This is a genomic window from Peribacillus sp. V2I11 (genome assembly GCF_030817135.1).
GTDB lineage: Bacteria > Bacillota > Bacilli > Bacillales > DSM-1321 > Peribacillus > Peribacillus simplex.
In genome coordinates this window covers 794,559-851,553 of sequence record NZ_JAUSYW010000001.1, presented here as the reverse complement: position 1 = coordinate 851,553, position 56,995 = coordinate 794,559, and the positions used below count along the sequence as shown (strand labels likewise).

At 40.9% G+C, this 56,995-nt stretch carries 60 protein-coding genes and 2 pseudogenes (2 of these 62 only partly in view); 45 read left to right on the top strand and 17 right to left on the bottom strand.

Annotated features, from left to right (window positions below):
* The 12 genes from QFZ73_RS04095 to QFZ73_RS04040 form a co-directional block, all read left to right on the top strand.
* On the top strand, positions 1–552 hold the final stretch of the coding sequence (locus QFZ73_RS04095) for an acyl-CoA dehydrogenase family protein (RefSeq protein ID WP_251427442.1). It extends 678 nt beyond the left edge of the window; only the last 552 of its 1,230 coding nucleotides appear in the window; its start codon lies off the left edge, out of view; its stop codon occupies positions 550–552.
* Complete coding sequence (locus QFZ73_RS04090) at positions 549–1,322, top strand: SDR family oxidoreductase (protein ID WP_251427445.1); 774 nt, start codon at positions 549–551, stop codon at positions 1,320–1,322. Before QFZ73_RS04095 ends, QFZ73_RS04090 begins: the two co-directional genes overlap by 4 nt.
* A gap of 37 nt (positions 1,323–1,359) precedes the next feature.
* Complete coding sequence (locus QFZ73_RS04085) at positions 1,360–2,970, top strand: long-chain-fatty-acid--CoA ligase (protein ID WP_307272573.1); 1,611 nt, start codon at positions 1,360–1,362, stop codon at positions 2,968–2,970.
* Positions 2,971–3,042: 72 nt separating this feature from the next.
* Positions 3,043–3,606 (top strand): TetR/AcrR family transcriptional regulator, encoded by a 564-nt coding sequence (locus tag QFZ73_RS04080; RefSeq protein WP_307263270.1) that lies wholly within the window; start codon positions 3,043–3,045, stop codon positions 3,604–3,606.
* Positions 3,607–3,648: 42 nt separating this feature from the next.
* Positions 3,649–4,536, top strand: a complete 888-nt coding sequence (locus QFZ73_RS04075; protein ID WP_307263267.1) for a 3-hydroxyacyl-CoA dehydrogenase family protein — start codon at positions 3,649–3,651, stop codon at positions 4,534–4,536.
* Positions 4,533–5,312: an enoyl-CoA hydratase gene (locus QFZ73_RS04070; RefSeq protein WP_307263264.1), complete on the top strand. Its 780-nt coding sequence runs from the start codon at positions 4,533–4,535 to the stop codon at positions 5,310–5,312. Before QFZ73_RS04075 ends, QFZ73_RS04070 begins: the two co-directional genes overlap by 4 nt.
* 15 nt (positions 5,313–5,327) lie before the next feature.
* Complete coding sequence (locus tag QFZ73_RS04065) at positions 5,328–5,729, top strand: acyl-CoA thioesterase (RefSeq protein ID WP_307263260.1); 402 nt, start codon at positions 5,328–5,330, stop codon at positions 5,727–5,729.
* A gap of 30 nt (positions 5,730–5,759) precedes the next feature.
* The gene (locus QFZ73_RS04060) at positions 5,760–6,824 is read left to right on the top strand and encodes a phosphotransferase family protein (protein ID WP_307263257.1); all 1,065 of its coding nucleotides are present in this window, start codon (positions 5,760–5,762) and stop codon (positions 6,822–6,824) included.
* Position 6,825: 1 nt separating this feature from the next.
* Positions 6,826–7,584, top strand: a complete 759-nt coding sequence (locus QFZ73_RS04055; protein WP_251427458.1) for a 2-phosphosulfolactate phosphatase — start codon at positions 6,826–6,828, stop codon at positions 7,582–7,584.
* Between the two features lie 28 nt (positions 7,585–7,612).
* On the top strand, positions 7,613–8,392 hold the full coding sequence (locus tag QFZ73_RS04050; protein ID WP_251427461.1) for an SDR family NAD(P)-dependent oxidoreductase: 780 nt from the start codon (positions 7,613–7,615) through the stop codon (positions 8,390–8,392).
* A gap of 17 nt (positions 8,393–8,409) precedes the next feature.
* Positions 8,410–9,189 (top strand): enoyl-CoA hydratase/isomerase family protein, encoded by a 780-nt coding sequence (locus tag QFZ73_RS04045; protein ID WP_251427465.1) that lies wholly within the window; start codon positions 8,410–8,412, stop codon positions 9,187–9,189.
* A gap of 16 nt (positions 9,190–9,205) precedes the next feature.
* Complete coding sequence (locus QFZ73_RS04040) at positions 9,206–10,183, top strand: quinone oxidoreductase family protein (protein ID WP_251427468.1); 978 nt, start codon at positions 9,206–9,208, stop codon at positions 10,181–10,183.
* A gap of 70 nt (positions 10,184–10,253) precedes the next feature.
* Here the strand turns inward: QFZ73_RS04040 and QFZ73_RS04035 are convergent, their stop codons facing one another.
* The gene (locus QFZ73_RS04035; protein ID WP_063232031.1) at positions 10,254–10,589 is read right to left on the bottom strand and encodes a DUF3905 domain-containing protein; all 336 of its coding nucleotides are present in this window, start codon (positions 10,587–10,589) and stop codon (positions 10,254–10,256) included.
* Between the two features lie 123 nt (positions 10,590–10,712).
* Between QFZ73_RS04035 and QFZ73_RS04030 the strand changes: the two genes are divergently transcribed.
* The gene (locus tag QFZ73_RS04030; protein WP_094246584.1) at positions 10,713–10,871 is read left to right on the top strand and encodes a hypothetical protein; all 159 of its coding nucleotides are present in this window, start codon (positions 10,713–10,715) and stop codon (positions 10,869–10,871) included.
* Entirely contained in the window at positions 10,871–11,017 is a 147-nt protein-coding gene (locus QFZ73_RS04025; RefSeq protein WP_307263243.1) for a hypothetical protein, read from the top strand. The genes QFZ73_RS04030 and QFZ73_RS04025 overlap by 1 nt, the downstream gene beginning before the upstream one ends.
* 37 nt (positions 11,018–11,054) lie before the next feature.
* On the opposite strand, the gene QFZ73_RS04020 is transcribed toward QFZ73_RS04025, so the two are convergent.
* Positions 11,055–12,815 (bottom strand): B12-binding domain-containing radical SAM protein, encoded by a 1,761-nt coding sequence (locus QFZ73_RS04020; RefSeq protein WP_251428234.1) that lies wholly within the window; start codon positions 12,813–12,815, stop codon positions 11,055–11,057.
* 203 nt (positions 12,816–13,018) lie between these two features.
* Complete coding sequence (locus QFZ73_RS04015; protein ID WP_251427477.1) at positions 13,019–14,044, bottom strand: acyltransferase family protein; 1,026 nt, start codon at positions 14,042–14,044, stop codon at positions 13,019–13,021.
* Between the two features lie 276 nt (positions 14,045–14,320).
* Between QFZ73_RS04015 and QFZ73_RS04010 the strand changes: the two genes are divergently transcribed.
* Positions 14,321–16,480, top strand: coding sequence for a PAS domain S-box protein (locus QFZ73_RS04010; protein ID WP_307263240.1), 2,160 nt, complete (start codon positions 14,321–14,323; stop codon positions 16,478–16,480).
* Between the two features lie 814 nt (positions 16,481–17,294).
* Positions 17,295–17,534, top strand: a complete 240-nt coding sequence (locus QFZ73_RS04005) for an aspartyl-phosphate phosphatase Spo0E family protein (RefSeq protein ID WP_251427482.1) — start codon at positions 17,295–17,297, stop codon at positions 17,532–17,534.
* A 308-nt stretch (positions 17,535–17,842) separates the two neighbouring features.
* Here QFZ73_RS04005 and QFZ73_RS04000 read toward each other — a convergent pair whose 3' ends face one another.
* The 3 genes from QFZ73_RS04000 to QFZ73_RS03990 all read right to left on the bottom strand — a co-directional run bounded on the left by QFZ73_RS04000 (position 17,843) and on the right by QFZ73_RS03990 (position 21,484).
* Positions 17,843–18,574: a ZIP family metal transporter gene (locus tag QFZ73_RS04000; protein WP_307263235.1), complete on the bottom strand. Its 732-nt coding sequence runs from the start codon at positions 18,572–18,574 to the stop codon at positions 17,843–17,845.
* 113 nt (positions 18,575–18,687) lie between these two features.
* On the bottom strand, positions 18,688–19,911 hold the full coding sequence (locus QFZ73_RS03995) for an MFS transporter (RefSeq protein WP_307263232.1): 1,224 nt from the start codon (positions 19,909–19,911) through the stop codon (positions 18,688–18,690).
* Positions 19,912–19,963: 52 nt separating this feature from the next.
* The gene (locus QFZ73_RS03990) at positions 19,964–21,484 is read right to left on the bottom strand and encodes an ATP-binding protein (protein WP_307263229.1); all 1,521 of its coding nucleotides are present in this window, start codon (positions 21,482–21,484) and stop codon (positions 19,964–19,966) included.
* A gap of 156 nt (positions 21,485–21,640) precedes the next feature.
* Between QFZ73_RS03990 and QFZ73_RS03985 the strand changes: the two genes are divergently transcribed.
* The 4 genes from QFZ73_RS03985 (at position 21,641) to QFZ73_RS03970 (ending at position 27,051) form a co-directional block, all read left to right on the top strand.
* Positions 21,641–22,078: a MarR family winged helix-turn-helix transcriptional regulator gene (locus QFZ73_RS03985; protein ID WP_096338325.1), complete on the top strand. Its 438-nt coding sequence runs from the start codon at positions 21,641–21,643 to the stop codon at positions 22,076–22,078.
* A 227-nt stretch (positions 22,079–22,305) separates the two neighbouring features.
* Positions 22,306–24,000 carry a M3 family oligoendopeptidase gene (locus QFZ73_RS03980; RefSeq protein ID WP_251427491.1) on the top strand — a complete coding sequence of 565 codons (1,695 nt, stop codon included), beginning with the start codon at positions 22,306–22,308 and terminating at the stop codon, positions 23,998–24,000.
* Between the two features lie 350 nt (positions 24,001–24,350).
* Positions 24,351–25,682 carry an IS1182 family transposase gene (locus tag QFZ73_RS03975; protein ID WP_373458907.1) on the top strand — a complete coding sequence of 444 codons (1,332 nt, stop codon included), beginning with the start codon at positions 24,351–24,353 and terminating at the stop codon, positions 25,680–25,682.
* 328 nt (positions 25,683–26,010) lie between these two features.
* Positions 26,011–27,051 carry a YkvI family membrane protein gene (locus tag QFZ73_RS03970; RefSeq protein WP_251427495.1) on the top strand — a complete coding sequence of 347 codons (1,041 nt, stop codon included), beginning with the start codon at positions 26,011–26,013 and terminating at the stop codon, positions 27,049–27,051.
* A 52-nt stretch (positions 27,052–27,103) separates the two neighbouring features.
* Here QFZ73_RS03970 and QFZ73_RS03965 read toward each other — a convergent pair whose 3' ends face one another.
* Complete coding sequence (locus QFZ73_RS03965) at positions 27,104–27,730, bottom strand: hypothetical protein (RefSeq protein WP_307263221.1); 627 nt, start codon at positions 27,728–27,730, stop codon at positions 27,104–27,106.
* A 201-nt stretch (positions 27,731–27,931) separates the two neighbouring features.
* Positions 27,932–28,108, bottom strand: a complete 177-nt coding sequence (locus tag QFZ73_RS03960) for a YkvS family protein (RefSeq protein WP_251427499.1) — start codon at positions 28,106–28,108, stop codon at positions 27,932–27,934.
* Positions 28,109–28,560: 452 nt separating this feature from the next.
* On the opposite strand from QFZ73_RS03960, the gene QFZ73_RS03955 reads away from it, so the two are divergent.
* The gene (locus QFZ73_RS03955; RefSeq protein WP_251427502.1) at positions 28,561–28,755 is read left to right on the top strand and encodes a hypothetical protein; all 195 of its coding nucleotides are present in this window, start codon (positions 28,561–28,563) and stop codon (positions 28,753–28,755) included.
* 136 nt (positions 28,756–28,891) lie between these two features.
* Here QFZ73_RS03955 and QFZ73_RS03950 read toward each other — a convergent pair whose 3' ends face one another.
* Positions 28,892–29,284 carry a sigma-70 family RNA polymerase sigma factor gene (locus tag QFZ73_RS03950; RefSeq protein WP_307263215.1) on the bottom strand — a complete coding sequence of 131 codons (393 nt, stop codon included), beginning with the start codon at positions 29,282–29,284 and terminating at the stop codon, positions 28,892–28,894.
* A gap of 839 nt (positions 29,285–30,123) precedes the next feature.
* Positions 30,124–30,942 (bottom strand): thermonuclease family protein, encoded by an 819-nt coding sequence (locus tag QFZ73_RS03945; protein ID WP_251427508.1) that lies wholly within the window; start codon positions 30,940–30,942, stop codon positions 30,124–30,126.
* A 184-nt stretch (positions 30,943–31,126) separates the two neighbouring features.
* Here QFZ73_RS03945 and QFZ73_RS03940 point away from each other — a divergent pair, with 184 nt between their 5' ends.
* The 9 genes and pseudogenes from QFZ73_RS03940 (at position 31,127) to QFZ73_RS03900 (ending at position 39,060) form a co-directional block, all read left to right on the top strand.
* Complete coding sequence (locus QFZ73_RS03940) at positions 31,127–31,759, top strand: ABC transporter ATP-binding protein (protein ID WP_307263210.1); 633 nt, start codon at positions 31,127–31,129, stop codon at positions 31,757–31,759.
* Entirely contained in the window at positions 31,759–32,544 is a 786-nt protein-coding gene (locus QFZ73_RS03935; RefSeq protein ID WP_307263206.1) for an ABC transporter permease, read from the top strand. The genes QFZ73_RS03940 and QFZ73_RS03935 overlap by 1 nt, the downstream gene beginning before the upstream one ends.
* Positions 32,545–32,755: 211 nt before the next feature.
* On the top strand, positions 32,756–33,022 hold the full coding sequence (locus tag QFZ73_RS03930; RefSeq protein WP_034314127.1) for a phosphocarrier protein HPr: 267 nt from the start codon (positions 32,756–32,758) through the stop codon (positions 33,020–33,022).
* Entirely contained in the window at positions 33,022–34,740 is a 1,719-nt protein-coding gene (gene ptsP, locus QFZ73_RS03925; protein ID WP_307263202.1) for a phosphoenolpyruvate--protein phosphotransferase, read from the top strand. Before QFZ73_RS03930 ends, ptsP begins: the two co-directional genes overlap by 1 nt.
* 555 nt (positions 34,741–35,295) lie before the next feature.
* Positions 35,296–35,451, top strand: coding sequence for a hypothetical protein (locus QFZ73_RS03920; protein WP_307263198.1), 156 nt, complete (start codon positions 35,296–35,298; stop codon positions 35,449–35,451).
* A gap of 43 nt (positions 35,452–35,494) precedes the next feature.
* Positions 35,495–36,756 (top strand): annotated as a pseudogene (gene ltrA / locus QFZ73_RS03915) (group II intron reverse transcriptase/maturase).
* 178 nt (positions 36,757–36,934) lie between these two features.
* Complete coding sequence (locus tag QFZ73_RS03910) at positions 36,935–37,720, top strand: SDR family oxidoreductase (protein ID WP_307263195.1); 786 nt, start codon at positions 36,935–36,937, stop codon at positions 37,718–37,720.
* Positions 37,721–37,726: 6 nt separating this feature from the next.
* A complete protein-coding gene (locus QFZ73_RS03905) occupies positions 37,727–38,629 on the top strand; it encodes an NAD(P)-dependent oxidoreductase (RefSeq protein WP_307263193.1) in 903 nt (300 codons plus the stop codon).
* A 65-nt stretch (positions 38,630–38,694) separates the two neighbouring features.
* The gene (locus QFZ73_RS03900; protein ID WP_251427525.1) at positions 38,695–39,060 is read left to right on the top strand and encodes a hypothetical protein; all 366 of its coding nucleotides are present in this window, start codon (positions 38,695–38,697) and stop codon (positions 39,058–39,060) included.
* Positions 39,061–39,157: 97 nt separating this feature from the next.
* On the opposite strand, the gene QFZ73_RS03895 is transcribed toward QFZ73_RS03900, so the two are convergent.
* Positions 39,158–40,306, bottom strand: coding sequence for an aminotransferase A (locus QFZ73_RS03895; protein WP_307263188.1), 1,149 nt, complete (start codon positions 40,304–40,306; stop codon positions 39,158–39,160).
* Between the two features lie 156 nt (positions 40,307–40,462).
* On the opposite strand from QFZ73_RS03895, the gene corA reads away from it, so the two are divergent.
* Positions 40,463–41,437, top strand: a complete 975-nt coding sequence (gene corA, locus QFZ73_RS03890; protein ID WP_307263186.1) for a magnesium/cobalt transporter CorA — start codon at positions 40,463–40,465, stop codon at positions 41,435–41,437.
* Between the two features lie 433 nt (positions 41,438–41,870).
* A pseudogene (locus QFZ73_RS03885) lies at positions 41,871–42,775 on the top strand (chemotaxis protein).
* A 55-nt stretch (positions 42,776–42,830) separates the two neighbouring features.
* On the opposite strand, the gene QFZ73_RS03880 reads toward QFZ73_RS03885, so the two are convergent.
* On the bottom strand, positions 42,831–43,337 hold the full coding sequence (locus QFZ73_RS03880) for a YkyB family protein (RefSeq protein ID WP_251427533.1): 507 nt from the start codon (positions 43,335–43,337) through the stop codon (positions 42,831–42,833).
* 290 nt (positions 43,338–43,627) lie between these two features.
* Positions 43,628–43,936: a hypothetical protein gene (locus QFZ73_RS03875; RefSeq protein ID WP_373458989.1), complete on the bottom strand. Its 309-nt coding sequence runs from the start codon at positions 43,934–43,936 to the stop codon at positions 43,628–43,630.
* Between the two features lie 162 nt (positions 43,937–44,098).
* On the opposite strand from QFZ73_RS03875, the gene QFZ73_RS03870 reads away from it, so the two are divergent.
* Complete coding sequence (locus QFZ73_RS03870) at positions 44,099–44,482, top strand: fluoride efflux transporter FluC (RefSeq protein WP_307263180.1); 384 nt, start codon at positions 44,099–44,101, stop codon at positions 44,480–44,482.
* A complete protein-coding gene (crcB, locus tag QFZ73_RS03865) occupies positions 44,479–44,841 on the top strand; it encodes a fluoride efflux transporter CrcB (RefSeq protein ID WP_251427542.1) in 363 nt (120 codons plus the stop codon). The genes QFZ73_RS03870 and crcB overlap by 4 nt, the downstream gene beginning before the upstream one ends.
* A 170-nt stretch (positions 44,842–45,011) precedes the next feature.
* On the opposite strand, the gene QFZ73_RS03860 is transcribed toward crcB, so the two are convergent.
* Positions 45,012–45,875, bottom strand: a complete 864-nt coding sequence (locus QFZ73_RS03860; protein ID WP_307263172.1) for a metallophosphoesterase — start codon at positions 45,873–45,875, stop codon at positions 45,012–45,014.
* Between the two features lie 163 nt (positions 45,876–46,038).
* Between QFZ73_RS03860 and QFZ73_RS03855 the strand changes: the two genes are divergently transcribed.
* The 4 genes from QFZ73_RS03855 (at position 46,039) to QFZ73_RS03840 (ending at position 50,269) form a co-directional block, all read left to right on the top strand.
* On the top strand, positions 46,039–47,895 hold the full coding sequence (locus QFZ73_RS03855) for an SLC13 family permease (RefSeq protein ID WP_251427548.1): 1,857 nt from the start codon (positions 46,039–46,041) through the stop codon (positions 47,893–47,895).
* Between the two features lie 199 nt (positions 47,896–48,094).
* Entirely contained in the window at positions 48,095–49,300 is a 1,206-nt protein-coding gene (locus tag QFZ73_RS03850) for an EAL domain-containing protein (RefSeq protein WP_063232006.1), read from the top strand.
* Positions 49,301–49,374: 74 nt separating this feature from the next.
* A complete protein-coding gene (locus QFZ73_RS03845; protein WP_251427551.1) occupies positions 49,375–49,602 on the top strand; it encodes a hypothetical protein in 228 nt (75 codons plus the stop codon).
* A gap of 181 nt (positions 49,603–49,783) precedes the next feature.
* Positions 49,784–50,269: a DUF3993 domain-containing protein gene (locus QFZ73_RS03840; RefSeq protein ID WP_307263163.1), complete on the top strand. Its 486-nt coding sequence runs from the start codon at positions 49,784–49,786 to the stop codon at positions 50,267–50,269.
* A gap of 92 nt (positions 50,270–50,361) precedes the next feature.
* Here the strand turns inward: QFZ73_RS03840 and QFZ73_RS03835 are convergent, their stop codons facing one another.
* A complete protein-coding gene (locus tag QFZ73_RS03835) occupies positions 50,362–50,595 on the bottom strand; it encodes a glutaredoxin family protein (RefSeq protein WP_251427557.1) in 234 nt (77 codons plus the stop codon).
* A 92-nt stretch (positions 50,596–50,687) separates the two neighbouring features.
* Complete coding sequence (locus QFZ73_RS03830) at positions 50,688–51,647, bottom strand: MBL fold metallo-hydrolase (protein ID WP_307263160.1); 960 nt, start codon at positions 51,645–51,647, stop codon at positions 50,688–50,690.
* A gap of 183 nt (positions 51,648–51,830) precedes the next feature.
* Between QFZ73_RS03830 and QFZ73_RS03825 the strand changes: the two genes are divergently transcribed.
* From QFZ73_RS03825 to QFZ73_RS03810, 4 genes are all read left to right on the top strand, one after another.
* The gene (locus QFZ73_RS03825) at positions 51,831–52,070 is read left to right on the top strand and encodes a YkuJ family protein (protein WP_034314086.1); all 240 of its coding nucleotides are present in this window, start codon (positions 51,831–51,833) and stop codon (positions 52,068–52,070) included.
* 120 nt (positions 52,071–52,190) lie between these two features.
* Complete coding sequence (locus QFZ73_RS03820) at positions 52,191–52,337, top strand: hypothetical protein (RefSeq protein ID WP_307263156.1); 147 nt, start codon at positions 52,191–52,193, stop codon at positions 52,335–52,337.
* A 120-nt stretch (positions 52,338–52,457) separates the two neighbouring features.
* The gene (gene cbpB, locus QFZ73_RS03815; protein ID WP_251427563.1) at positions 52,458–52,898 is read left to right on the top strand and encodes a cyclic-di-AMP-binding protein CbpB; all 441 of its coding nucleotides are present in this window, start codon (positions 52,458–52,460) and stop codon (positions 52,896–52,898) included.
* 129 nt (positions 52,899–53,027) lie between these two features.
* Entirely contained in the window at positions 53,028–54,533 is a 1,506-nt protein-coding gene (locus QFZ73_RS03810; protein WP_307263152.1) for an MDR family MFS transporter, read from the top strand.
* A 298-nt stretch (positions 54,534–54,831) separates the two neighbouring features.
* On the opposite strand, the gene QFZ73_RS03805 is transcribed toward QFZ73_RS03810, so the two are convergent.
* Complete coding sequence (locus tag QFZ73_RS03805) at positions 54,832–55,020, bottom strand: hypothetical protein (protein ID WP_307263148.1); 189 nt, start codon at positions 55,018–55,020, stop codon at positions 54,832–54,834.
* 103 nt (positions 55,021–55,123) lie between these two features.
* On the opposite strand from QFZ73_RS03805, the gene QFZ73_RS03800 reads away from it, so the two are divergent.
* The 3 genes from QFZ73_RS03800 to QFZ73_RS03790 form a co-directional block, all read left to right on the top strand.
* Entirely contained in the window at positions 55,124–56,008 is an 885-nt protein-coding gene (locus QFZ73_RS03800; protein ID WP_063231999.1) for a transcriptional regulator CcpC, read from the top strand.
* Positions 56,009–56,131: 123 nt separating this feature from the next.
* On the top strand, positions 56,132–56,842 hold the full coding sequence (gene dapD / locus QFZ73_RS03795) for a 2,3,4,5-tetrahydropyridine-2,6-dicarboxylate N-acetyltransferase (RefSeq protein WP_141992439.1): 711 nt from the start codon (positions 56,132–56,134) through the stop codon (positions 56,840–56,842).
* A gap of 75 nt (positions 56,843–56,917) precedes the next feature.
* On the top strand, positions 56,918–56,995 hold the 5' end (the start) of the coding sequence (locus QFZ73_RS03790) for an N-acetyldiaminopimelate deacetylase (protein ID WP_307272569.1). The gene runs 1,047 nt beyond the window's last position; the window shows 78 of its 1,125 coding nt (coding positions 1–78); it begins with the start codon at positions 56,918–56,920; its stop codon lies beyond the right edge, outside the window.

Here is a 56,995-nt window from a genome sequence, read left to right as displayed (position 1 = left end):
CATGCCGAAATCACTTTTGAAAATGTGAGGGTCCCAGCAACGAATATTCTATGGGGTGAAGGCAAAGGATTTGCGATTGCCCAAGGAAGACTCGGACCCGGAAGGATACATCATTGCATGAGGCTGATCGGCGCTGCCGAAAGAGCACTTGAAGAATTATGTAAGCGCATTCAAAGTCGTGTCGCATTTGGTAAAACATTGGCGAGACAAGGTGTGATCATGGAGTGGGTTGCTGATTCACGGATTGAAATAGAACAAGCAAGGCTTCTGACCTTAAAAGCTGCTTATATGATGGATACTGTCGGGAACAAGGAAGCGAAGGCGGAGATTGCCATGATAAAAGTTGTGGCTCCAAATATGGCATTGAATGTGCTGGACAGGGCCATCCAAGGCTTTGGAGCTGCAGGGATTTCCGATGATTTCCCATTTGCTGCACATTGGGCAAATGCACGGACGTTAAGGCTTGCTGATGGTCCAGATGAAGTTCACCGCTCACAAGTAGCTAAAATAGAACTTCGAAAATACCAACAAAAGCATGAGGTGAAAATATGAAAGTTACCGACTTATTCGATCTAACTGGAAAGACGGCAATCATAACCGGTGGAGGGCGAGGTTTGGGAGCACAAATAGCAACCGGCTTTGCCGAAGCTGGGGCAAATGTCGTTCTTTGTTCAAGGAAGAAGGAGGCATGCGACGAAGTTGCTTCGCAAATCGAAAAGCTTGGAGTCAAGGCGCTTTCCTTCAAATGTGATATCACCAATCCGTCAGATGTACAGGAAGTTGTTAACGAAACTTACCGTGAATTTGGTGCCATCGACATTTTAGTAAACAATAGCGGGGCATCCTGGGGGGCACCAGCCGTCGACATGCCCCTTGAAGCGTGGCAGAAGGTGATGAATGTCAATGTAACCGGAACCTTTATCATGAGCCAGACAACAGGCAGGGTCATGATTGAGCAGGGACATGGGAAAATCATTAACATCGCTTCCGTGGCAGGATTAGGGGGGACCGACCCGAGGGTGCTTGATACGGTCGGATATAATGCGAGTAAAGGGGCGGTCATTACTTTAACGAAGGATTTAGCTGTTAAATGGGGTCAGCATAATATCAATGTTAATGCAATCGCACCCGGATTTTTTCCGACAAAAATGACGAAAGGGGTTCTTGAGCAAGGAAAGAATCCTATCTTGGATTCCACGCCGCTAAAAAGATTAGGGAATGATGATGATTTGAAAGGGGCAGCGGTTTTCCTGGCCTCAAAGGCATCTGATTTTGTGACTGGAAATATCTTGATTGTCGATGGGGGGGCACATGCAAAGTAATGAAATGTAAGTAAATATGGCTGGAGGGTATGAAATGATGAATGAAAAAAAATGGCTTTCCGTTTATCCTGATTCAATTTCAAAGGAAATAATAGTCCCTGAGTTTCCGATGCAAAGAATCCTTCAAAATGCATGTCAGTCCCATCCAAACAATACAGCTATTACTTTTTATGACCGAAAGATATCATATCGGGAACTTTTTCATGCGTCGCAAGCCTTTGCTTCAGCCCTGCAAAAAAAAGGTGTTCAAAAAGGCGATCGAGTCGCCATCATGCTACCTAATTGTCCGCAATACGTCATAGCTTATTATGGATCGTTGACAACAGGAGCCATTATCACCCAAATCAACCCAATGCTGGTTGAAAGGGAGCTGCAGCATATTTTACAGGACTCCGGTGCAGAAACGATCGTGGTATTGGATGGACTATACCAGAAAGTGAAAAGTGTGCAGCAACATGCAAATCTGGAAAATATTATCGCCGTAAGCCTTCAGCCTTCGGATGCAGATTTCCTGCCTGATGTTTCTTTTGACCAATTCATGAAGACAGGGGACGGCAAAATCAATCCCGTATCTATTGATCCGGAAAATGATATAGCCGTTCTTCAGTATACAGGAGGAACGACTGGCCGTTCAAAAGGGGCTATGCTGACTCACAGCAATATTCTGGCAAATGTCATTCAATCGTATGAATTCTTCAAGCATGAATTAAAAATGGGCTCTGAAAGAACGCTGTCGGTCATCCCGCTTTTTCATGTTTTTGGAATGACGTCCGCAATGAATTTATCCGTGTATATCGCGGGTGACTCCATCATGCTGCCACGATTTGAAATAGAAGAAGTGCTGGAAACGATTAAGCGTGAACAGCCGACCACTTTTCCTGGTGTACCGACCATGTATGTAGCGTTGACGAATCATCCAAAGGCAGAAGAATATGGAATGGGCTCAATTCAGGTCTGTAACAGCGGAAGTGCACCGATGCCCGTCGAACTGCTACGTGAGTTCGAACGAAAATCGGGTGCGAAGATATTGGAAGGCTACGGTCTTACGGAAGCTTCGCCAACAACGCATTGTAACCCGGCATTTGCAAAAAGGAAGCCTGGGAGCGTCGGGATAGGTATCCCTTCGACTGAATATAAAGTGATGGACCTGGGAGACGGGACAAAAGAAGTGGCCCCTGGCGAATTGGGGGAATTGGTCGTCAAAGGACCTCAAGTGATGAAAGGTTACTGGAATATGCCGGAGGAAACGGCGGTGACCCTTAGGGATGGTTGGCTTTATACGGGTGATATCGCCAAAGTTGATGAAGACGGATATCTCTATATTGTCGACAGGAAAAAAGATTTGATCATCGCAAGTGGTTATAATATATACCCGCGAGATGTGGAGGAAGTTCTCTATGAACATCCTGCTGTCCAGGAAGCGGTTGTCATCGGGGTTTCAGATGCTTACCGTGGGGAGTCGGTAAAAGCGGTGCTTGTACTTAAAAATGATAAAACGGCAAATGACCGGGAAATAATCGATTACTGCCGTGCAAACCTATCGGCCTATAAAGTTCCGCATTTCGTCGAATTTCGTGAAGAGTTACCGAAAACAAATGTCGGAAAGATTTTAAGGCGAGCTTTAAGAGAAGAACTTTCCAGGAAATAAGATGGCTTTGATAGTACGGAAGCGTATGATATCAATTCAGCTGAAATTTTAACAGATTGCGAGGATGCATACATGAAAGAAAAAATGACAGAACATAGCATACGCTTATTTGAAAAGAAGGGCTTTAGTGAAACGTCGATTTCTGATATCGTCGAATCGGTCGGGGTGACGAAGGGAACGTTTTATTATTACTTTACGAGCAAAGAGCAGTTGCTTATGGATATACATCTAGCTTATATAGACGAGTTGCTTAGTGAGCAGGAAATAATCATGCTGGAACCTGGGAAAATCTGTAAGGATAAGATTTTCGATATGGTATTGATGCTTTTAAAAAGCATCAAAACCAAAAAATCCAGCGCAACGGTCTTTTTCCGTGAAATGAAAAATCTAAGTGACGAAAAACTTGCACAAATCCTTCCTAAGCGGGATGAGTTCCGTAATAAAATCGAGCAAGTGCTGATTAGTGGCATAGAGAGCGGAGAACTACGTTGCAATCTCGATGCATCCATCATCTCTTTTGCTATTTTGGGTGTGGCCAATTGGAGCTACCATTGGTTCGACCCAGAAGGTGAAAAAACCGAACAGGAAGTTGCAGCCATTTTTATGGGGATGATCCTGCACGGAATCGAAGCGTGACCAGGTTACATACTAACCAGTTAGTTGAAGGGAGATAATGGCATGACCAACAAGCAAATTCAATCAATAACCGTAATTGGGGCTGGGCAGATGGGGCATCAAATTGCGATGCTTGCTGCACTTGGAGGTTACGAAACGATTCTTCAGGATGTTCAGGAAAAGGCGTTGAATACAGCCCAAGCAAAATTGGACGTCATTTTGACTAAATGGGTTCAAAAAGGAAAATTGTCTGAAGATCGTAAATTGGCTGCTTTTAGCCGTCTTCAATATACCACGGATCTTGAGAAAGCGGCCAGTGGAGCTGATTTGATCATTGAAGCGGTTGTTGAAAAACTTGATGTGAAACAGGAAGTCTTCGCTAAACTTGAAGAATTGGCCCCAGCAGAAACCATTTTTGCAACGAATAGTTCAACGATCGTCAATAGCCTGATTGCGAGTGTGACGAATCGTCCGGATAAGTTCATTAATATGCATTTCTTTTTCCCGCCTCTAATAATGGATTGTGTTGAAGTTGTCATGAGTGATCAAACATCGGAGGAAACAGCGAAGCTTGCGATGGAAGTCACAGAGAAAATGAATAGGACAGGAGTTTTGCTGAGGAAAGAGATATCGGGATTCGTAGCCAACCGAATTTTGGGAGCGTTGCAGCGTGAGGCTTTATATTTGTATGAAGAAGGAATTGTGGACTATAAGGATATCGATTTAATTTGCAGGAAGGCTTTAGGCCACCCCATCGGCCCTTTTGAACTGATGGATCTATCAGGTATTGATGTAGGATATTTTGTCATGCAGCAACGATACAATGAAACTGGAAATCCAGAAGACAAGCCAAATGCTTGTATAGAAGAAAAGGTGAATAAAGGACATTTAGGAAGGAAAACAGGAAAAGGCTGGTATGAATATCCAAATCAAGGAGTGAAGAATCGATGACAAAATTAATTAGAGTGGTTAAGGAAAATGAGCTTGCGGTCATCACCATCGATAATCCTCCATTAAACGTAATCAGTAAACAAGTATTCAGGGAATTGGGAGAAACATTCGATGATCTTACAAAAGATACTGAAACTGTTGCGGTGCTCATAACCGGTGCAGGCAATATCGCATTTGCGGCAGGTGCTGATATAAAAGAATTCCCTAGCATGATGGGGAACCCGAATATGAAAGAAGTGGTAAAGGAAGGTCATGCCGTCCTAACCAAAATCGACCAGTTTCCTAAACCTACGATAGCGGTATTAAACGGCCTGACTTTGGGCGGCGGATGCGAACTGGCTCTGGCCTGCGATTTGCGAGTGGCTGAAACACAGGTTCAAATTGGTCTGCCGGAAGTGAAGTTAGGCTTATTTCCTGGAGCTGGCGGTACACAGCGTTTGTCCAGACTTGTAGGAAACGCAAAGGCAAAAGAGATTATATTTACCGGTGATCCGCTTGGTGCCATCGAAGCGGAAAAGGTCGGGCTTGTCAATAAAGTCGTTGAGCAAGGCTCCGGCTTATCGGAAGCGAAAATCTTGGCCTCACGAATGACAAGGCACTCACTTCAGGCACTTTCGAGAATCAAGAAGGCGATTAATGAAGGAAGTGAGGCAACGCTTGAACAAGGTCTAGAGATTGAAACGAATCTCTTTGAAGAAATCTTCCAAACTGAAGATGTTAAAGAAGGGGTTGCCGCTTTCTTGGATAAACGTAAACCTGCTTTCGTTCATCGTTAATCAAGGAGGGGTTTTATGCATGAATTGGAAGTCAACGTCCGTTTTTCCGAAACGGATGCTTTGGGCCATATCAATAACACAAGCTATTTCATATACCTCGAAGAAGCACGTATGAAATTTTTTGAAGCTTTAGGCTTAGCGACGAATGTCGAATCTTGGAATTTTTTGTTAGCCTCCACTAAATGCGACTTTATTGCTCAGGGATATTTCAATCAACTCTTGACCATTCGTACATCTTTGACAAAGGTAGGTACGAAAAGTTGTGAAATGGTCCATGATATCCTCTGTTCACAAACTGGGGAAGTGATTGCTAAGGGAAGTGCAATTTTAGTCTGTTTTAATTTTTTGGATCAAAAAAGTGAACCTATTCCTGAATTTATTAAAGAAAAGCTCATTACACATCTTGCTCATAATTAGAATGACAAAAGTCTAAAGGAGTGGAAGAACATGGTTGACGATACGATTCCTGTTCGGCCCGGCGAGGAACTGGATATTGGTGCATTAGAAGGTTTCCTAAGAAAAAATGTATTGGACCTTCCAAATGAACCGTTAGAATTGCAACAATTTTCAACGGGCTATTCCAATTTGACCTATCAACTCAAAATTGGTGAGTGGGAGGCTGTTCTCAGAAGGCCGCCGCATGGCCCTGTTGCTCCAAAGGCACATGATATGAAGCGTGAGCATCATATCCTTACCTCAATCAACCCATATTTTGAAACAGCTCCCGAGCCCATTCTGTTCTCGGATGATGAATCGATTGCGGGGGCCCCTTTTTTCCTAATGGAAAGGAAACATGGAATTGTAATAGATACCGAATTTCCCAAGGGAATCGAGCCTACAGTTGAAAAGTGCCGACAGCTTTCTTATGTCATGGTCAATCGGCTTGCTGATCTTCACTCGATTCCCTATGAGAAAACAGGGTTGGTGGAAATTTCCAAACCTGAAGGGTTCATTGAAAGACAGGTACGCGGATGGATTTCCCGCTACGGGAGAGCAAAGACAGATGAAATCAAGGAAATTCGTCCGCTTATCGATTATTTTCAACAGAATATCCCGAAATATAGCCAGACTTCAATTATCCATTATGACTATAAGGTCAATAATGCCATGTTTAACCAGGACCTTACAGAGATGGTTGGTTTATTTGATTGGGAAATGTCCACCGTTGGTGATCCGCTAGCCGATCTAGGAGTGGCTTTAAGCTACTGGACGGAAAGCGGTGACCCGGAACTTATCAAAATCGGTGTTGGTCAAGCGTCCGTCACGACTTTAACTGGTTTCCTGACACGAAGGGAATTTATCGAGACTTATGCAGCAAGAAGTGGCAGGGATGTTTCCAACGTCGATTTTTATTTAACCTTTGGTTACTTTAAGTTAGCTGTCATCCTTCAGCAAATCTATTATCGATATAAAAAAGGCCAGACTAATGATCCCCGTTTTTCCAATCTCGGAAAAACGGTTAAAAGCTTACTCACTCATGCTGCAAATGTAGCTGCGAAGGAAGTTCAATAAAATGGAATATATACAAAACATTCATTTGCTACTAAAAAAAGAAGAGATAGATGGGGAAAAGCTTCAAGAAGGGGAGAAAGTTGCTGTCATCCTGGATGTGTTATTAGCGACAACAACTATTATTTCAGCACTTCATGATGGAGCACGCCAGGTGATACCGGTCATGGATCCAGTGGATGCCTTGGTGAAAAGCCAGGAATTGGACCATGGGGATTCCATAGTGGCAGGGGAACTAAAAGCAAAGCCGGTTGATGATTTAATGTATCCAAGTCCAACGCTATTGAGTAAGTTGGTACGCGGTAAAACATTAATACTCTCCACTACTAACGGAACGGTTGCGTTGAGAAATTCAGCAGCTGCCAAAAAGGTTTATATCGCATCTTTGTTGAATAATCCGTCTGTTGCGGAAAAAATAAAAAAACATCATAAAACAGAAACGATCATCATCGTTTGTTCGGGAAATTCAGGTGAATTCAGTCTGGAAGACTTTTACGGTGCAGGTCATTTGATAGATTGCCTGATTGCTGGATCGCAAGGCTCGTTCGTACTCAACGATGCAGCAAAGGCTGCGAATGCGCTTTATCGTACGAATAGCGAAAATGCCTTTGATATCCTGAAATCATCATATGTCGGACAGTTGTTTGACAAACATAGTTTGATCGCCGATTTGGAATTGGCGGTGCAAAAAGGTTCGTTGGATATTGTCCCAGAGTTGGTGGATGGAAGGATCGAAGCTGAATTGAAAAGGCAGGAAACGTAGTTCAAAATCCAGATAAGGAGTGAAGGGGATGAGGTTTTCACAGTCAATAGCGGTAGTGACAGGTGCAGGCTCTGGTATTGGGAAAGCTACAGCGATGCGCTTGTCTGACGAAGGGGCAAAAGTGTTGTTGGTAGGGCGGACGAAAGGAAAACTGGAGGATGCGGCTGCAGAAATCAATGCGAGGCACACGATTCCAGTGGCCGACATTTTCCCTGCAGATGTTACCGTCGAGGAAGATGTAATAGAGCTGGCCATGTATGTGAAGGAACAATATCGTGACCTTCACATTTTAATCAATAACGCAGGTGGATCAAAGTCCTCGAAGCTCTTGGATACGTCTGCAGCTGATTGGGATATGATTCAACATGTCAATTTGAAAAGTGTCTTTCTAGTTTCCAAGTACTTGGGGAAAGTGATGGAAGAAGGTGCGGGCAGTGGAGATGAAGGCTCCATCAATCGGGCAATCGTGAATGTGGCTTCACTGTCAGGGCATCAGGCAGGGGCATTCATCCCGCATTATAGCTCTGCTAAAGCTGGAGTCATCAGTTTAACGAAATCATTGGCACTGGAACTTGCTCCAGTCGGCATTCGGGTCAATTCCGTATCACCGGGATTCATTGAAACGCCATTGACGGAGGATGGATTGCAAAATGAAAAATTCGTAAAGTCCATTCAACGGAACACGGCACTGGAAAGAGTGGGGAAAGCGGAGGAAATAAGTAATGTCATTACCTTTGCTGCTTCCCAGGAGGCTTCCTATATGACTGGGACGGATTTATTGGTGGATGGCGGCTGGTTGATCAAATAGAAAAAGGGGATGGGTAAATGTTAAAAGAACACTTATTGAAAGAAGTAATCGATAATGTAATGATCCTGACTTTGAATCGTCCTGAAAGTTTGAATGCATTTAGTCCGGATATGATTGCAAGCTTAACGAAAGCGATCAAGGATGTAAAACAAACACCACATATAAGGGCAGTCATCATCAAAGGGGCGGGAAGGTCATTCACTGCAGGAGGAGACGTTAAGTCAATGGGGAAGGCTTCTGCAGGTCAATTGTATGATCATGTTGGCAGAATGAACGAATGCATATTGGCTCTGGATGCCTCTGATGTTCCCGTAATCGCAGCCGTCCATGGATTTGCGGCAGGGGCCGGATTCAATTTGGCACTCGCTTGTGATATGATCGTGGCTTCCGATGATAGTCAATTTGCCATGAGTTTTTCACAGGTAGGCCTGATCTCTGATGGAGGGGGCTCGTATTTTTTACCTAAATTAGTAGGGCCACACCTTGCAAAGCAGCTCTTCTTTTCAGCCGAGCCAATTTCTGCGGAACGCTTATACCAGTTAGGTGTCATTAATTATATATATCCTCTCAATCAACTTGAAGAGGAATCATTGAAACTTGCGGAAAAGCTGGCAAATGGACCGACAAAAGCATATGGGATGATGAAAAAGCTCGTTAGCCATTCATTTACGGCTACACTTGATGAAATACTAGAACAGGAACGTATCACGCAAACCTTGATGGCTTCCACAGAAGATCACCTGGAGGGAGTTGCAGCATTCAAAGAGAAAAGAAAACCGGAATTTACTGGAAATTAATAAGGGAGGGATAAAGATGAGAGCCATTCATTTTGAAGAATACGGCGGACCGGAAGTACTGAAAGTGACTGAAATGGAAAGACCCGTGCCAACTGGGCATGAAGTTCTGATTGAGATTGATTGTGTCGGCGTCAATTATGCAGATACGGCCAGAAGGGAAGGGCAATATGTAGTACCTACTCCGCTTCCGTTCATTCCAGGTGCGGAAGTGGCTGGCGTCGTGGTGGAAGTTGGTGGAAAGGTGACCAAAATCAAACCTGGTACAAGGGTGGTGAGTTTAATTGAATCGGGTGGATATTCAGAATATGTCCTATCAGATGAATTCTCGGCCATTCCGCTTCCTGATACCATTCAGTTCCAAGAAGCTGTTGCACTGCCCCTTCAAGGTCTGAGCGCCTATCATATTCTAAAGACAATGGGACGCATGCAACAGGGGGAAACAGTATTGGTCCATGCCGCTGCAGGTGGAGTGGGAACGATTGCCGTACAGTTAGCCAAAATCTTCGGGGCTGGAAAAGTGATAGCCACCGCCAGCACAGTGGAAAAATTGGAACTGGCTAAAGAGATGGGGGCAGATGAAATTATCGATTACACGAAAGAAGGATGGGAAATGAAAGTCCGTGACGTCACGGGAGGAAAGGGAGTAGACGTGGCGCTGGAAATGGCCGGAGGGGATATTTTCAATAAAACATTGAAATGTTTGGCTCCATTTGGACGTCTTGTTGTTTTTGGAAATGCCAGTCGTAAGCCTTATACGATGAACCCGCAGCAATTAATGAGGCGCAATCAAAGCGTCGTAGGTTTTTTCCTGCCACAGATCATGAAACACTCAGATTTGCTGTTGCCTAGCATTGAAGACCTTTTTTCTTACGTCGCATCTGGGGAGCTTAAGCTAACTATCGGCGGCATCTACCCATTTGAAAAGGCAGCAGCCGTTCATGAGGAAATGAACGCCCGTCAAACGAAAGGGAAGTTGATTTTGCAGGTTAAATGAGAATAAGGGGTATATGATGCCCCCTTGTAGGTTAATGAGATTTCACTGTGATTTGACCTTCTGGAACAACTCAATCCGTATCCGTGCTAACATCTTTATCGGGATGCATGAAAGGTGGCTGCGGCGCCTTTTTAGCCTCTAACAGTTCGCGGTTTTCAGTTGAATTCCACCCTATATCATTGGTGGGGTGTATCCATTCGTCTCCAGCCATGATTTCCGGGTCTGTATCTTCGCTCCAATTTTCGAGTGGTGAGTTTTCAGATGCATATTTACTGTCGCCAATGACGACTCCATAATCATTGACGAATGGAGCCTGTGGTTTTATGCCGGTTCCTTTAAAGCTTGGTGCGTTAATTTGGTGTGGTTGTGTATCGTCGACAATGGGTGAATCCAATTTCTTTTTCATATAGAGTGTCTCCCTTTTCGTTTTACGGTTATTTTTCTCGTTTGTCCCTATATTATCCCTGAATAATTTTAGGCGTTTTTACCCCATTCTAAAATGTAAACTATATTAAAAAGGGTGGATGAAATGAAACGGAAAGCCAATGTGGATGGTGCTGTCAAAGCAAGTAAAACGCCAAAAAGAAACCAAGCTGAAAATGAATTTTCCAATGAGTTCGCAATGGAGGAAAACGCAATGAAAGGTGCCAACCGTAATTCAAAGCAAGGCAGAAAAGGAAGAAGTTAATGGATAAAGAAAAACAGAACAGCCAGGAAAAGGTGGAAAAACATGTACGAACTGAATTTGGAATTGAATTCCGCGGCGATATGAACGCAACCAAAATTTATGAAATTTTGGCAAAAGAAAATAAAAAACGTGATAGTGATAAGTAAATAAGGACGGACCCAATTCTTGGGTCCGTCCTTATTCTTAAAAAATGATGCTACCGGATTTTGAGAGAGGGAAAATCGTTGAGCCCTTACCACTCGGATCGAAATAGGCAAGCATGAACGATGGTTTCTCGACGATTGTTCCCTCAGCTAAATACGTTTCCAAATCAAAGGGAAGTGCCTCGAGCAATGTGTGTTTGTGTATTTCTTTTTCATTAAGTGCCAAAGCTGTGAAAGAGGAACCAAGCCGCTCGGGCTTATTCAGAATAACTTCATATATCTCTTTCCGCCCATTTTTATCTAATGAAGCTTCCCACCAAGGTTTACGTGGTTTGTATTTTTGATTCATAAAATAATCCAATTTCATGAGTCCGATAATGTTTTTCAGTTCAGCAGATTCCCGGGAAGCCAAAAACTGCTGTAAACGTCTGAACAAGTCTTCTAGCTGGTGTCCTATTCGTGACCACCCTTGTGCATCCCAATAGGTACCGAAATCTTGAAAGAAGTCGAATGGTGATTGAAATACCGTTTTTACAAGATATTCAGTTGTATGATCCATTCTATGATCGTTCCAGTATTTTTCAAGGACATCTTCAACTTGTTTAATACGGACAATGTCATCAAAGGACAAAACATCATTTCCCAGGATTTCATAGGGAGCATGTTCGCTGTATATATATTGGTGTTCATCGGCACGTATCCGTAAGCCAGTGCCACGAAGCATCTTTAAGAAACCAAGCTGCATCTCTTCGGGTCTGAGCTCGAAAACATCATTGAAAGTCTTTCTGAAAGAATGATAATCTTCTTCTGGTAAACCGGCAATAAGGTCTAAATGCTGATCTATTTTCTGCCCTTCTTTTACCATGGTCACGGTTCTGGTCAGTTTTTCGAAATTCTGCCTTCTCATTACTAGATCATTCGTATGATCATTCGTCGATTGTACACCTATTTCAAAGCGGAACAGTCCAGCAGGGGCATTATCGTTCAAGAACTGGATAACTTCCGGACGCATGATGTCCGCCGTAATCTCGAACTGGAAAACTACACCGGGAAGATGTTCATCGATTAAGAATTGAAACATTTCCATGGCATAGCTTCGGCTAATATTGAAGGTTCGGTCAACGAACTTAATGGTCTTTGCACCATTAGCCATAAGGTACCTGATATCTTCTTTAATCTTTTCACGATCAAAATACCTGACACCCACTTCAATCGATGAAAGGCAAAATTGGCAGCTGAACGGGCACCCTCGGCTAGTTTCGATATAGGTGACACGTTTAGAGAGGTCGCCACGGTCTTCCTCCAAACGATATGGAGAAGGGAGGGATTTCAAATCCACCTTGCCGTTCTGAGGCTGGATGATTTTTTTTCCATCCTGTCGAAACGCAATGCCGCCGATCTTCTTATAGTCATTCGAACCCTCAATTTCAGATAAAAGGGCCTTGAAGGTGACTTCACCTTCGCCTATTACGATGAAATCAGCCCCGGGAATCTGATCAAGCCATTCCCCAACATCATAGGTGACTTCAGGTCCGCCGAGAATGATAACCAATTCTGGATTGATCTTCTTCAGCATGGCTACAACTTTCATTGTTTCCTCGATATTCCAAATATAGCAGCTGAACCCTATGACATCAGGTTTTTTGGAATGAAGGTCACCAACTATGTTCATAATTGGATCTTTTATCGTATATTCTGCCAGCTGTACATCATAATCTGGCTGGGCATAAGCTTTTAAATATCGGATAGATAGCGATGTATGGATATATTTTGCGTTAAGAGTACTGATTATTATATTCATGTTAAAGGGCGTAAAAGAAACGCCTGGCTCCTTTCGTGTACATGTCTTTTTAAGCCAACAAGCACTAACGAGTAATTTTACCATAGCGTGCTCCATTTGAAAAATGAGTTATGGTATTGAAGGGAAATCTTTTCAGCTTGAAAGTCGAAATGAAATGGACTTTAAAAAAACGGATAAAGCAGAAAATGCTTCATCCGTTTTATTTAAAAAGCTTGTTTAATATACTCTTTCGTTTTAGTCATGAAACGTTTTGTTTTGGTCGCCTTCAATTCGATTATCGGCTGTGCCATGGTAGCGATCATTTCACTTGATAATAACACGGTAATCAAGAAAGAGAGGCCGGCAAGCATGATGAAGCTTTCTGTATTGCTGAAGTATTCCTGTATGGTGCTTTCACGGAAGAACCGAATGAAGAAACCATGCAGAAGATACACATAAAGGGTTTGTTTACCCCAATTCGTAAAGAAATATTGTCCGCGTGGGATAAACGACAGGAAGCTGAACACTGAAATTATGCTCAATCCATAAAATCCCAGGCGTTTAAACATGGACACGATTGTCGCATCTTCAAGTTCGGCATATGGTTTCGAACCGAGCAGCCATTTATAATTGATATCGGTATTTAAATAAAAACCGATAAAAATCACTAACATGACACTAATTGAAGCCAAACGAACTTTGGGAGTGAATAGTTTTTTTAAATGTTCCTTGCTTAAATGGTACCCGATCAAAAACATCGGGAAAAAAACGAATGTCCTGGAGAGACTAAGGTAATTGGAGATATTGTCAATATATCCAATCAATAATGCGATTAAAAATGATAAACCTATGCCTACTGATGGATTTAGCTTTGAGAAACCAAGCAGCATGATGTTCCAACAAAATAAACTGATCAAGAACCATAGCGACCATTGGGGGTCAAGCAGGTCTACAGTGATGGCAGAACGCTCATATAAGAAATAATAGTAAACGGTATATATCAATTGGAAAATGATGTAGGGTAAAATCAGTTTTTTAGTAATTTTACCTAAATACCCTTTTTGATAAAAACCTTTCGCAAAGAACCCTGAAACAAGGATAAAGGCAGGCATGTGAAAGGAATAAATGGTTTTATATAAAGCATATATCGTTTCACTGTCATGTATATACGTATTCAGCAAATGTCCAAAGACGACAAAAGCCATGAGAATGAACTTGGCGTTATCGAAGAAAAAATCACGTTGTTTCATTGTTGCCTCCATTTAATAAATTTTTAAGGTAGCTAGAAAGCATTGTTATTACTTATACCCTAAATACCTTGTACGAAATCAATATTTATTAAATATATTATAAAAACCTTAAATTAAGCTTAACGCTAAGTTTTATAGCATTCAATATACTATAATTTGATATATAGTGAAATTTTGGAATTATATGATTTTGCCGATTTTCGAAACATACCGAGGAAAATCAAGATGGATGTCGAATTAAGTTGGTAAGTATGGGTTTTGATGAGGGGGGTTAATATGAATATCGGTTATGAGAATGAAACGGAATATAAAAAGGAAATTTTAAAATTGAATAAACAGATCGAAGGGTTCTTGAACATTTTCAATTCGATGTCAGAACCTTTTATTAGGGTTGATGAGGAACTGCGTCTCACTTATGCCAATGATGCAGCTTGTGCCCTATTGGAAACAGCGAAAGATCAGCTGGAGTCCATGAAGATAACTGATTTTCTCGATGTCAGCCCATTAAATAACCAGGAAGTGTCAAGTTCCCTAAAAACCTCTAATGAAAGTGAAAGGCAAATTATCCAGCTACATACCGGAGCCCTTAAGCAAATAGAGTTTATACGTATAGGCTCACTTACCGAGGGACAGCAGTTCTATCGTTTGTGGGATGTGACATTGGATGTTTCTTCGTCAAGGGAAACAAGGATGTCAAGGCAGATGTTTTTGGACATTTTCGATACAGCCATAGAAAGCATCGTCCTATTCGACAGTTCAGGAATAATAATGGAAGTGAACCATGCCTTTATCCATGTCTTGGGCATCCCGAAAAAAGAGATTGTCGGTAAGAATATGAGGGACCTCATATCCCCGGATTATAGGGGATATTGGGAGGAGAGCATACAAAGAGCCTTTGATGAGTCGAACTTCAAAGGAGAGGTAGAGATAAAGGTTGGGGATGAACTGCATCATTTTACTTTTTCAATAAGTTCAACGGTAGGAAATGAATTATATATGTCGGTGCTTCGAAGAATTACTGAATCAAATATAATAGAAAAAAAGTTAGAGACGAGCGAACGGATTTTTGCGGAATTATTCGATCAGTCCATGGATGCGATCATATTCTGGAATGATGACGGGATCATTTTTCGGGTCAATCATTCAGCATGTAAAATATTCGAGTCCAGCAGAGAGGATTTGATAGGCAGTTATATCTGGAAATACGTGTACAGCAATAATCACCATTTTGGTCAGATGATGGAAACGTTTAAAAGAGACACCCAGGTGCGGGGTGAGCTGATTTATAAAATGCCTAATAACCAAATTAAATTGCTTGAATTGACTGCCAAAAAACATGAAGGTGACGGATATAACGTAACGATTTTTCGAAATGTCAGTGAACGCTGGCTGATTGAGAAGGAATTAAGGGATAGTGAGAAGAAGTTCAGGAAGATTTTTGAGGGAACATTAGACGGCTTGATTTTATGGAATCATGAAGGGTTCACGGATATTAATGAAGCGGGTCAGAGAATATTGGAGATTTCGAAGCGTAAACTGCTCTCTTTATCTGTAAAGGAATTCATCGAAAAAATTCCTGAAAATGCTTCTGCCTTGAACGCTCACATTGAAAATGTTTATAAGCATGAGGTCTACTCTTCCATCATTCCGATAACATTCGAAGATGGGAGAGTTAAGCATATTGAATTTTTGACGAGGAAAAATTTATATTCGAACCTGAATTTAAGCATTTTCCGTGATGTGAGTAAAAATCTCGAAATGCAGGAACAAATTCGAAAATCGGATACTTTGAATGTCGTTGGTGAACTGGCTGCCGGAATCGCTCACGAAATCAGGAATCCTATGACAGCCTTAAAAGGTTTTATCCAGTTGCTTGAGGATGGTGTTAAAGGGGAGTTTTCCACATATTTTCATGTGATTACATCCGAAATTAAGCGAATCGAAACCATTATCACGGAATTTTTGGTACTGGCAAAGCCGCAGGCGCTAAAAATTTTCAAACAGGATGTTCATACCATATTGAAAGAGACACTAGAATTAATGGCCGCTCAGGCGCTGTTGGAAAATATTCAATTCGAGACAGACTTTCAAGAAGATGAATTTAAGGTTTTATGTGAAGCGAATCAGTTAAAGCAAGTGTTCATTAACATTATCAAAAATGCATTGGAAGTCATGCCGGATGGCGGATCTGTTCACATTAAAACAAGCCGATTTTCAGAGAAATCCGTTTGCATTTCAATTACCGACCAAGGCATGGGGATTTCAACGGAAATGCTAAAAAAATTGGGTGAACCTTTTTATACGACGAAGGATAGGGGAACCGGGCTGGGGCTCATGGTCAGCTATAAAATCATTGAAGAGCACAATGGCTATATAGAAGTGGAAAGCAAAGTGGGAAAAGGGACGAGCTTTCATATTTATTTGCCATTCGAGTAATTTAGAAGGGGGTGCTCTGTACCTTTCTTAAGTTAACGGAAAGCATGGATATTTCATTAGTTAATGGGGTCCTTTATTGGATTCCCCCTATTATCGACAAAAAGGGGTTCGGATTGTTCTCTATTCCCAAAACATCATTTTAAAAGAAAACTTTGTTTTTTACTATTTTCTACAGATGAAGCCCTTAATAGATTGAAAGAATTTGGGACACACCTGAGGAATAACTGGCTAGCCGAGACTCCTGCGGGAAAAACGCGTCCAAGGGAGACCCCGCAGGCGCAAGACGAGGAGGATCCCGGACCGCCCGCAAAAAACGAGTGCCTGGAGTGGACAAATAGTACTAATTTAAAAAAACTGCAGGCAAACTGGCTTTTCTTCAGTTATTCTACAGTCTGGGGAATCCTTTATTGGATTCCTTTTTTGTTCCATCATTATCCTGGGAATAATATTGAGGTTATAACTATGATAAACATTTTTGTTTTCATTTAAGGGGCTGTCCTTCTTTTAAATCATTGAAAAATCATTTGCTTTTTGGGTAGCTGCCGAATTAATTAAGCGGAAACTAATAATAACATCCAAATTGGGGGATCTTTCTAAGCGATTTTCGGAGTGTCTTCATATGAAATCTTCCTAATCAATATAAGATGCTTATGCTTAGAAATTTCCGTCATATCCTGTCTGCTGATGGACAAAGCCATATCGCAATTTAAGAAGTTTTGTCTTTTTTTGCGAATCTATTTACATATAAGGCATATTTTGTAATACTTCTTTATTATAATGTAACTTTAAAAGGGCAGGAGTAGTGAATGTAGTTATGAATTCTAGGTGTGCAACGGAAATTTGTTCTGAGATTCGAATGAAGCGTTGGGAAATGATGGAGTTGGCCAAAATGTATGGACTAGGTCATGAGTATACCCTTCGCCAAAGCGAGCAGCTTGATAAACTAATAAATGAGTATTTGATCCTTCAACATCATTCACCGGAAGTGAGAAATAAGCGAGAAGAAATGGTTGTTATTGTACAGCAGCCCTTTAATGATGACATTACATTTTAAAGGGGAATGAATGCATGCATGACTTTTTAAATTAGCAGGCAGGGAGACATTCACCTTTATCCGATTTCTGGTGAATGAACCTTTTCAAACATTTCATGAAAACAATTAAAGAAAGACTCATATACACAAGAATATATCTTTTGATTTTCCTAAGGGTTTTGAGGGATATATCGAGGGGAGACCACCAGAAGGTGTCCTTCATTCATCGGGATTGGTTGAGAAGTCTTAATTTTTCTGAATGGATTACACTGATAACTAAAAAGTAAGAGCTGACTCACTTGATGGAGCCAGCCATGGAAGTTCGGTAATTACAAAACGTCCAATAATATTACCATGAACAAAAGGCCGACAATGAAGGAATAGGTGGATGTGCGTTCATTACCATCCCCATGGCTTTCAGGAATCAATTCCTTATAAACGATGAAAAGCATGGCCCCGGCGGCGAAAGCTAGGCCGTATGGAACCAGGAACCCAATGTAAGAGGTTAAATAATAACCCATTAAGCCCGTAATTATCTCGATGGTACCGGTTAAGGTTGCTATCAGGAACGCTGTGAGTTTACCGATTTTTTGATTAATTAAAAACAAGGCGACTAGTAAGCCTTCCGGAGCATTTTGCAGGCCGATGGCAAAAGCGATCAAGTTACCTGTATCAGCTGTATCAGAGGCGTAACTGACCCCGACAGAAAGACCCTCAGGAATATTATGGAGTGTAATGGCAGTGATGATGAGCAAAGCCTTTTCATCGAACTGAATACCATTTTTGGTATGGCTGAGATCGATATGGGGAATGTTTTGTTCCATGATCGTTAATGTCATTACCCCGAGAAAAACCCCAATTACTAGCTGGATATACCCTCCGGTCGCCAGAGACTCCGGGATCAGGCTCAATAACGAAGCAGCCATCATGATCCCAGCGGTAAATGCCAGAAGCGTGTCTCTGAATCGATGTGTGATTGAACCTTGAATGAACAAGATCGGTAACGCACCAAACCCTGTAGACATAGCAGATAGGATGCTGCCTAACAAAACACCACTCATAAATTTCTCCTTTGTAAGGTACTTATCATTACTTGTTTGTGAAATTTTGGGCGAAACAATAATTTATTGTATTTTGACATAAAGAATATGTTCCAGGAAAAAACCATTTTGCATCATTCTTCTGCATACCATTTTTTCAATGTTAGATCAGTCGGTAGCAATATGCTGATGATCCCCAGTAATGGCAGGAATCCCACTAGCTTAATCATGGATTCGATTCCAATTATATCTGCAATGGCTCCCAATGAAACGGATCCAATGGCACCCATTCCAAAGGCTAACCCTACAGTCAAGCCTGCCATCGTCCCGACTTTTCCCGGGACCAATTCCTGTGCGTATATTACAGTGACTGAAAAACTGCTCATTATAATGAATCCCGCCATCAATAATAAGATAAAAGCGGTCGTAGGAGGTACGAATGGTAAAAGTGCGGTTATTGGCATACTGGCAGCGAAAGAAAAGAAAATGACATTTTTGCGACCGAATCTATCCGCAAGCGGACCTCCGAAAAATGTACCTACAGCACCAGCGGCTAAAAAGGCAAATAGGAAAAATTGTGCAGATTTTATCGTGAATGAATACTGCTCGATCAAATAAAAACTATAAAAGTTCGTCATGCACGATACATACCAGGAACGGGCAAAGATTATGAATAAAATCAATACCAGGGCTTTGGCCACATTATGGAACCGCTCTTTATTGACTATTTTTGCAGCAAGCTTTTTAGGCTGGAAGTGAACTAATTTTTGGGAATACCACTTGGCAATATACAGCAATAAGATAACTGCCATTAAGGCAACCAGGGCAAACCAGAGTGCTCCTTTTTGACCAAAAGGAACAAGTACGATGGCTGTGATGAGTGGGGCTAGTGCCTGCCCGCTATTCCCGCCGACCTGATAAATTGATTGTGCCAGGCCTCTCTTTGGTCCGCCTGCCATGTAGGCAACCCTGGAGCCTTCCGGATGGAATATGGCTGACCCTAAGCCCATCAAGATGACTGCACCAAGGATAATGGTATAGTTTGGGGCAATTGCGAGAATGATGACCCCGATTAAAGTACTGGTCAACCCAATGGGCAATGCATATGGAAACGGCTTTTTATCCGTATAGAACCCAACTGCCGGTTGCAGGAGCGATGAGACGATATTCAGGCAGAATGCAATCATCCCCAGCTGTGTATACGTTAGCGACATTGATTTTTCGAGGATTGGGAACATGGCCGGTACGACGGCCTGAAGAGAATCATTCATTAAATGGCATATGCCTATGATGATCATGATTTTCAGAGTCATATCTTGTTTTTGCGGTTTTGTTTTAATGGCAGCGATACTTCCCATCTGTATATTTCCTTCTTCCTGATTAAGAATTTTACCTATTCCATAAATAGATTCAAGAAGCATGCACCGTATGCATGACACCTTGGTCTTTTATCAGCGGTAAGCTGATTGTAACGGTTGTACCATTCAGAGGTTTACTTGAAAACCCGATGGTACCGTTAAAAGATTCAATTATTCGTTTACACACAAATAGCCCTAATCCCGTTCCTTCCTTTTTCGATGTATAGAAGGGATCGAACACTTTACCTATATCTTTTTCATTCAGTCCTTGCCCGGTGTCGATGATCATGATTTTAGCCCATTCATTTTCATGGTGAATTCGAATCCTTAACTTTTTCCCAACTTCCATGGCCTCGAAACCGTTTTTGGCAATGTTGAGAATGACTTGTTTGAGTTGGTCCTTTGAACATTGAACCAGGATCGGCTCCTTTATGATATTCCATTCCACTTCAATATTGAAATGACGTGCTTCTGATTCTATTATTGGTCTCAATTCAGCAATGATACTGCGAATATCATATAAGGATAAAGTCTGGGCCATTGGCTTCCCTAAAATCAAAAATTCGCTGACGATACTATCGATCCGTTCAATTTCCTTCATGATGACAGAGTAATAGAACTGATCTTGTTCTTCAGGGTGTTTTTCAACCAGTAACTGCACTAGCCCCTTTATGCCAGTAAGTGGGTTTTTTATTTCATGTGCAGTACTCGCAGCCAATGTACCGACAAAATCTATTTTTTGCCTTTCGTTTAGTAACTTTTGGTTTTTGGTATTTCTACGAACGATCAGTTCCTCCACGATGGTATAAATCATGTGAGTAAAAAAGAAGGTGAAAAAGACAAGCATTAAAAAAACATTCATGTTATTTGTGTTAATCTTGTCGGGCACTTTGATCGACAGTGTCCAATCGACTTCTGCCATAGGAACATCCACCCATGTTGAATGTCCAGTGGATCCGTCGGCATTTATATCTAAGATTCGGGTTTTGTCCTTTGTTTCCAATATAAAGGTATGACCAGGGCTGAGTATTTTTAATGTTTTTTCCATATGATCAAGCCTGATATGTGCCAATAAAAACCCTTGCACTTTTTTATCATGATCCAGAATGGGAGCAAAGATGGAAAAATAATTAAAATCAGGGTTATATAACTCCTTTGTTCCTACAACAACGGCTTTATGAGTTTTTACTGCACGCTCAATATCATTCTGTTCAATTAAATAGTGATGATTGAAATTCTTATTCGTACCTGAAATGGAAACTCCGTCGCGGTTTAGCCAATATACACCGGCATACTTGAAATCTGTATCTTTGATCCATTTCATAAGAAGTTCGGTTTTTTTGTCATCCATATAAAGCACGGAACTGCTAAGGCTAAGCAGCTCAAGGTTTTCCTTTGTTTCTCTGATAACTTGATCTATGTATTCTTGATAAACCGTTCCCGCCCATTCAGCTTGTTCCAGTCTTTCTTTTTGAATGGAACGTTCTAAATGCATCCAATAAATGATAGAGAGAATAATTAATGGTAAAATAACAATAAGTAGATATGTGGTGAATTTATGCCTTGTTTTCATGTTTGTCACTACTTTAGCTTTTTTTTCAAGTATATCAAAATGATTGATTAAACAATAGTGCATACTAACAGGGCAGATTGACAAAAAAGTCTTAATGTCATATAATAACTTTTAATTCAAGATATTTTAATTAAAAATTTTTAAGGTTGTGAAGTCATGGAGAATAGTAACATCCAACAGTCTTTGAAACTGTTCATTGTGATGTCAAGAGCTCATCGATCCATTAATGATGTGGTAAATAAACATATAGCTGAAGAGGGTTTGAATCCAACTGAGTTTGCAGTACTGGAATTGCTTTATCATAAAGGGGATCAGCCTCTTCAGCAAATAGGCGGAAAAATCCTGCTAGCGAGCGGCAGCATTACCTATGTCGTGGATAAACTTGAACAGAAGGAATATCTACAGCGAATAGCATGTAAAGAGGATCGCCGTGTAACCTTTGCAAAAATAACGGATAAAGGAAAGGCCTTTATTGAAGGAGTATTTCCTGAGCACGAAAAAAGAATCGATGATATCATGAGTGTACTTACGCAAGATGAAAAGGCCACCGTGATCGAATTGCTTAAAAAGATTGGGTATTCCGCTCAAAATTAGCTAAAGAACCAGCACCCGGATTTGACTACAGGTGCTGTTTTTTTATGTCTGATAAAACCTGAATTTGTTTCGAGGACATAAAGGTTTTTAATAACGAAGTGGCGAATTATATTATATTACGATAACCGCGATAATGTTGAATTTGTCTTGAAAGCAATTCGATTGGATAACTTTCTCTGGATTATACAGGAAAAAATGTTCTTTATATCGTGAAAAGGAGCGTACATATGAAATTTAATGAGTATGAATATAAACGTCCTGAAATGGATGAAATTAAAACCCGGTTCATGAAAGCTTTGCAAAAGTTTACTGACGCCGCTAATGCTGATGTGCAAATAAAAGCCATGGAAGAAATAAATGAAATTCGAAATTATGTAGGTACGATGATTAATTTGGTCTATATACGGCATTCCATTGATACCAATGATGATTTTTATAAAGCGGAAAATGATTATTTAGATGACTTCTCCCCTGAAATGGAAGAGTTAACCTCGAAATTTTACAATGAACTCGTTCGCTCGAAATATCGTAATGTGCTTGAGGCGAAATGGGGAACTCAACTATTTGACCTGGCAGAGGCCCAACTCAAAACTTTTTCGCCCGAAATCATAACACAGCTGCAAAAAGAAAATAAATTATCAAGTGAATATTCACAATTAATTGCATCTGCAAAAATTCAATTTGATGGAAAAGAATTAACACTTGCGCAGCTTCAGCCTTTTATGGAGTCATCGGACCGCGAGTTAAGGAAAAATGCAAGTCAGGCATATTACGGTTTCTTTGGAGAAAAGCAGGAGGAATTGGATCGTATATTCGATGAACTTGTCAAGGTGAGGCATGGGATTTCGACAGCGCTAGGTTATGGGAATTTCGTGGAACTTGGGTATTATCGAATGACTAGGACTGATTATGATGCTGAAATGGTTGCTGCATTCCGCAAGCAGGTGAAAGAGGAAGTGGTACCGCTTGTCACCCGGCTGAAGGGACGTCAGCGCGAACGTCTTGGATTGGAGAACCTGAACTATTATGATGAGAATTTTCATTTCAGAACGGGTAATGCCATTCCAAAAGGCGATGCTGAATGGATCATCGAAAATGGGAAAAGGATGTACCAGGAGCTTTCGCCTGAAACGAATCAGTTTTTCAACTATATGATAGATAATGACCTGATGGATCTTGTGGCGAAGAAAGGAAAAGAAAGCGGAGGCTATTGTACTTTTATAGAAGACTATAAAGCTCCATTCATCTTTTCTAATTTCAACGGTACTTCCGGGGATATAGATGTTTTGACACATGAGGCAGGTCATGCATTCCAAGTGTATCGCAGCCGTGATCTTGACATTCCTGAGTATTATTGGCCTACATATGAAGCGTGTGAAATCCATTCGATGAGCATGGAATTTTTAACTTGGCCATGGATGGAGCTATTTTTCAAGGAAGATACTGAAAAGTATAAGTTTTCCCATTTAAGCGGTGCCCTCATATTCCTTCCGTATGGGGTAGCTGTTGATGAATTTCAGCATTTTGTCTATGAAAATCCTGATGCCTCCCCCGTTGAAAGAAAGCAGGCTTGGCGTAAGATCGAGATGGAATACTTGCCGCATCGCGATTATGAAGGAAATGAATTCTTGGAGAATGGCGGGTATTGGCAGAGGCAAAGCCACATTTATCAATCACCTTTTTATTATATAGACTATACATTGGCCCAGATTTGTGCTTTCCAATTCTGGAAAAGGTCGACTGAAAAAGATGAAACGGCTTGGGAGGATTATTTGAATCTGTGCCAACTTGGAGGCAGCAAGTCTTTCCTTGATCTCGTTGAATCAGCGAATCTGAAATCCCCATTTGTTGAGGGGACTGTAATGTCCCTAGTGAAGGTGATAGACGAATGGCTCTCCACTGTAGATGATAAGGCATTATGAAATATTAGGCTGTATGATACGAACTGAATACTTGAGAAAACGCTTGGAGATTATTCCAAGCGTTCAGACTGTAGACAAACTCGATGAAAATCGAGTTTGTCTATTTTTATGGCTTGTACAATTTGGACGTTGATTTCCACTCCAGGCACTCGCTTTCCGCGGGCGGTCGGGAAGCCTCCTCGGCTTTCGCCTGCGGGGTCTCCCCTAGACGCGCTTTTCCCGCAGGAGTCTCGTACCTTCCGTTCCAATCAACTTTGTCTTACCTTTTAGATAGAACACTTTTGCCTGGAGTCATTTTTGTTTTAAAATAGAAGTATTAAAACTTGAGGTGATGAGGATGCTTTCTAAACATGATTCTATTCAGCGAGATTACTTTAGATCAACTGGTGCCACCGAACCATTTGGTTCGTAAAATGGAGGCTGCCATTGACTTCACTTTCATTTATGACTTGGTGAAAGATATGTATTCAGAGGTAGGACGCCCAAGTATTGATCCAGTTATTTTAGTTAAACTGACTTTCATTCAATATACCTTCGGTATTCGTTCCATGCGTAAAACGATTGAAGAAGTTGAAACCAATATGGCTTACCGTTGGTTCTTAGGCTATGGTTTCCATGATAAAGTACCTCATTTCTCTACGTTCGGGAAAAATTATGAGCGACGCTTTAAAGATACAGACCTGTTTGAACAGATTTTCTATCGCATTTTAATGACAGCTGCTAATAAAAAGTTAATAAGTGCTGAACACGTTTTCGTGGATTCCACACATGTGAAAGCCAGTGCGAATAAACGGAAATTTGAAAAGAAAATCGTTCGTAAAGAAACACGAGCGTATCAAGGACGTCTTCAAGAAGAAATCAATCAAGATCGTGAAAACCATGGAAAAAAGCCTTTTCCACCAGATAAATTTGATAAAGAAGAGACCAAAGAGATTAAAGAAAGTACAACGGATTCTGAGAGTGGCTACTATGTGAAAGATGAACGAACAAAACAGTTTGCCTATTCATTCCACGCGGCCGCAGACCGCAACGGTTTTGTATTGGGAACGATTGTAACACCTGGAAATACACATGACAGTCAGATCTTAGAGCCACTAGTTGAACAAGTGATTGAGAAAGTTGGAAAACCGGAAGCCGTTGCCGCAGATGCAGCTTATAAAACACCAGCGATTACAAGCTACCTATTTAACAAAGAAATCATACCGGCTTTACCTTATACACGTCCTCGCACCAAAGAAGGATTTTTCCGCAAACAGGACTATGTATACGATGAACATTTTGATTGTTACCTTTGCCCTTCGGGCGAAACTTTAAAGTACTCAACAACAAATAAAGAGGGCTATCGCGAGTACAAATCGCCAAAACAAATTTGTACAACATGCTCATCTTTATCACGGTGTACAGAAAGCAAAGAATATCAAAAAGTGGTGACACGGCATATCTGGCAAACATATGTGGAAGAAGCAGATCATCTGCGTCATCATCAAGATGTAAAACCTATATATGCAAAACGTAAAGAAACGATTGAGCGTGTATTCGCAGATGCAAAAGAAAAGCATGGTATGCGTTGGACTACTTTAAGGGGACTTAAAAAATTGTCGATGCAGGCGATGCTTACTTTCGCTGCCATTAATTTAAAGAAGATGGCCAATTGGACATGGCGAGGTCCAAAAATGGCCTAACATAGTGGGCTCGTAGAGCCCCAATCTCTTAACTTTAGGCGAAAATTCAAAGGGAATTTCAAAAGGGGTTCAGAATTTTTTAATTCCGAACCCCTTTTGTCTACAAACTGAACGCTTGGAGATTATTCCAAGCGTTTTTTTATATCTTTCAACGTTTGGTGTGGGCATGAAAAGTGCTGATTAAGCCTTACAGAGAAATGCACAGGGAGTTTAAGACTACACAATTTGAGAATGTTAGCCCATGAAAAAACAGCCGACGAAAGGAATATTGCTCGGCTTGTCTTAAATGTCTCTTCCTTACATATAAATGTAGGGAGGAGGGGAGAGTATGCTGTCAAGGTGGTCAGGGAGTTTCCAGATTGCAGCGGTTTATGTAGGCACAGTCGTCGGTGCAGGATTTGCAACTGGAAAAGAGATTGTCGAGTTTTTTACCCGTTATGGCTTTTATGGCTTTATCGGGATTTTAATAGCAGGTTATATTTTCATTTTCACTGGAACGAAAATCATGCTCATTTCGGCAAGGATCAGAGCATCTTCTTATGAGGAGTTCAATCAATTTCTTTTTGGCAGGAAAATAGCAGGAATCATCAACATCTTTTTCCTTATCATGCTGTTAGGGGTGACGGCTGTCATGATTTCGGGTTCAGGAGCCGTTTTCGAAGAACAACTCGGCGTGCCTAAAAGTTTAGGAAGTTGGTCTACGATCATACTGGCATCCTTGGTCCTGATGATGGGCATGCGCGGTGTTTTCACTGTGAACTCTTTTGTTGTACCAATCATGATCTGTTTTAGTTTGATCCTTTTTTTCTCGACTTTGGGTAATGGGGATTTCTTTAAGACCCTTACAAAAGTTCCTGATGAAGTGATCACCGTTAAAATGATTTTGTCACCATTTGCCTATACAGCCTTTAACCTTGCTTTGGCACAGGCTGTGCTGGTTCCAGTTGCTTATGAAGTTCGAGATGAGAAGGTCATTAAACATGGTGCAATCCTTGGAGGGATATTCCTAACGATCATTTTATTAACGGGGCATTTTTCACTTATGACACTTACTGACGTGAATAATTATGAAATTCCTTCAGCAGTTATTATGAGAACGGTAGCCAGTCAGTTATATTGGATGTTCATTTTGGTGATTTACGGGGAGATATTCACTTCGGTCATCGGAAACATATATGGATTACAGAGGCAAATCAGCAGTTATATTAAATTGCCAAGCATGCTGATCATAGCGGTGATTTTTTTAATAGCTTTGATCATTAGTGAATTCGGATATGGAAGGTTACTAGGATATATTTATCCGGTTTTTGGATACATAAGCCTCCTTTTTTTAATTCTGGTCTGGAAAAGTAAGGAGGGGAAGGAGTAATGAAGAACCGGGGGCCAGTCCTTAGCCCTCCGTATCAGGGTAAAATGGATGTTCATCCTTTCATCAGCGTCTTAGCCATCACTAGAAAAGCATCCCGGTAATCTCTATCTTTTTTCGTGAATATAGTTAAGCGGACGGGTGCTTTTTCATCCTTGAGCAATATGGAAGTGATCACATCATCCCCACTTTCCACTTCAAAGCCCGTGCCGCCCTCGACATCAAGTGAAGGATCCCTAATCGTTTCTGAAATGCTTTTCAGCTGGGCTTGAACATTTTTTTCCACCTCATCCCAATTGACATCGGCCTTCAACAATTCGACTCTCATATAAATGGAGTCATCTTCAGTCAGGAACACAATATCCTTTCCAGGTTCTTCGGTACTTAATCTGAATTGTTGCAAAACATAGAGGCTGAACGGTTGATTATCACTTTTTTTTAGGAAGGCCGTTTTTTTTATTGCTTCCCCGTTAATTGTATACTGCAGGTTTTGCTCCATCAGTCTTACTTTGTTATCACTTCGGTCATTGCGATTATCTCCTTGAGAAGTATTACCTTCGTTCCCCTCTTTTACTGAATCTTCCTGTGGCTCATCTGCAATTTCGTCTGTGGCCGTACCGCAGCCAGTCAGAAGAAAAGCGGCAAATGTGACACAGCCAATATAACGTGTCCAACTAGTCATGTGTTTCCCTCATCTTTCTGTTAGAAATTCCAATCTGAATTTGGATATACCTGCTTTCACATACAGGTGTTTTGCCCTTTAATGAATTAGACGGAATGAAATGGAAATGGTTACAAAAGGCGGGAGAATCAATTCGCACGATTGCTATAAAGTGAAAAATGGAATGGTCATCTAGTAACCATTCCGTTTGAGTACATTGAATTATCCTATGATTCTATAATTTTTATGGTTGACGACTGTTTTCTGTTCAAGTTCCAAATCACGATAATTTTCCATATACGTGACGTCCACGATTACTGAGTTCTCGTTCACTTTCTCGACGATTCCTTTTAAGCCTTCTCTAAATTCAATGATATTTCCAACTTCCGCTTTTTTCATGGTAATCATCCTTTCCCATTTTGTTTCCAATGATCAAAAAGTAACTATGGAGTAATTGGATTATTCGAACATCTTGCGGTTTAGATTTTGACGTGGGAAGTGCTAGTAAGAGAATTAGTTATCTCTTATGTCGGTACAGTAAGCTAAACTTTTAAAGGAAGGTGCAATTCTTAAAATGGAGCAATTGTAATGATTGGCATAATTTGGTATACCTTGCAAACGCAGTTATGCATACCATTATGTAATTCTATGTACAAAAAATGCCAATCATTTTACATTATGATATTTTACTATACAGTTTGCACTATTTTAAAGCATTCGTAAAGAATAATGTAGCAAGTGGGCCTCAAAAAGTTCTGATTTATATTAAGTGGCAAGCTTATGTTAAAATGATAACGGAATTTCTCCTGTCTGAATATGATGGAACATTTTATAATTAAGGAGGATATATGATGAATGCAGAAGAAGCAAAAGATGTACTCGATAAACTGGCAAATCGTGAAATGGATGAGTTCCGGATAACAAAAGAAGAATTTTTAGCTTTTCGTGAGGTTCTTGTTAAAAGGGCAGACTTTAAACATTTCCGGGGGAATGCTCAACATAACGGTGTGATAATTTATACGTATTTAGAAGAAGCGAGAAGTTGATGGATGTATATTCTTGGGGGTGGCTCATGATTGAGCCACCCTAATTATTTATAATGGAAAAATCAATTGTTTCCTTAATTTATTTAAAGCGGACCTTCTCCATGATTTGACGGCTGCTGCAGTAACTTGATATATCTCAGCGATTTTTATTTTCCAGGTATGTCTGTAAAAGCCAGCGTTGCTGATTCAGTGTCAATCCTTCCATGTAGGTTAAGATATTATCGATGGCAAAGGTCTCTTCATGCATTGAAAAAGGATCCTTAATGTCTAATATGAAGGAATCAAAGGGTTCGGTGCGGATTTCATATTTATGATGATGCTTTAATTCGTTCAGAATTTTGCCTTTGATTACCGTGTAGGCATAGTTGGAGAATTGTCCGTATTCCTCATTGAAATTCCTAAATGACTCCCATAAAGCAATCAAGCCTACTTGAAAATATTCTTCCTTATTTTTATAGATGGAAAGTGAGCGGATAATATGATGGATCATCGGAGTGAATTCCTTCGTTAGTGCTGAGAAATCTTCCATTAAGCATGTCACCTTTAGAAAGTGCACTTTCCTGTATTCCCGGGTGCTTCTACCATAAATAAATCGATCGGATATAGCCAAATGGCATTACGGAAAGATGGAGGGAATAAAAAGGGGGGTTAAGGGAGCTAAAGAGAATCTTATAGAAGGAAAAAAAGGGGAATTCAAGTAATGTTGAATGTGGGGGTGGCCAAATGAAGAAACACATCCTGGTATTGGATGTGCCGAAACAATTCACTCGTTCTTCTTTTGGTTTTTTCTCTTCATTCAATGTAAAGCCATATATCATGAAGATGTGTTTAGACTGTAGACAAAGAGTGCGATTTGCCTACAGTTTTTTCTTTAAAAAACGTTTTCGGTGTTTTTAGAAATACGCTCCCTTTCCGCCGACTGTCTGCCAAGCCTCCACGCTGCAAGCATCTGCAGGGTCTCGGCCAGCCAGTTATTCGGCAGGAGTGTCGCAAATTTCTTCAATCCAATTTAAAACAGCAAGCTAGTCTTGTTTAAAAATCATGGTTCGGGATGAGACCATTCCGCCCCCCCTTTTGTCGACAAACTGTACACATGAAGATGTGTTATTTTTCTTTTTTTAGATGACTTTTCCCTGCCATTCAATGAAATCATCATTTAGTTAAAACGTCAGCAATAGCTCAAAGTCAACGATCATATGGAGATCCAGATTAGTATCAAGAATGGCCGTAGTCCCAGTTTGGCTTACACTTTTACTATTTGAAAAAACCAGGAAGGGGGGGAATCAGTAACGAAATGCTTCATACCTGTTGTATTTCGTTTTTAATTGTGATTTCCGAAGCGGGCATATGATTAAACCATTGTATTTGTTAACTTTGCGATTTTCGGAATCCAGCATCCTGTGCGTCTTGTTCGGTACAAAACATTTCTTCTGGTTTCGTTATTTCGTAATATTGGCCCGAAGGAATGTGATAAATTTTATTGCCTTTAGAGTTAATATTCCCTTTAATTTGCGGGTTATTGCAAGACCCGGTGGGCTTTTCCACTGATGCTTCTTTTGACTTCGAATCATCAAACCCTTTTGAAGTTGCATAGTTTTCAATTGACCAAATACCGATTTCGTCTTTTTGGGCTTGTTTCTGAATATTTTCCAATTCATCAAGATATTTCGTGTTCGGTGCATAAACATAGGCTACCCTGGCCAGTCCCTTTTCAAGCAGGAGTTTATTCACCATTTTACCATCAACATAAAAATAGGCCAGCAGCCGGCCATATTTATCTCTTTCACCTATGCCGGTTTCTACTTCCACTTTTGAACCCGCAGGCATTAGTTCCTTGGTGAATTTGCTTGCTTCAGGTCCAAAAGGCTGCACGGGCTTGGATGGGTGCACGGTTTCTGGAGTATCTATCAAAAGGAGCCTGACCGTTTCTTCATTTCCATTAGCCAATTTGATTTTTATTGTATCTCCGTCAACAACTTTGATGATCTCGGCTGTGAATGTCTTGCCTTTTTCTTCATTTGAAGAATCCGCACTGGATGGGATGTCTTCGTTGGAAATTGAATCTTCCTGTTTGAATTGATCAATCAGGTTATCTGATGCTGCCTGGCAGCCAGATAACGTGATCAGGCAAAGAGCAGTCAGAAGAAAAACATTCAGGTAAGAATGTAAAAAGGAATTTCCGTTCATGATAAGTCCCTCCATTTATTAAGGTGTTTTCCACGTCCGTCATGGATATATTCGGCAGGAATAATACTAACCTATAAAAAAGCGAAAGAAAATGAAAATCATTGAAATTTTTACATGTATCGCTACCCCATATCATTATAGTTTCTTATAATGATATGGTGGAGTAAGGGGGCAGGCGTGAAAAATGATATTTAGGCTTGAAAATATTAGGTATAAAGGGATCCTGAAAATTGAAGATTTGAAAATTTCCGCTTGTATGGTTACTTGCCTGACTGGGGAAAGCGGCGCAGGAAAAACCTCACTGCTCCGATTGTTGAACAGGATGGATGACCCGGATAGCGGTTCAATCTATTATCGGGATCAGTTGCTGGATAAATTCAACCCGATAGAGCTCCGGCGTAAAGTTACAATGCTTTCTCAGTCACCGTTCACTTTACCGGGTACGATTGAAGAAAATCTTCAGATTGGCCTGGAATTGACAGAACGGGAAAAAAAGGATAAAGCCGAATTAGTTAAAGCACTTGAAACCGTCCAGTTGCAGAAGTCTTTAGACGAGGGGGCGGAAAATCTTTCTGGCGGGGAGAAACAGAGGCTGGCACTAGCGAGGTTACTTTTATTGAAACCCGAGGTGTATTTACTGGATGAGCCGACTTCAGCTCTTGATGAGGAAGCCGAGTTGACGGTCATGAGCCGTTTTTTAGAAGAAGTAAAGCGGGAAAGGGGAACGGTCATCATGATAACTCATTCAAAACAGCTTGCGGAAATATGTGCTGAGAAGAGAATCGTTCTGAAAAAGGCGAAGGAGGGTGACTATTAATGGAGGCGAATGGGATAATAGATATTGAGTTCTGGCGTCTTTGTGCGGCCTACGTCTTTGTAGTAATTCTGCTCATAATCGTGAAATGGCGGGGGATTTCGCGGGAAAAGCAAATCATGCTCGCTACAGTACGGATGACGGTCCAACTCATTCTCGCCGGCTATGTTTTGACATATATCTTTAAAAATCCCCACCCTTTACTTTCTTTAGGGTTTTTATGTGCGATGGCCCTCTTTTCCATCCATAATATTTTTAAGCAAGTGTCCCACACACTTAATAAGAAAATCAAAAGGATGGTTATCCTAAGTATGTTGTCAGGTCCCATGGCTGCCTTGTTTTATTTTAATGTGGTCGTGATCCATTTCACGCCATGGTATGAACCGAGGTATTTCATTCCAATTGCAGGGATGATCGTAGGGAATGCCATGACTGGAGTGACATTGGCGCTTAAAAACCTCCATGATGGGATTAGCAGTAATCGTGAAAAGGTAGAAGCGATGCTGATGCTTGGAGCGACTCCGGCGAGGGCTGTGAAGAAATATGTGGATGCTGCATTCGACTCGGCAGTGCTCCCGACTTTGAACAATATGCTCGGGATGGGGATTATCTTCCTTCCAGGAATGATGACAGGGCAAATCCTGTCGGGAATAAGCCCGCTCATAGCGATTGAGTACCAGATTGCGATACTGATCGGGATTCTCGGAAGTGTTTCATTAACGGTGGTCCTTTTCATCATGCTGAGTTTCAGGGCTTTTTTTACCAAAAATGCACAGCTGTCCATTTAATCATTGAAGAATCTGAAAAGTAATAGTTGCAGTTCCATCTATATTTTTGTACTATTTTGTAGGTACCAATAGTTTTGGTTTGTTTGTTGGGAATGATAATGCTATCCTGATAAGGAAAAGGGCATTTCTTTTTCATTTCTTTCTTGATTGGATGGAGAAAACCCCTTACATAACCTATTTTGTTAATTTATCTTAAAGGAGATTGATTTATATGGTAGAAAAAACATTTACAGTAACTGCAGAAACAGGAATTCACGCTCGCCCGGCTACATTGCTTGTACAGGCTGCAGGAAAATTTGATTCAGAAATAAACCTTGCTTATAAAGAGAAAAAAGTGAACCTTAAGTCCATTATGGGCGTAATGTCACTAGGTATTGGCAAAGGGGCGGAAATTACGATTTCTGCTGAAGGAAGCGATGAAAATGATGCACTAAACACACTTGCTGAAACGTTGAACAGAGAAGGATTGGCAGAATAATGTCCACTTTGATTAGTGGAATAGCCGCTTCAAACGGAATAGCCATCGCTAAAGCCTATCGACTTACTGAGCCAGACTTATCGATTGAAAAAAGAAGCATAGAAGATGTCGGGGCGGAAATATCCCGTTTTAAGGAAGCTATTCAAAAGTCAACAAATGAATTGGAGATAATCAGGGATAAAGCCGAAAAGGATTTAGGGGCGGATAAAGCCGCTATCTTTGACGCACACCTGCTTGTTTTGGCTGATCCGGAACTTATCACTCCAATTCAGGATAAAATACAATCGGAAAACGTCAACGCTGAGTTTTCCTTAAATGAAACCGCAAGCATGTTCATTACGATGTTTGAACAAATGGATAATGAATACATGAAAGAACGTGCAGCGGATATCCGTGATGTTACGAAACGGGTGCTGTCACATCTTTTAGGTGTTCATATTCCAAATCCGAGCATGATTGCTGAAGAAGTGATCATCATTGCGGAGGATTTGACCCCATCCGATACAGCACAGTTGAATCCGGCATATGTCAAAGGATTTACGACCGATATCGGTGGACGTACATCCCATTCAGCTATAATGGCACGTTCTTTGGAAATTCCAGCAGTCGTTGGAACGAAGTCAGTGACCTCGTCCATCGAAAATGGTGACTTGGTCATCATTGACGGGTTAAAGGGTGAAGTTCACATCAATCCTACTCCTGAACTCGTGAAACGCTACGAAGAGGAACAGGAAGCCTATGCTATGCAAAAGGCTGAGTGGGCGAAACTGGTTCATGAACAAACCGTTACAAATGATGGTCATCATGTGGAATTGGCAGCCAATATTGGTACACCGAAAGATCTGGAGGGCGTACATCAAAATGGCGGTGAAGGCATCGGGTTATATCGTACGGAATTTCTTTATATGGGCAGAAATGACTTTCCAAGTGAAGAAGAACAGTTCGAGGCATATAAAGCGGTGCTCGAAGGAATGTCAGGTAAGCCTGTAGTCGTCAGAACGCTTGATATAGGCGGAGATAAGGAGTTGCCTTATTTAGAGCTTCCTAAGGAAATGAATCCTTTCCTTGGATACCGTGCGATTCGCCTTTGCTTAAATGAGCAGGAGATTTTCCGGACTCAGCTCCGTGCCTTGCTTCGTGCAAGCATTTACGGAGATTTGAAAATCATGTTCCCAATGATTGCCACACTAGCTGAATTCCGTGAAGCTAAAGCCGTCTTGGCTGAAGTTAGACAGGAATTGCTTGATAATGGTGTTCAAGTTGCTGAAAAAATTGAAGTCGGAATCATGGTTGAAATCCCTTCAACTGCAGTGATGGCTGATATTTTTGCTAAGGAAGTCGATTTCTTCAGCATAGGCACTAATGACTTGATCCAGTATACGATGGCCGCTGATCGAATGAATGAGAGAGTATCTTATTTATATCAACCATACAATCCAGCGATTTTACGCCTGGTTAAAATGGTCATAGATGCTGCGCATAAAGAAGGGAAATGGGCAGGGATGTGCGGGGAAATGGCTGGAGATGAAGTGGCTATCCCGATTTTGATCGGATTGGGACTTGATGAGTTCTCAATGAGTGCCACTTCGATTTTAAGAGCACGTTCTTTAATTAGCCAACTTTCGCTTGAAGATATGAAAAAACTATCTCAGGAAGTTTTAGGGCTGGATACGAATGATAATGTGAAAGAAGCGGTACTTAACGCTTTGAAGAAATAAATAAATGAGAAAAACGCACCCCATCCACAGAACCTTGGATGGGGTGCTGTCCTGTATTCTTGCTTGATTATTTGAGAAAAAATGTTTATTGCACCAAAATGGGGGTAAATAAAAAGCAAGCACAGTTGTTTTAGCTCTATTAGGGCAGCTGACATTCTCATTTCCCCCTTTGACGCCGGTTGGGTTATCCAACCGGCTATTTTTGTGCGCCCGGCATGGGTGCAATCTATAGGGTGAAAGTCCCGAACCATGAAGGCAGTAGTAGTGGTTAGCTTAATGCAAGGGTGTCCACGGTGACGTGGAATCTGAAGGAAGCAAGCGGCAAACCTCCGGTCTGAGGAACACGAACTTCATATAAGGCTAGGTATCATTGGATGAGTTTGCGAAACAAAACAAAGTCCTTACTGCCGAAGGTGGTACAGAGTAAATGAAGCAGATAGATGGAGGGAAAGATTGCACTCTTACCCGGGGAGGTCTGATGACAGCCAAGTACACTTGGTAACCTGTCCAGTGATGGACAGCTGAATCATCAGAAATCAGCAGAGGTCATAGTACTTGTCTACTCGAGAAGATAAGGAAGGACCGAACAGATTAAGGAGGATGAATACTAGGCGTTCGTTATCTGCAAAGAAGCAAACAATTCCTAACGGAACTTATTTGAAGGAAGAAGTGGTGAATACACGGGGAACTTCAAAAGGGTGGAGCAGATAAAGGCACAAATAGACCATTTATCCACGTAGAAAGGATATCAACGATGTTAATGGAACAGATACTAGAGAGGGAAAACTTAATACAGGCATTGAAGCGTGTAGAAAGAAATAAGGGAAGCCATGGTGTAGATGGAATGCCGGTTCAAAACCTGAGACCGCACCTCGTAACCGAATGGTACAACATGAAAACTGCCCTTTTACAGGGTACCTATCAACCGCAGCCCGTCCGTCGTATCGAAATCCCGAAACCAAACGGCGGAGTTCGGCTATTGGGTATTCCAACCGTTCTAGACCGTTTCATTCAACAAGCCATTGCCCAAATATTGACCAAGATATATGACTCAACCTTTTCGGAGAATAGCTATGGATTTCGCCCTAACAAACAGGGGCACCAGGCGGTTCGAAAGGCAAAGTCCTATATAACCGAAGGTTATACATGGGTAGTGGATATGGACTTGGAGAAGTTCTTCGATAAAGTGAATCATGACAAGCTCATGGGAATGTTAGAGCGGAAAATTGAAGATAAACGAGTTCTCAAACTGATTCGTAAATTCCTTCAAGCAGGCATTATGATAGGCGGACTTTTTCATAAAAGTGAGGAGGGAACTCCGCAAGGAGGTCCGTTAAGTCCTTTATTATCTAATATCATGTTAGACGAGTTAGATAAAGAACTAGAGAAACGCAATCTTCGATTCGTAAGGTATGCGGATGACAGTACTATCTTTGTGAAGACACGAAAAGCCGCCAAACGTGCAATGGGAAATATCTCAAGCTTCATTGAAAATAAACTGAAGCTAAAGGTCAACTACGAGAAGTCGAAGTATGATCGCCCTTGGAACAGAACGTTTCTCGGTTTTAGTTTCACGAAGTCAAAGAAGAACCGAAGGTTCTACTGGCTAAACAAACGGTGAAGAGAGTAAAGAAACGAATCAGGGAAATGACCTCGAGAAAATTACCGATACCCATGAAACTCCGAATAAATAAGTTAAAGCAATACCTTAGAGGTTGGATGGGGTATTTCGCCCTCATTGATACTCCGAACGTATTGAAGAATTTAGATTCATGGATTCGAAGAAGACTCAGGATGTGTCTATGGAAGCAATGGAAATTGCCAAGAACGAGGGTGAGGAAACTCAAAGGATTAGGCGTCCCATTTGGAAAAGCATATGAATGGGGAAATAGCAGAAAGGGTTATTGGCGCATAGCGCATAGTCCTATTCTAGACAAAACCCTTAATAATGTTTATTGGCTCCATCATGGGTTAGTAAATCTATATGAACGATATACAAAACTACGTCAGACTTAAACTGAACCGCCGTATACCGAACGGTATGTACGGTGGTGTGAGAGGTCGGAGGCTAGGCGCCTCCTCCTACTCGATTGTGAATAAAAAAATCACAAGAATGATTATTCAGATTTTTCACTTTACGGTTATGACGATATAATGGAATTATAATTTTAAGAAAATGGAGGTTAAATATTATATGGAATTACATTTGGAAAAGAAAAATGCTTTGATTTTAGCTTCAAGTCAAGGTTTGGGGAAGGCTATGGCGGCTGAATTGGTTAAAGAAGGAGCAAATGTCATGCTAGCCAGCCGTGATGGAGAAAAGCTTGCAGCGGTGCAAAGGGAATTATCGCTGCTTGGGGCGGGTAAAGTATCTTATATGGTAACGGATATAACTAAAGCTGAAGATATTAAAAACTTGGTTGGACAAACTGCTAAAGAGTTCGGCGGTATCGACATTCTTATTAATAACGCAGGAGGTCCTCCAGGAGGTTCATTTTTAGATTTCAACGATGAAGAATGGCAACAATCTTTCGAACTTAATTTACTAAGCTTCATAAGGACGATCCGTGAGAGCTTGCCACATTTAAAAAAACAGGGCGGGAAAATCGTTAATATTGCTTCTTCATCCATTAAGGAACCGATTCCAGGATTGATTTTATCGAATACATTCCGGACTGCAATCGTTGGATTGTCAAAGACGTTAGCTTCAGAATTAGCACCAGACCGGATTTTGATCAATACAGTTGGACCAGGAAGAATCGCAACGGACCGCGTTCAGCACCTTGATAAAATGAATGCAGAGAAACAAGGCGTCACTCCTGAGGAGATGACTGAACAATCCATTAAAAAAATTCCACTTGGCCGTTATGGGGAACCCGAGGAATTTGCAAAGTTCGTTACTTTCCTTGTTTCAGGTGCCAATACATATTTAACGGGGCAGTCCTATTTAGTTGACGGAGGAATGATAAAGTCCATTTAAGGATTTTTGAAACAAAATGATTGGGAGGAATCTGCAGTGATACAGTCGAACAACGTGATCGGCTTCATAGGTTTAGGAGTTATGGGAAAAAGCATGGCCGCAAATCTACTTAAGGCGGGATTTGAGGTATTTGTATATACAAGGACGAAAGATAAGGCAAGTGAACTGCTATCACAGGGTGCGAAGTGGGCATCTGCACCAAAGGAAATTGCGCAGAAAGCTAATGTGATCATTTCCATGGTAGGATACCCTAGTGATGTGGAAGAAATCTATCTTGGGGAAAATGGGCTTATCGAGAACGGGAAACAAGGAACCCATTTAATCGATATGACGACCTCCACTCCATCTTTGGCAGTGGAAATAGCAGAGGAAGCCAAGAAAAGAGGCATGGAATCATTGGATGCACCGGTTTCAGGAGGAGATATCGGTGCTCGTGATGCAAAGCTTACGATCATGGTCGGCGGGTCAAGTGAGGCATTTGAAGCGGTTCTGCCCATTTTTGATATCATAGGCAGCAATGTTATCCATCAAGGCCCGGCTGGCTCAGGACAGCATACGAAAATGTGCAATCAAATAGCCATTGCATCTAATATGATTGGAGTGACTGAAGCGATTTCCTATGCCAAAAAGGCGGGGTTGGATCCGGAACGGGTTTTAAGAAGCATATCATCGGGTTCTGCCGGAAGCTGGTCACTGTCCAACCTTGCACCGCGGATGGTTGAAGGGGATTTTGAACCTGGTTTTTATATCAAGCATTTTATCAAGGATATGAAGATTGCACTTGATGAAGCGGAAAGAATGGGAATGGACGCTCCTGGATTAAGCCTGAGCAAATCCCTATACGAGGGGCTGGCAAAAGCTGGCGAGGAAAATAGCGGTACACAGGCATTATATAAACATTATAATTAAGTGCTAGCATTTCTTTATCATGAATAAGCTGATAGCGACAGCCTTTACAAAAAGGAGTGAAAGCTATGGGCGAATTCGATGATATCAATATGAAATTCCAGGAATTAGAAGATGGTCGATATATTGTAAGGATAGAAGGTTTTAAAAGAGAAAGAACCGTTCATCAAACAAAGCCCATTCGTTGGGATCTGAAATTAATGAATGAAAGTCCGCTAATCTTGCCGGTGAAATTCAGTCATATCGAAACGAATGCCGGTTTTCAGATCCTGATGCGCGAATTGAAGAGTTTAGGTTTTTCAAAGCCGCGCTCCGCAAAGGAATTTGAAGAAGTGATGGCTGATTTACTTGGGTCCATCGTTGAAGTGAGCCTTACCACGACAAATAAGGAAGAAGGATATCGGGAAATTCGTTTTTTACGGAGATTGTATTAATTGACTGGCTTGGTGAAAAACCTTCGGTAGCCTGACATCTTTGAAAATAGGAAATGGCCTTCAATTGTTCATTCAATTGAAGGCCATTTTTTTTCGATCACTTTATAGCTAAAAAAGCTTCAATACGGTCCAAAGCCTTTTCCAGGGTTTCCATGGAATAGGCATAAGATATCCTGAAGTACCCCTCGCCAAGGGGAGAGAAGGCATCTCCAGGGACCACTGCCACTTTTTCCTGTTGAACAAGCTTGAGGCAAAAATCAAGGGAAGAAGCATAACCTTCAGGCAGCTTTATAAAGAAGTAAAAGGCACCATTTGGTTTGACTATTTCCAGTTTCATCGCTTGTAAGCGACTGTATACGTATTCCCGTCTCCGTGCATACTCAGTCTTCATGGGGATGGCATCATCTCTGCCTGCCGTCAATGCTGCCAAGGCAGCTCTCTGCGATATGGAGGCGGCACAAGTCACATTGTATTGATGAACCTTCAGGATGTGCTGAGAGATGGCTACAGGCGCAAACAGCAGGCCAATTCTCCACCCGGTCATGGAATGGGACTTGGACAATCCGTTTAGGACGATGGTTTGTTCTTTTAAGAAAGTGGCAATCGAAACATGCTCCTGATCGAATACCAGTTCACTGTATATTTCATCGGCCAGTATAAAGATGTCCTTGCCCCTTACAAGTTCGGCAATGTCCAATAATTCTTCGGCAGATAATGTAACCCCGGTCGGATTCGATGGATAGGGCAGAACGATGCACCGAGTATGATCAGTTATGTACTTTTCAATTATATCAGCAGTCAAACGAAATCCATTTTTTGTTGTATCGGCATAAACAGGTTTTGCACCGCACATCTTAATGATAGGTTCGTATCCCGGATATACTGGACCCGGTAATATTACTTCGTTCCCTGGGATGAGGATCGTTCGAAAGGTAATGTCTATGCCTTCGCTTGCACCTGAGGTCACTAGGACTTCATTCGCCGGATCATAGCTAAGCTTGTATTTATCCTTTACATATTTTGAAGCGGCTTCCCTTAATTCCAGATAGCCGGCATTGTGAGTATAAACGGTATAGTCATTATCGATGGCTAGTTTTGCCGCTTCTTTAATATGCATTGGAGTTGGAAAGTCAGGCTGTCCTATCGTTAAGGAAATGGTGCCTTCGATATCAGCGACCATATTGTAGAATTTACGGATTCCTGATATTTGAACGTCTTTTACTAGAGGGTTTATTAAATGTTCCATCTATGAATATCCTCCCTTTTCTAACTACATGAATTATGTACTATGTTTGACTCATTCATTCTATTTTATCATTTAGTTTGGATGGGGAGAAAACTTTTTGAGATTAATGAATTAAAGGTATAATGTATGATAAGACAATTTTGAGGGTTGATACATATGATAAGGACTTGCGCAATTACTTTTAATCAAGAAGTCAGTTTTGGTTTACCGCTAACGGAAATGAATAATCCGGATATCGAGTGGTACTGGGTGGATTTTTCCAACCCCACAAACAAGGAAATCGAACTTTTATCCAATCATTTTCACTTTCATCCACTGGCAATTGAAGACTGCCTGGATGATTTTAACCAACGCCCCAAAATGGATTTTTATGAGGGCTACCAATTTCTTGTGATTCATGCTCTAAGGGAGAAGGTATTTAAAGCAGTGGAATTGGATATGTTTGTCGGTGAAAAATGGATAGTCAGTTTTCATAAGGAAGATATGCTTGAACTGGAAAAGGTATGGGAAGAAATTGCTGGTAATAAAATGTTGAAGCAAAGTCCCTTTTTCTTGATGCATAGGATAATTGACAGGATCGTCGATGAATTTTTCCCACCTGTTTATAAAATTGAAAGCGAATTGGGTAGCATTGAGGAAAATACTGAAAATGACACGATTAACGAATTGATGGATCAGCTTTTCGATTTACGAACAGATATGTCGAGGCTCCGTCGGACCATATTGCCAATGCGTGATCTATTATACAGAATGATTTCATCAGAGCGTCTGAAATACTTGAAAGATCAGCACCTTTATTTTAATGATGTGTACGATCATCTTCTTAAATTGACTGAAATGCTTGAATCCTATCGAGATTTTTCGTCCGATATCCGTGATAGTTATTTGTCTGTGAACTCTAATAATATGAATTCAACGATGATGACATTGACTGTCATCACTACCATTTTCATGCCGCTGACCTTCATAGTGGGCGTATATGGGATGAATTTTGAATATATGCCGGAATTAAATTGGCATTATGGCTATTTCCTCATTCTTGGAATGATGGGCGGAATTGCCTTGATGATGTTTTTACTCTTTGTTAAAAAAGGTTGGCTCAATCCAAAGAAAAGGTCGCGAAAGAGATGAAAAGAGCCAATTGACCTGTTATTCTAAGTTTAAGTTGAGAAATTGGGGAGTATATTTAGTTTCGCGGCGAGAATATCATTGGAAGGGCTGCAGGGCGTTAATTTGCGACCATCCAATCAGTGTCTGCTTTAACCATGTCAGTTATATCATGAGGGGTTTATATCGAAGAGACAGGCCTTAAGATCGATATGGTGGCTGGAATGGCAGTCGTGAAAAATGAGCTTGGAAAAAGAGGGACTCTGATGGGTCCCTTTTTAGTTTGGCTTTAATAAATAAGCACTTCTTGATTCTTTTTTTATTCTTGCTCTAAACAAAAGAAATGTTTAAACGAATTATTGGGTATGAGTTCATTGATAAAACCATGATATTTTTCCTAGCGGTTAATTGACTTATGGAATTATGAAATGAAAAAGTAGAAGGGTGAGATGAAACAATGGAAGCAAATAAAGGAATATTACTGGAAAGTGGAACGAATGAGCTTGAGATGGTGGAATTCGGTCTCGGAAAGAATAAATTCGGCATTAACGTAATTAAGGTGAAGGAAATCATTAATCCTGTCCCCATCACGCTTGTCCCTCATTCCCATCCAAATGTGGAGGGGATCATTGAGCTTCGCGGAGAAGTCCTGCCAGTTGTGAATGTGGCGGATGCTTTAGGGTTTCCGCCAATCTGAAACTCCTGAGCAGGATAAATTCATAGTGGCTGAATTCAATCAGTAAAAAGTGGTTTTCCATGTCCATACCGTAACACAGATCCACGTATTTCCTGGTCCCAAATCGAAAAGCCTTCGGATATGTATCAAGGCCTTGAAAGTCAGATTATCGGAGTAATAAAATTAAATAGTGAAATGTTACTGTTGCTCGATTTTGAAAAAATAGGGGTCGAAATCAATCCAGAATCAGGAATAAACATCCAACAGGTTAAAAAGCTTGGTATCCGGCAAAATTCAGACAAAAGAATCCTTATTGCAGAAGATTCTCCTTTACTGAGAAAGCTGCTGTTTGATACATTGTCAGAAGCTGGATTCAAGTACTTGGAGTTTTATGAAAATGGACTTGATGCAATTAATTATCTGGAGAATTTAATTGAATCAGGAAAAGTGGTTGGAGATGAAGTGCAGCTGGTGATTACCGATATTGAGATGCCTCAAATGGATGGACATCATTTGACTAGAAGAATAAAGGAGAACGGGGAACTGGCTGGATTGCCGGTGATTATTTTCTCTTCTTTGATTACTGAAAGCCTGCGTCATAAAGGTCAGGTCGTAGGGGCTGACGCTCAAATCAGCAAGCCTGAAATTGCAGAGCTTATAAGTTGATAGACAGATTGGTATTATGAATGTGAAAACGGGCCGATGAGGCGTTACCTCACGGCCCGTTTGGTTTATCAATAATTAATACTTGGAACCTTTTCCTAAAAAGGAGGATGGGAATGGATTGTGAAAAGGTTGTTTGACCGACCCACGGCCGTGAGTCCTTTTCTCGGTGTTGACAGGGTTCGGTTGTTTTTCACCTGCTTGTCCAACGTAAGATTGCAGGATCTGTTTTGCCTTGGATAATGACAACGCGGCTTTAGGGTTCCGTATGGAGGCTGCCCGGCTGCCGAGGTGGGGTAGTTTTTTCAAATCTTCCTTAGTGGGAGGTAAATGAAAAACATATGATCCGCATTCGACAATGACGTCGGATTGTTGTGCTGCAAAGCGAGGGTTATCAGAGAAATGAAGTCCAATCTTCTTCGCTTTTCCTTCTTGCATAAGCTTGCTTAATGCGAGCCGTTTTAAATTATATAAATTCTTGGGCTCCAATGCAGTCTTTGCGTGTTTATTGACAATAAACACGGCTTGGGCAAGGGAGTTTATCGAAAACTCATCCCTTTCAGAATGTCCTTTCGTTTGGTTCATTATGGAAACTCCTTTTCTTAATAAGGTTAGAAGGACGTTACAAACAGACTTCCTTCAGTAAAAACCTGTTTTTATATATTGGTTTAAATAGAGACGTGTGTGCAACCAGGCAGAAAATAGTGAAAAAATAATGCATGTACATCTCTAGGGTATGACCATCATTTCCCAACACTTTACCATCTATTCATTTTCATATTATACCACTTCAAAATATATAGGGAAGTAAAATTCAATCCGACGCCTTTTGGTCAAAGAAAAAGAAGGCGTTTATGTCGCCTTCTGTCCAACTTTTATTGAGTGTATATATTGATATTTTCAGATACCCCGGCCTGTGCGCCGAATTGTTGCTGCTGGTAACCCTGAAAGCCTTGATAATCAGGGTACGCAGGATAAGCGGGGTAAGGAGGGTAAGCAGGATATGGAGGAGGATATGGAGGATAGACAGGTGGACGGTTATTGAATAGCAACGGTCCAATTGCCAATCCTGCAACAAAAGCTACAGGTGCCAATAGCGGAAAGAAAGGAAAGAAGCGCTCGTCATTCCAATATTCAGGTCCATATTCATTCCCATATGCATTTCTGTAATCGTTTTGTAGCATTATGGTCTGCGGATAATGGTAGTAAGGAAAATACTGTGTTTGCATAATTAGCCTCCTTTTCTCAAATTCTTTACATAGTATGGATTTTTTTAAGAAAAGAGCCTGTTTCATCTTAATCTGTTATAATGAATCTACTTATGAGAAAAATTTGGGGGGACCTTAATGGATCGGTTTAAAAGCATTTTTGCAGTCGGTTTTGGAGGAGCGGCTGGAGCGATATTGCGTTATTGCGTAATATTGACTGCTGCTGGCCATTCCTTCTTTCCGTTTGGAACCCTCTTAATAAATATAGTAGGCAGCTTTTTACTTGGAATGATCAATGGCTATTTCGCCTCGGAAAAGAAATCACTTGTTTTTTTAGCGCTGGGCAGCGGGTTTTGCGGCGGTTTCACCACGATGTCCACATTTTCCCAAGAAGTGGTGAATCTACTGCAGACTTCTCTGCCATTGGCGGGAGTATATCTTGGTGCCACGCTTTTTTTTGGTTTGGTCGCTGGTTTCCTCGGACTGGGCCTTTTTAATAGACAGAGAGGTGAGTCCCTTTGATTGAGGCTCTTTCAGTTTTTATAGGAGGCTTTTTTGGAGCGGCCTCTAGATATGTCTTGCAGATTATTTTTAATAGGCTATTGCCAGCCGTCTCGATACCCATTAGCATTTTACTGATTAACCTTATAGGTTCCTTTGGGCTGGGAATGGCGTTGCCACAGAAAGAAAGCTGGGCTTTATCTTTGCAGGTTTTTCTGACAATAGGTTTCCTGGGTGCTTTTACGACCTTTTCAACATTCAGTATGGAAACACTTGAACTTATTAGAAAACACCGTTATATAGATAGCCTTATCTATATAACGGTGTCTGTTTTTGGGTGTATCGGCACTTTCCTGTGTGGCTATTTAAGTATGGTATAACCTTTAAGGCAACTACCATTGGTAATGGTAAAAAAACCTGGTTTTCTCAGATATACTTCTAATGCTATAATTCATAGGAGTCCATTACACATGATTTATGGCAACAAGTTGTTTTATTCGCACAGGTTTTGTTAAAAAGTCTGGCGGCTTTCCCCTGTATTCTTTTCCTATCATTTTTCGGCTTGGAATTCGTAAACGGTCAACTCCGGACGTGAAAGAAAGCGATATGGGAGACGGGTAGTGCCAAGCCCTCTATTGACATGTAACGTTAATGAATCGATTTCATACGTCCCTTCCCGGTACTTTTCAGCGTATGGGGGAGTTACAAGGGCACCGGCAAAGGGGATTTGTACTTGACCTCCATGACTGTGACCGCTTATTTGATACTGGATGTCGTAAGTCCTTGATGTGTCGGCCAGGTCAGGGGCATGCGAAAGCATAATGGTGAACACTTCTTCCGGGATGCCAGAAAGTGCTTTTTCAAAATCAGGTTTTCCAAGCATGGCATCATCAACCCCGGCAATGACTATTTCTTCAGCCGTTAATAAGGTAATCTTAGTCGAGGTATTTTGCAACATGGTAAAATGGGATTTTTCCATGATATCGCTGTAAATTTCTGAGCCATATCCCCCATGATCATGGTTACCGTAGATGCTGAATTTTCCAAGTGGGGCTTTAAGCTGATTCAAAACGAGAGGGATTTTCTGGTGAGCCTTGTATTTATTAGGCTGGTCCATTAAATCTCCGGTAAATAAAATAACATCAGGGTCCAATTGGTTTATTTTATTGACAATTGCATGTAAATCTTTAAGCTGAAATTGAAAGCCTAAATGCGTATCACTGAATTGGACCATTTTCATGCCATGAAAACCTTTTGGGATAAGCGGGTGGCTGATGATTTTATGCTTGATTTCTAACCATTTCGGCTCCAAATTATGGGCATAATAGCTTCCTCCAATACCTAAACCGGTTAAGGTAGCCAATGTACCAAGACTTTTCTTTAAGAATGTTCTTCTGGATATGGGTTTATTCAAATTAATCAACCTATCTAATATAAAAATGTTACTTCCTCATACTAACAAACAATATACATAAAATGAAGAAAATATCTTCTATAAGCATATGAAAAACATGTAAACTGGGGTTTAATGAAACCGTATCCGGTTTGAAATTGAACATCTATACGGAGGTAACATGATGACCGAACCAATGTTTATTACACTGATTATACTTCTATGCGCGATTGCGCTTTTTATACAAGGGAAATTTCGAGCAGATTTAATTGCACTTAGTGCACTATCCATACTGGGTTTACTGGGGATTCTTACATTGGATGAACTAGTGGCCGGGTTTGCGAATCAAGTGGTCATCATGCTGGCTGGGCTATTTATAGTCGGTGCCGGCCTGTTAAATACAGGAATCGTGGAAAAGGCAGGAAATAAGTTGTTGGGTTTATGTGGGGGCAGTGAATGGAAATCGCTGCTTATCGTCATGTTGACAGCAGGAATATTAAGTGCATTTTTAAGCGGAACTGGAATTGTTTCCATACTGCTTCCGCTCGTCATGAGCATGGCCTTACAACAAAAAACAAGTCCGACAAGGTATTTATTGCCCCTTGCCTATGCAAGCAGTATTGGAGGGCTATTAACACTTACAGGTACTCCCTCCAATATGATCGTCGCTGATGTATTACGGCAAAACGGAATAGGGAATTTATCATTTTTTGACTTTACACCTGTGGGCTTAATCGCCTTTGCAGCAGGGTTATTCTTCATGTTGACACTCGGACGCCTGTTGCTTCCCGAGAAGACCATTGCCGCGAACAATAGTGTAAAGGGACTGTCGGCAGGGGAGCTTGCCGGCATGTACAAAGTATATGACCGATTGCATTATCTGCATATACCCGCTACTTCCGATATTGTTGGAGAAAGGCTGTCGGATCTCCAGCTTCCTATTCAGTATGAATTGACTTTGATTGAAATCCAGCGGAAGCCAAAGGATAAGCAATTGCCGCTGTTGCAAAGACAGTTGACGATTTCAGCCAGGGCGGATGAGGTTCTTCATCCTGAAGATATCATTTTGGTGTTTGGAGAAGAAGAAGCAGTTGAGAGATTGGCACTTAACTATGAACTGGAGTTTAAACATTTCAATACCGAACAAATAAAGAAACATTTTCTTAGCAGTAGATTTGGATTGACAGAAATATTAATCGTCCCAAACTCGGATTATGAAAATCAAACCTTGATAGATGTGCATTTTCGTGAGAAATACCAATGTAATGTGCTGGCAATCAATCGGAATGGCGAATATATTCAAGCGGATGTCGGAACGGAACGCCTGAAACCGGGGGATGCAATCCTGATACATGGAGAATGGGAGAACATTGAGCGGATTTCCTCGGATTTACAGGATGTCATCGTTATTGGAAGTACGTCGGAAGATGGCTCTCCGGTAAACTCCAAGGGCAAAGCATGGATTGCCTTGGGGATCACTGCTTTGATGGTCATTCTTTTATCGATGGAGTCCGTTCCTGCGGTACTATCGGTTTTGACGGCTGCATTGCTGATGGTGATCACTGGCTGTGTCCGATCGATGGAGGATGCTTACCAAAAGATTAACTGGGAACCTGTTCTATTGATTGCCGCCATGTTCGGAATAACGGCTGCATTGGATAATACCGGTGGAGTGAGAATGATAAGTGATTGGCTGGCCGTTTTATTCAGTAATATCGGGGCACACGGCATATTAGCGGTCTTTTACCTCCTGACACTGATCCTGAGCCAATTCATCCCGTATGGGGCCGCGACGGTAATCATGACGCCCATTGCCCTGACATCTGCGGTGAATCAAGGAATCGATCCTCTTCCTGTGTTTCTATGCCTTGCCGTTGCTGGCAGTTTGGCGTTATCCACTCCAAGGGTGGCCACTACCAACGCGCTTGTCATGACGGCGGGTGATTACAAGCATAAAGATTTTATCATGATCGGGATATCCATACAGATTTTCATTGGCGTTATCATGGTGATCACGATACCATGGTTCTTCCCTTTTTGATAAGACATAAGGCATTGTTCCATTTATGGACAATGCCTTTTCATTGTATTTCTTTTCAATTGGATAGGGTGAATGGGGGATTTTAATGTTCTGAAAAAAGAGTTAGCAGTAGGAATTAAAATTATTTATTATCAATGACAGAAACTAATGGTATAATTTTGGCATATTGGTGTTTTCGTAATTAGGGGGAAGATGCATCATGGATACAGAAAAGATATTAAAGAACTTAGACAGGGTGACACCATTCTTTCAACCGATTTTCAGTGCAGATCAACATCAGGTAATCGGGTATGAAATTTTAGGGCGCTATGAGGAACAATCTGAATATAAAAGCCTTGGCCCTTTTTTTCACGATTCTGCAGTGCCGGAAGAGTATAGGGTGGAAGTGGATAATTATGTACTTGAAATTGCCTTGGAGAGAATAAAAGACTATGGTGAAGATTTTCTTATCTTTATCAACAGAGATCCTAATTTGCTTATGCTGGATCATGGCGAAGAATTCATGGAGATTTTACATCGTCATTTTCAACCGGAGGAAATGCACCGGATTGTGCTGGAATTATCAGACACGATCAGTCCGGAAAACTTAGATCCTTTGCAGCATGTGCTTGCTTACTTTAAAACATATGGGATAAAGATAGCTTTAGATCATTTAGGACAAGATACGCAATTGGACCGGATCGCACAGATTTCTCCGAATATTTTAAAAGTTAACCTGGACCAGCTTCGCATTTCAGGGGGAGATGCCTATCAGGTCATCCTGTTTTCTCTAAGCATGCTTGCACGAAAAATCGGCGCCAATTTACTATTTGAGAACATTGAGTCCGAATACCAGCTTCGCTTTGCATGGAAGAATGGGGGACGATATTATCAAGGGTATTTTTTGGCGAAACCGGAAGGCGAATTCATTAATAAAGATTTACTTCGTGAAAAATTCCATCAAGAATGTCAGTCCTTCATTTCTTTAGAGACCAAGAAGCTTGAAGCCGTTTATCAAAAGACTTTGCAATTCAACGAGAATATGCAAAACTTCTTAAAACAGCAAAAGCGGGCCAGCTCCCATGAAGAGTTTCTCGGAGTTTTGGCGAAAAAATTGGATTCCATATGTTTTAGGCTTTATATTTGTGATGAAGAGGGGTATCAAAAATCTCCCAATATCCTCCATAAGGACGGGCAATGGTTAGTCCAACCCAGTTATATGAATAAAAATTGGAGCTGGAGACCTTATTTCCTCGAAAATATCGTAAAGATGCGTAACGAGAAAAAAGGAAGACTATCCGATTTATACAGTGATATCGAAACGGGAGAAACCATTCGGACCTTTTCATATCCACTGAATAATAAGGAATACATTTTCTGTGATCTTTCTTATAGTTATTTATATGAAAATGAAGCACTATTATAAAAAACGATTCATGAATATAATCGCTTTAGATGTGTAACGATAAGCAGAAATGATGCGCTTGGAGGAGACATATTTTGAGCACGTACATCTGGATTCTAATCATAATCGTTACAATCATGGCGTTATATCTGCTCTTTTATACTTATTCTGTAGCAAGGGCACAGAAAGTGAAAGCCAGATATGATTCGACTGTCGATGATTCAGTTAAAGAACATCCTTATTTAAAGAACCCGATATTCGTTTCTCTTTTTGTTGGGACGATTTTGGTTGTCGGTTTTATTTTTTACTATGCTTTTCGATAATTGTGAGAAGGAGATTTCAATATCATGAAATCTTCTTTTTTATTGTGAAGAATGGGCACTGTTATCAAAGTCTCACGGAGAATGTGATTTTGTAGTTTGGCTTTGATCTGGACGGGTATTGAATGACATAGGCAACAATCCGAATCATTAGGAGAAATTCTATAACTAGGAGATGATTGTAATGAGTAAATATTTAGTTGCATGTCTTGCCAGTGTCCTTCTATTTTTAAGTGGAGGGTTCACTGCTTCAGCGGAGGGCTTACATAGAGAGGAAGTACTATCTTTAGTACAAGATGCCATGAAGAATCAAGCTTCGATTAGTGAGGAAGTAAGTACTAAGGAAGCGATTGAAGCGAAGTTGGATAAACATTTCACAGGTGATTTCATCGAGAAGTTTGTCCAGGAGAATGTAGTGAAAGTAGATGGCGGTTATACCGCATTTGGATCAGATTTCGCTCCATATTATATCCCTTTTTTCAGTTACGACAAGAATACGGAAATTGCATATGGGAAAAACGGTGATTTCATATATGTTCAGGAGGAATTCCAGTACACAGGGGACGGACCTGCATCGATGGAAAAACATGTTGAATCAGTTACTTTGAAAAAGGAAAATGACGTTTGGAAGGTAATGGACGTAAAGTATGAAAGTGAAAAAATGAAATAAGGAATTTTAAAGGAAAGTCCTTCAAAGTTGAAAAGTATGGAGGCTGAAATGAAAAAGTCCAGAGAAGGTCACAGCCTTCTCTGGACTTTTTGTTATATATTCAGTTCTCTCTTTATTTCGTCCAATTCAAAACCAATAATGGCTTTCCCGTCGATGACGACCGTTGGTGTGGAATAGGCGCCATATTTATTAGTTAGTTCTTTACGTGCATGCCCATCTGCTTTAATATCTTTTTCTTTATATACGACATTATTATCATCAAAGAACATTTTCATGATTTTGCAGGGAGGGCAATCAGGTTGGGTATAGAGCGTAACGTCTTTCATTTCATTCCTCCATGTATGCTTTAAGTAAGGTTTACTTTTTCATTATAGAGAATGCCAAGACATTTGAATAGGGATAAAACTTAAGGATCCTTTTACCGGTCTTTTTCCTGTTTTACCAGATAGTCTATCAATCCCATGGAACAAACGTTCAGGTCCATGGCAATGATATCAAAAACAGGATGATCAGCGGTGATTCCTTTTTCGCCTAAATGAACAGCGACTTCCGTGAAAATATTCTTACTGGTCGCTGCCACTTGTTCCTTAAAGCTAGCATATTCCCTATATGCCGATTTGGCAGTCTCCACAAATTTAGGCAGCCAGTAATGAAGTTGTTTATATACTTCCTTAGGATTTTCCGATACCCCGTAATGGCCAAAATATATACGTTCGACGCCGATGCTTTCATACAATTTCGCTGCAGCAAGCATCGCATCGGGATTAAATTGGTTTGGCGATGTGGACGGTAAGTAAAATTCCAAACCCTCTTCATCGAGTTCACGATAATAGATGCCTACTGTGTCACCTGAAAACATCCCTTTTGAAACCGAATCGTAAATGCTTAAATGATGGTTTGCGTGTCCTGGTGTGTCATAAAAGGTCAATTTGGAATTTTCACTTGTTTTTAGGGTTTCCCTATCAAGTTTAGTCAGCATTCTTTCTGATGGAATAGGTAATATCGGATCGAAAAGCTTGTTGAATTCTTCACCATAGACTGCTTTAGCCCCAGCGATCAAACGTGTTGGATCTTCCAGATGCCGTGCACCTTTTGGGTGAACGATCACTTTGGCATTCGGACAATGCTGTAAAAAAAGTCCAGCTCCACCTGCATGGTCCAAATGAATATGGGTAAGAATGATATATGTAATATCTTCGAGGGCGATTCCCAAATGTTCGAGCCCCTTCATTAAGTGGGGGATGGAGGGGCTGGCGGAAGTTTCGACTAAGGTGATGTCTTCATCGGCAATTACATATGTTCCTGTACGATTTCTTCTATCCAAATCAAAACCATCAATCAATGAAATGCGATAACCAAGCTCACTAATGTTTTGCAACAGAATCTACCCCCAGAAAATTTTTCATGTACAAAATCCATTCCTTATTTTATTCTGTTAATAGTGCCATGTAAAGAATGAAGTTTTAAATTATTCTGAATTTATTTCAGCGTGGCTACTGGATAGAAAAGTATGGTATAGTGAAACCTATCGAAAAGGTTTTATTCAGAAAGGAGAGGGAGTATGTCTCAATTACAGGGCATCCTTACCAGATTGAAAAGTCTTCAAGAGCAAGCGAAGGAATCTGAATCTGCTCAACGTTTTTTTGAAATAGATGGTGTGAAAAAGTGCCAGGTTACATATTTCAGCAAAACAGAAATGTTCGAGCTTGAAGTATACAGTGATAAAGGGAAATCATCAAAATATCAATTCGATAATATTGATATGATTACCATTGAAATCTTTGATCTTCTTCAATCTTAAAAAAAACACAAAAAGCCGCCTTCCTTAGGAAGCGGCTTTTTTATTGTGAATGAAGCCGTTCAATTTTTACTTGAATGAAGTAGTGATTTTTACGACATCTTAATAATTGGAGGGATGTAAATGAAAAATCTAATGGTAATATGCCCGGCATGCGGTGAGGAAAGGGAAATGGAAAATGTATTAACGGCACAATCCAACCAAAATGTGATTTATCAATGCCCGGAATGCGGTTTTAAACAGGTTAACATTAAAACTAGTAAGGGCTAAGGGTCTCTTGCGAATCCCACCGTTTGGGATTTTATTGGTCTAGGAATGAGCCTTTTCTGCTTACATATGTTAAACTATAGAAAGAGCTGTATATAAAAACATATGGTAAGGGGTTTTAACATGATCGGTACTCATGATGGGGATTTATTGGAATCCAGCGTTAAAGACTTAATGATTTCTTCCGAACGCGTGGCCCACGTGCAGGTAACCAATAATTTAGAACATGCACTATTGGTATTAACAAAGAGCGGTTATACGGCCATTCCTGTGTTAGATCCGATGTATAAACTGCATGGTTTAATTAGCACACCAGTCATTCTTGATTCAATCTTGGGACTGGAACGAATTGAATTTGATAATCTTGAGAATAAAATAGTTTCCGAAATAATGAATATAGAAATACCTCGCCTGCATATTGAAGATACATTGACCAAGGGTGTGGAATTGTTGATTGACCATCCGTTTGTCTGTGTAGAGAATGACGAACATGTATTTGAAGGTATCTTAACGAGAAGGGCAATCTTGAAAAAAGTATTTAAACAAAATACACCTGATAAATAAGAAATGCTTAGAATGAATTTAACCTCAAGACTCGCCAGTTGGCGAGTTTTCTTGTTTTTTACATATTTGATCCAGCTAGTAGTAAAGTCTATAAACAGTTAGAGGGTCTATTAGGAGAGGATGCGAAAATTGGGCCAAGCAGTGGATGGAGCAAAAGTGCAGAATAAAAAATTAAAACGTCCCTTCATATTGGCTGCCATCATGTTGGCTATGTTTATGAATGCTATTGAAGGAACGATCGTTTCGACGGCAATGCCAGCCATTGTTAGTGATTTAGGTGGTTTTTCACTTTACAGCTGGGTGTTTTCAGGTTATTTGTTAATGAACGCCGTAACGGTCTTGATATATGGAAAGTTATCGGATATTCTCGGGAGAAAACCTGTCTTATTATTTGGAATCATTGTTTTTTTAATTGGCTCCCTTCTTTGCGGTTTTGCCAATTCTATGACGGAACTCATCATTTATCGCTTTGTACAAGGTTTTGGGGCGGGGGCTGTAGCTCCTGTAGCTTCGACGATTGTGGGTGATATCTATAAAAATGAAGAGAGGGCACGCGTTCAAGGGTATCTATCGAGCGTTTGGGGAATTTCAGCGGTCATGGGGCCAGCTTTGGGCGGCTTGCTCGTTGAATCCCTAACTTGGAAGCTTGTCTTCTGGGTTAATGTTCCTTTAGGCTTGCTATCTTTTATTGGCATTTGGTTTTTCCTTCATGAAAATATCGAAAAGAAAAAACGTGATATCGATTACCTAGGTGCAACGCTATTGACATTATCCATATCCACTCTCATGGTGATACTCGTAGAAGGAGGAGTGAAATGGTCATGGGCTTCAGCTCCGGTCATATCCTTGGCATTAGTGGCCATCATCACCTTTATCTTATTCATCCTTCAGGAAAAGAAAGCAGCCGAACCGATGATGCCATTTGAAATCTGGCAGGAGCGTTCCATTCTGATTGCGAATCTTGTATCCCTGACGACAGGGGTCATGATGATTGGATTATCAAGTTTCCTCCCCACATTCGTTCAGGGCGTGATGGAGCGCTCGCCTACGGTAGCTGGTTTTACATTGACAGCCATGTCAATTGGCTGGCCGATCGCGTCAATGGTCTCAGGCAGGTTATTGATGAAAATAGGATTCAAATCAACCTCCCTCCTTGGAGGGTGTTCATTGATCCTTGGGAGTTTGATCCTAGTATGTATGAAGCCGGAAGCTGGGCCCCTTATTGCTGCCATGGGATCCTTTTTTGTCGGTGTAGGCATGGGTTTGACTTCTACCTCATTCATTGTCGTCATTCAAAAAACCGTCAGCTGGGAACGAAGGGGTATTGCGACAGCTTCCAATATGTTCATGCGTAATTTAGGAAATACTGTAGGCGCTGCATTACTTGGGGGAATCATGAATATGAGACTTCAAGCCTATTTGAACGAGCATGCGCCAGCCGGCTCAGGAGTGACGATAGATACGGCAAATGAACTGTTGAACAGTGAAGAACGCATGTCTCTTCCTGAAAATGTGGTAAAGGTTTTACAGGAAGGACTTACATTGTCTTTACAGACGATTTATCTCATCGTTCTAGTATTCTCTGTAATCAGCTTCCTGTTACTTACGAGACTAAGAAAGAATAAGAAGGCATAGGAAAAAAAGGCAGACCCCTTAAATGGAGTTTGCCTTTGTATTTAAGGAAACGCAACTCTGATGACCAATTGACTCAATAATGCGATAGTGACCGAATGTAAAATTAATTTCAACTGTCGAGTGGAGTTTTTTAAGCCACACGCAAGGCCAGCTGTGATTCGATAAGGGAACCGGTCGTGTAATAAATGGCAATCCCCCAAGCAATGTTACCGGCAATGAAATAGGTAATGAATGCAGCTGTACAGCTAATGAAAGTTTGGAATCTAGTAAGGCCAGGGATTGAAGGTGTGGCACCATTTCATAAAAAGGTATACATTAGCATGGTTGCCTGTCCCGGTCCGAACATTCCGTCATAGACACTGATACCGAATAGGGATGGATAAACTTTTTTTGGGAGGTGCCAATCCGATTCATCGGAAGGTTTCGGTTTTTTAATGAAATTCATGATCAAAGCGACAGTCAAAAGACAGATGGCTAACAAATTCATTGCCTTTTCTTTTCTCTTGTATTATAAGCTGACTTTGTTGATAATAAAAATTAAATAAATTAAATCATCATGATAAGAATTAATTATCAAGAGGTTGGTGTGTATGTCATTTTCAGAATTTCATTTATTATCCGTGCTTGCTCAGGAAATGAATATGAGAAAAGCAGCTGAGCGGTTGTTCGTTTCCCAGCCGGCTTTATCACAGCGTTTACAATCAATAGAAAAGGATTGGGGCTCGAAACTGTTTCTGCGTTCACAAAAAGGGCTGTCACTGACGCCAGCAGGTGAAGCGGTAATTCGTTTGGCCAATGAGGTTATAGAAAAAGAGGAAAAGGTCAGGGAAAGTATTCAAGCTATGGACCATGAAGTTTATGGCACTTTGAAAATAGCCTGTGCCTCGATTGTCGGTCAAAATTGGCTGCCGCAAGTATTGAAAAAGTTCGTCCAAAAATATCCGTATGCCAAAATTTCCTTAATCACTGGCTGGAGCAGTGAGATTTTAAAGTCTTTGTATGAAGGACAAGTGCATATTGGCATCATAAGGGGAGCCCCGGATTGGAAAGGGGTAAAACAGCATTTATTTACAGATATGCTTTATTTGGTGGATACTGAAATGAAGGAACTGAATCAAGTGTTCGAAACGGACCGGCCATTCATTCAGTTTAAAAGCGATTCGAATTATTATCAGGAAATTCAGGACTGGTGGCATCGGCAATTTAAAACGACACCAAAAAACACCATAGTCGTGGATCAAATCGAAACATGTAAACAAATGGTATTTAATGGTATAGGATATGCGATCCTGCCAGCCATCACTTTACATGATAAAGATACGAATGTTTTTAAAATCCCTCTTTTGGATGGGCATAACCACTCAATCGAACGAGATACATGGCTTTGCGGCTATGAATCGGCCTTTCAGTTAAAGCAAGTCCAGGCATTCACGGAAGTGGTGAAAGAGCATATTCGTGACCAAGGAATGTTATAGGTCCGCTGACGAAAATGTCAATAGGGGAGAATAATATATAAGAGTGACATTCAACTTGTCTTGCCGGCAGTTGTCTGGTAAATTTAAAACGAGTAATGATACATATTTAGGAGGTTACCCGGAATGAATAAAATGGATGCAAACGAAATTATTTCTTTTATCTCAAATAGTAAAAAATCTACACCTGTAAAGGTATATGTCAAAGGCGATTTAGAAGGCATGGATTTTGGTCCAGCTTCTAAAACTTTCATAACAGGAAATACAGGTGTTGTATTCGGTGAGTGGTCTGAAGTCGAGGAAGCAATCAAGGCAGCAGGAACAAAAATCGAGGATTATGTAGTTGAAAATGATCGCCGTAACTCTGCCATTCCTTTGTTGGATCTAAAAGGCATCAAAGCCCGTATCGAGCCTGGCGCAATAATCCGTGACCAAGTATCCATTGGAGACAACGCAGTCATCATGATGGGTGCATCGATCAATATTGGTTCTGTCATCGGTGAAGGCACAATGATCGACATGAACGCAATACTGGGCGGACGTGCAACAGTGGGTAAAAACTGTCACGTAGGTGCAGGTGCCGTTTTAGCAGGTGTCATCGAGCCGCCTTCCGCACAACCGGTCATTTTGGAAGATGATGTTTTAATCGGAGCCAATGCGGTCGTACTAGAAGGTGTGAAAATTGGTCAAGGTTCAGTTGTGGCGGCTGGTGCAGTTGTAACGAAAGACGTTCCTCCATACTCCGTGGCTGCTGGTATCCCGGCGCGGGTCATTAAACAAATTGACGAAAAAACAAAATCAAAAACAGAAATCATGCAAGAACTTCGTCAACTTTAATTTCTTTAGTGAATATTGCCTGAAGCGTGGATAAATATATCCACGCTTTCTGTATAGGGAGGAAATAATGTGAAAATAAATCCTTTTGCCGAGATTCGGCGTGATTTGCATCAAATACCGGAAATAGGATTCAAGGAATTCAAGACGCAGCAA

Coding starts and splice junctions, on each gene's coding strand:
- QFZ73_RS03975 (WP_373458907.1), top strand. CDS start 24,351: ATGATTCTATTCAGCGAGATTACTTTAGATCAACTGGTGCCACCGAAC.
- ptsP (WP_307263202.1), top strand. CDS start 33,022: ATGTCCACTTTGATTAGTGGAATAGCCGCTTCAAACGGAATAGCCATC.
- QFZ73_RS04070 (WP_307263264.1), top strand. CDS start 4,533: ATGACAAAATTAATTAGAGTGGTTAAGGAAAATGAGCTTGCGGTCATC.
- QFZ73_RS03930 (WP_034314127.1), top strand. CDS start 32,756: ATGGTAGAAAAAACATTTACAGTAACTGCAGAAACAGGAATTCACGCT.
- QFZ73_RS03980 (WP_251427491.1), top strand. CDS start 22,306: ATGAAATTTAATGAGTATGAATATAAACGTCCTGAAATGGATGAAATT.
- QFZ73_RS03985 (WP_096338325.1), top strand. CDS start 21,641: ATGGAGAATAGTAACATCCAACAGTCTTTGAAACTGTTCATTGTGATG.
- QFZ73_RS03825 (WP_034314086.1), top strand. CDS start 51,831: ATGTCTCAATTACAGGGCATCCTTACCAGATTGAAAAGTCTTCAAGAG.
- QFZ73_RS03950 (WP_307263215.1), bottom strand. CDS start 29,284: ATGGAAGATTTCTCAGCACTAACGAAGGAATTCACTCCGATGATCCAT.
- QFZ73_RS03800 (WP_063231999.1), top strand. CDS start 55,124: ATGTCATTTTCAGAATTTCATTTATTATCCGTGCTTGCTCAGGAAATG.
- QFZ73_RS04055 (WP_251427458.1), top strand. CDS start 6,826: ATGGAATATATACAAAACATTCATTTGCTACTAAAAAAAGAAGAGATA.
- QFZ73_RS03840 (WP_307263163.1), top strand. CDS start 49,784: ATGAGTAAATATTTAGTTGCATGTCTTGCCAGTGTCCTTCTATTTTTA.
- QFZ73_RS03850 (WP_063232006.1), top strand. CDS start 48,095: ATGGATACAGAAAAGATATTAAAGAACTTAGACAGGGTGACACCATTC.
- QFZ73_RS04035 (WP_063232031.1), bottom strand. CDS start 10,589: ATGAAAAAGAAATTGGATTCACCCATTGTCGACGATACACAACCACAC.
- QFZ73_RS04030 (WP_094246584.1), top strand. CDS start 10,713: ATGAAACGGAAAGCCAATGTGGATGGTGCTGTCAAAGCAAGTAAAACG.
- QFZ73_RS04015 (WP_251427477.1), bottom strand. CDS start 14,044: ATGAAACAACGTGATTTTTTCTTCGATAACGCCAAGTTCATTCTCATG.
- QFZ73_RS03970 (WP_251427495.1), top strand. CDS start 26,011: ATGCTGTCAAGGTGGTCAGGGAGTTTCCAGATTGCAGCGGTTTATGTA.
- QFZ73_RS03900 (WP_251427525.1), top strand. CDS start 38,695: ATGGGCGAATTCGATGATATCAATATGAAATTCCAGGAATTAGAAGAT.
- QFZ73_RS03870 (WP_307263180.1), top strand. CDS start 44,099: ATGGATCGGTTTAAAAGCATTTTTGCAGTCGGTTTTGGAGGAGCGGCT.
- QFZ73_RS03965 (WP_307263221.1), bottom strand. CDS start 27,730: ATGACTAGTTGGACACGTTATATTGGCTGTGTCACATTTGCCGCTTTT.
- QFZ73_RS04085 (WP_307272573.1), top strand. CDS start 1,360: ATGAATGAAAAAAAATGGCTTTCCGTTTATCCTGATTCAATTTCAAAG.
- QFZ73_RS03895 (WP_307263188.1), bottom strand. CDS start 40,306: ATGGAACATTTAATAAACCCTCTAGTAAAAGACGTTCAAATATCAGGA.
- QFZ73_RS04010 (WP_307263240.1), top strand. CDS start 14,321: ATGAATATCGGTTATGAGAATGAAACGGAATATAAAAAGGAAATTTTA.
- QFZ73_RS03940 (WP_307263210.1), top strand. CDS start 31,127: ATGATATTTAGGCTTGAAAATATTAGGTATAAAGGGATCCTGAAAATT.
- corA (WP_307263186.1), top strand. CDS start 40,463: ATGATAAGGACTTGCGCAATTACTTTTAATCAAGAAGTCAGTTTTGGT.
- QFZ73_RS04060 (WP_307263257.1), top strand. CDS start 5,760: ATGGTTGACGATACGATTCCTGTTCGGCCCGGCGAGGAACTGGATATT.
- cbpB (WP_251427563.1), top strand. CDS start 52,458: ATGATCGGTACTCATGATGGGGATTTATTGGAATCCAGCGTTAAAGAC.
- QFZ73_RS03990 (WP_307263229.1), bottom strand. CDS start 21,484: ATGAAAACAAGGCATAAATTCACCACATATCTACTTATTGTTATTTTA.
- QFZ73_RS04075 (WP_307263267.1), top strand. CDS start 3,649: ATGACCAACAAGCAAATTCAATCAATAACCGTAATTGGGGCTGGGCAG.
- QFZ73_RS03835 (WP_251427557.1), bottom strand. CDS start 50,595: ATGAAAGACGTTACGCTCTATACCCAACCTGATTGCCCTCCCTGCAAA.
- QFZ73_RS03935 (WP_307263206.1), top strand. CDS start 31,759: ATGGAGGCGAATGGGATAATAGATATTGAGTTCTGGCGTCTTTGTGCG.
- QFZ73_RS04050 (WP_251427461.1), top strand. CDS start 7,613: ATGAGGTTTTCACAGTCAATAGCGGTAGTGACAGGTGCAGGCTCTGGT.
- QFZ73_RS03945 (WP_251427508.1), bottom strand. CDS start 30,942: ATGAACGGAAATTCCTTTTTACATTCTTACCTGAATGTTTTTCTTCTG.
- dapD (WP_141992439.1), top strand. CDS start 56,132: ATGAATAAAATGGATGCAAACGAAATTATTTCTTTTATCTCAAATAGT.
- QFZ73_RS03910 (WP_307263195.1), top strand. CDS start 36,935: ATGGAATTACATTTGGAAAAGAAAAATGCTTTGATTTTAGCTTCAAGT.
- QFZ73_RS04080 (WP_307263270.1), top strand. CDS start 3,043: ATGAAAGAAAAAATGACAGAACATAGCATACGCTTATTTGAAAAGAAG.
- QFZ73_RS04045 (WP_251427465.1), top strand. CDS start 8,410: ATGTTAAAAGAACACTTATTGAAAGAAGTAATCGATAATGTAATGATC.
- QFZ73_RS03955 (WP_251427502.1), top strand. CDS start 28,561: ATGAATGCAGAAGAAGCAAAAGATGTACTCGATAAACTGGCAAATCGT.
- QFZ73_RS04020 (WP_251428234.1), bottom strand. CDS start 12,815: ATGAATATAATAATCAGTACTCTTAACGCAAAATATATCCATACATCG.
- QFZ73_RS04005 (WP_251427482.1), top strand. CDS start 17,295: ATGAATTCTAGGTGTGCAACGGAAATTTGTTCTGAGATTCGAATGAAG.
- QFZ73_RS04090 (WP_251427445.1), top strand. CDS start 549: ATGAAAGTTACCGACTTATTCGATCTAACTGGAAAGACGGCAATCATA.
- QFZ73_RS04025 (WP_307263243.1), top strand. CDS start 10,871: ATGGATAAAGAAAAACAGAACAGCCAGGAAAAGGTGGAAAAACATGTA.
- QFZ73_RS03995 (WP_307263232.1), bottom strand. CDS start 19,911: ATGGGAAGTATCGCTGCCATTAAAACAAAACCGCAAAAACAAGATATG.
- QFZ73_RS04065 (WP_307263260.1), top strand. CDS start 5,328: ATGCATGAATTGGAAGTCAACGTCCGTTTTTCCGAAACGGATGCTTTG.
- QFZ73_RS03960 (WP_251427499.1), bottom strand. CDS start 28,108: ATGAAAAAAGCGGAAGTTGGAAATATCATTGAATTTAGAGAAGGCTTA.
- QFZ73_RS03880 (WP_251427533.1), bottom strand. CDS start 43,337: ATGAACCAAACGAAAGGACATTCTGAAAGGGATGAGTTTTCGATAAAC.
- QFZ73_RS03875 (WP_373458989.1), bottom strand. CDS start 43,936: ATGCTACAAAACGATTACAGAAATGCATATGGGAATGAATATGGACCT.
- QFZ73_RS04000 (WP_307263235.1), bottom strand. CDS start 18,574: ATGAGTGGTGTTTTGTTAGGCAGCATCCTATCTGCTATGTCTACAGGG.
- QFZ73_RS03855 (WP_251427548.1), top strand. CDS start 46,039: ATGACCGAACCAATGTTTATTACACTGATTATACTTCTATGCGCGATT.
- QFZ73_RS03820 (WP_307263156.1), top strand. CDS start 52,191: ATGAAAAATCTAATGGTAATATGCCCGGCATGCGGTGAGGAAAGGGAA.
- QFZ73_RS03805 (WP_307263148.1), bottom strand. CDS start 55,020: ATGAATTTGTTAGCCATCTGTCTTTTGACTGTCGCTTTGATCATGAAT.
- QFZ73_RS04040 (WP_251427468.1), top strand. CDS start 9,206: ATGAGAGCCATTCATTTTGAAGAATACGGCGGACCGGAAGTACTGAAA.